The 57,121-nt window shown below is 48.7% G+C and carries 46 protein-coding genes and 2 tRNA genes; 24 read left to right on the top strand and 24 right to left on the bottom strand.

Features of this window, described 5'->3' with window-relative positions; genetic code table 11:
- The 4 genes from JW881_03810 to JW881_03795 form a co-directional block, all read right to left on the bottom strand.
- Nucleotides 1-2,025: FAD-dependent oxidoreductase (locus JW881_03810; protein ID MBN1696620.1), on the bottom strand; the 2,025-nt coding region annotated here is incomplete at its 3' end.
- A 17-nt stretch (nucleotides 2,026-2,042) separates the two neighbouring features.
- On the bottom strand, nucleotides 2,043-3,806 hold the full coding sequence (gene nuoF, locus JW881_03805; GenBank protein ID MBN1696619.1) for an NADH-quinone oxidoreductase subunit NuoF: 1,764 nt from the start codon (nucleotides 3,804-3,806) through the stop codon (nucleotides 2,043-2,045).
- A gap of 5 nt (nucleotides 3,807-3,811) precedes the next feature.
- Nucleotides 3,812-4,318, bottom strand: a complete 507-nt coding sequence (gene nuoE, locus JW881_03800) for an NADH-quinone oxidoreductase subunit NuoE (protein MBN1696618.1) — start codon at nucleotides 4,316-4,318, stop codon at nucleotides 3,812-3,814.
- Nucleotides 4,319-4,335: 17 nt separating this feature from the next.
- Nucleotides 4,336-5,334 carry a response regulator gene (locus tag JW881_03795; GenBank protein ID MBN1696617.1) on the bottom strand — a complete coding sequence of 333 codons (999 nt, stop codon included), beginning with the start codon at nucleotides 5,332-5,334 and terminating at the stop codon, nucleotides 4,336-4,338.
- Nucleotides 5,335-5,713: 379 nt separating this feature from the next.
- Between JW881_03795 and JW881_03790 the strand changes: the two genes are divergently transcribed.
- The gene (locus JW881_03790; GenBank protein ID MBN1696616.1) at nucleotides 5,714-6,430 is read left to right on the top strand and encodes a protein-L-isoaspartate(D-aspartate) O-methyltransferase; all 717 of its coding nucleotides are present in this window, start codon (nucleotides 5,714-5,716) and stop codon (nucleotides 6,428-6,430) included.
- A gap of 52 nt (nucleotides 6,431-6,482) precedes the next feature.
- Entirely contained in the window at nucleotides 6,483-8,858 is a 2,376-nt protein-coding gene (locus tag JW881_03785) for a hypothetical protein (GenBank protein MBN1696615.1), read from the top strand.
- 18 nt (nucleotides 8,859-8,876) lie between these two features.
- Here the strand turns inward: JW881_03785 and JW881_03780 are convergent, their stop codons facing one another.
- A complete protein-coding gene (locus JW881_03780) occupies nucleotides 8,877-9,278 on the bottom strand; it encodes a cyclic nucleotide-binding domain-containing protein (protein ID MBN1696614.1) in 402 nt (133 codons plus the stop codon).
- A gap of 54 nt (nucleotides 9,279-9,332) precedes the next feature.
- The gene (locus JW881_03775; GenBank protein ID MBN1696613.1) at nucleotides 9,333-10,112 is read right to left on the bottom strand and encodes an ABC transporter ATP-binding protein; all 780 of its coding nucleotides are present in this window, start codon (nucleotides 10,110-10,112) and stop codon (nucleotides 9,333-9,335) included.
- 318 nt (nucleotides 10,113-10,430) lie between these two features.
- Between JW881_03775 and JW881_03770 the strand changes: the two genes are divergently transcribed.
- Complete coding sequence (locus tag JW881_03770; protein ID MBN1696612.1) at nucleotides 10,431-10,751, top strand: hypothetical protein; 321 nt, start codon at nucleotides 10,431-10,433, stop codon at nucleotides 10,749-10,751.
- Nucleotides 10,752-10,882: 131 nt separating this feature from the next.
- On the opposite strand, the gene JW881_03765 is transcribed toward JW881_03770, so the two are convergent.
- The 4 genes from JW881_03765 to JW881_03750 form a co-directional block, all read right to left on the bottom strand.
- Nucleotides 10,883-11,545: a BON domain-containing protein gene (locus JW881_03765; GenBank protein MBN1696611.1), complete on the bottom strand. Its 663-nt coding sequence runs from the start codon at nucleotides 11,543-11,545 to the stop codon at nucleotides 10,883-10,885.
- A 71-nt stretch (nucleotides 11,546-11,616) separates the two neighbouring features.
- Nucleotides 11,617-12,153 (bottom strand): DUF308 domain-containing protein, encoded by a 537-nt coding sequence (locus JW881_03760; GenBank protein ID MBN1696610.1) that lies wholly within the window; start codon nucleotides 12,151-12,153, stop codon nucleotides 11,617-11,619.
- Nucleotides 12,154-12,300: 147 nt separating this feature from the next.
- The gene (locus JW881_03755) at nucleotides 12,301-12,738 is read right to left on the bottom strand and encodes a GtrA family protein (GenBank protein MBN1696609.1); all 438 of its coding nucleotides are present in this window, start codon (nucleotides 12,736-12,738) and stop codon (nucleotides 12,301-12,303) included.
- The gene (locus JW881_03750) at nucleotides 12,735-15,281 is read right to left on the bottom strand and encodes a glycosyltransferase family 39 protein (protein ID MBN1696608.1); all 2,547 of its coding nucleotides are present in this window, start codon (nucleotides 15,279-15,281) and stop codon (nucleotides 12,735-12,737) included. Before JW881_03750 ends, JW881_03755 begins: the two co-directional genes overlap by 4 nt.
- A 320-nt stretch (nucleotides 15,282-15,601) precedes the next feature.
- Here JW881_03750 and JW881_03745 point away from each other — a divergent pair, with 320 nt between their 5' ends.
- The 5 genes from JW881_03745 to JW881_03725 all read left to right on the top strand — a co-directional run bounded on the left by JW881_03745 (nucleotide 15,602) and on the right by JW881_03725 (nucleotide 22,859).
- A complete protein-coding gene (locus JW881_03745) occupies nucleotides 15,602-16,843 on the top strand; it encodes a trypsin-like peptidase domain-containing protein (GenBank protein MBN1696607.1) in 1,242 nt (413 codons plus the stop codon).
- Nucleotides 16,844-16,880: 37 nt separating this feature from the next.
- Nucleotides 16,881-18,869 carry an excinuclease ABC subunit B gene (gene uvrB, locus JW881_03740; protein ID MBN1696606.1) on the top strand — a complete coding sequence of 663 codons (1,989 nt, stop codon included), beginning with the start codon at nucleotides 16,881-16,883 and terminating at the stop codon, nucleotides 18,867-18,869.
- A gap of 222 nt (nucleotides 18,870-19,091) precedes the next feature.
- Complete coding sequence (locus tag JW881_03735; GenBank protein MBN1696605.1) at nucleotides 19,092-20,777, top strand: hypothetical protein; 1,686 nt, start codon at nucleotides 19,092-19,094, stop codon at nucleotides 20,775-20,777.
- A gap of 6 nt (nucleotides 20,778-20,783) precedes the next feature.
- Entirely contained in the window at nucleotides 20,784-21,176 is a 393-nt protein-coding gene (locus JW881_03730; protein ID MBN1696604.1) for an SH3 domain-containing protein, read from the top strand.
- A gap of 102 nt (nucleotides 21,177-21,278) precedes the next feature.
- The gene (locus JW881_03725; GenBank protein MBN1696603.1) at nucleotides 21,279-22,859 is read left to right on the top strand and encodes a DUF445 family protein; all 1,581 of its coding nucleotides are present in this window, start codon (nucleotides 21,279-21,281) and stop codon (nucleotides 22,857-22,859) included.
- Nucleotides 22,860-22,990: 131 nt separating this feature from the next.
- On the opposite strand, the gene JW881_03720 is transcribed toward JW881_03725, so the two are convergent.
- The 4 genes from JW881_03720 to JW881_03705 form a co-directional block, all read right to left on the bottom strand.
- A complete protein-coding gene (locus JW881_03720) occupies nucleotides 22,991-24,697 on the bottom strand; it encodes a hypothetical protein (GenBank protein MBN1696602.1) in 1,707 nt (568 codons plus the stop codon).
- Nucleotides 24,698-24,722: 25 nt separating this feature from the next.
- A complete protein-coding gene (ddlA, locus tag JW881_03715; GenBank protein ID MBN1696601.1) occupies nucleotides 24,723-25,829 on the bottom strand; it encodes a D-alanine--D-alanine ligase in 1,107 nt (368 codons plus the stop codon).
- 256 nt (nucleotides 25,830-26,085) lie between these two features.
- Nucleotides 26,086-27,336: an aminotransferase class I/II-fold pyridoxal phosphate-dependent enzyme gene (locus JW881_03710; protein MBN1696600.1), complete on the bottom strand. Its 1,251-nt coding sequence runs from the start codon at nucleotides 27,334-27,336 to the stop codon at nucleotides 26,086-26,088.
- Nucleotides 27,337-27,450: 114 nt separating this feature from the next.
- On the bottom strand, nucleotides 27,451-27,813 hold the full coding sequence (locus tag JW881_03705; protein ID MBN1696599.1) for a PilZ domain-containing protein: 363 nt from the start codon (nucleotides 27,811-27,813) through the stop codon (nucleotides 27,451-27,453).
- A gap of 325 nt (nucleotides 27,814-28,138) precedes the next feature.
- Between JW881_03705 and JW881_03700 the strand changes: the two genes are divergently transcribed.
- The 6 genes from JW881_03700 to JW881_03675 all read left to right on the top strand — a co-directional run bounded on the left by JW881_03700 (nucleotide 28,139) and on the right by JW881_03675 (nucleotide 34,850).
- Nucleotides 28,139-29,509, top strand: coding sequence for a B12-binding domain-containing radical SAM protein (locus JW881_03700; GenBank protein ID MBN1696598.1), 1,371 nt, complete (start codon nucleotides 28,139-28,141; stop codon nucleotides 29,507-29,509).
- The gene (locus JW881_03695; GenBank protein MBN1696597.1) at nucleotides 29,496-30,998 is read left to right on the top strand and encodes a GNAT family N-acetyltransferase; all 1,503 of its coding nucleotides are present in this window, start codon (nucleotides 29,496-29,498) and stop codon (nucleotides 30,996-30,998) included. Before JW881_03700 ends, JW881_03695 begins: the two co-directional genes overlap by 14 nt.
- Complete coding sequence (locus JW881_03690; protein MBN1696596.1) at nucleotides 30,985-33,375, top strand: GHKL domain-containing protein; 2,391 nt, start codon at nucleotides 30,985-30,987, stop codon at nucleotides 33,373-33,375. Before JW881_03695 ends, JW881_03690 begins: the two co-directional genes overlap by 14 nt.
- A 2-nt stretch (nucleotides 33,376-33,377) precedes the next feature.
- A complete protein-coding gene (locus JW881_03685; protein MBN1696595.1) occupies nucleotides 33,378-33,761 on the top strand; it encodes a response regulator in 384 nt (127 codons plus the stop codon).
- A 123-nt stretch (nucleotides 33,762-33,884) separates the two neighbouring features.
- The gene (locus tag JW881_03680; GenBank protein MBN1696594.1) at nucleotides 33,885-34,313 is read left to right on the top strand and encodes a response regulator; all 429 of its coding nucleotides are present in this window, start codon (nucleotides 33,885-33,887) and stop codon (nucleotides 34,311-34,313) included.
- 129 nt (nucleotides 34,314-34,442) lie between these two features.
- Nucleotides 34,443-34,850, top strand: a complete 408-nt coding sequence (locus JW881_03675; GenBank protein MBN1696593.1) for a hypothetical protein — start codon at nucleotides 34,443-34,445, stop codon at nucleotides 34,848-34,850.
- Between the two features lie 10 nt (nucleotides 34,851-34,860).
- On the opposite strand, the gene JW881_03670 is transcribed toward JW881_03675, so the two are convergent.
- Genes JW881_03670 through JW881_03660 form a run of 3 tightly spaced genes read right to left on the bottom strand, consistent with a single transcriptional unit; the run spans nucleotide 34,861 to nucleotide 36,883 of the window.
- Nucleotides 34,861-35,604, bottom strand: coding sequence for an ABC transporter permease (locus JW881_03670; protein MBN1696592.1), 744 nt, complete (start codon nucleotides 35,602-35,604; stop codon nucleotides 34,861-34,863).
- Nucleotides 35,601-36,572 (bottom strand): ABC transporter ATP-binding protein, encoded by a 972-nt coding sequence (locus tag JW881_03665; GenBank protein MBN1696591.1) that lies wholly within the window; start codon nucleotides 36,570-36,572, stop codon nucleotides 35,601-35,603. The genes JW881_03670 and JW881_03665 overlap by 4 nt, the downstream gene beginning before the upstream one ends.
- Nucleotides 36,560-36,883: a winged helix-turn-helix transcriptional regulator gene (locus JW881_03660; protein ID MBN1696590.1), complete on the bottom strand. Its 324-nt coding sequence runs from the start codon at nucleotides 36,881-36,883 to the stop codon at nucleotides 36,560-36,562. The genes JW881_03665 and JW881_03660 overlap by 13 nt, the downstream gene beginning before the upstream one ends.
- 318 nt (nucleotides 36,884-37,201) lie before the next feature.
- Here JW881_03660 and JW881_03655 point away from each other — a divergent pair, with 318 nt between their 5' ends.
- Nucleotides 37,202-39,268: an elongation factor G gene (locus tag JW881_03655; GenBank protein ID MBN1696589.1), complete on the top strand. Its 2,067-nt coding sequence runs from the start codon at nucleotides 37,202-37,204 to the stop codon at nucleotides 39,266-39,268.
- Between the two features lie 20 nt (nucleotides 39,269-39,288).
- Complete coding sequence (locus JW881_03650; protein MBN1696588.1) at nucleotides 39,289-40,344, top strand: flagellar motor switch protein FliG; 1,056 nt, start codon at nucleotides 39,289-39,291, stop codon at nucleotides 40,342-40,344.
- A 70-nt stretch (nucleotides 40,345-40,414) separates the two neighbouring features.
- Here the strand turns inward: JW881_03650 and JW881_03645 are convergent, their stop codons facing one another.
- From JW881_03645 to JW881_03630, 4 genes are all read right to left on the bottom strand, one after another.
- Nucleotides 40,415-40,822 carry a hypothetical protein gene (locus tag JW881_03645; GenBank protein MBN1696587.1) on the bottom strand — a complete coding sequence of 136 codons (408 nt, stop codon included), beginning with the start codon at nucleotides 40,820-40,822 and terminating at the stop codon, nucleotides 40,415-40,417.
- Nucleotides 40,823-40,962: 140 nt separating this feature from the next.
- Nucleotides 40,963-41,325 carry a sulfite exporter TauE/SafE family protein gene (locus JW881_03640; GenBank protein ID MBN1696586.1) on the bottom strand — a complete coding sequence of 121 codons (363 nt, stop codon included), beginning with the start codon at nucleotides 41,323-41,325 and terminating at the stop codon, nucleotides 40,963-40,965.
- A gap of 348 nt (nucleotides 41,326-41,673) precedes the next feature.
- The gene (locus tag JW881_03635; protein ID MBN1696585.1) at nucleotides 41,674-43,173 is read right to left on the bottom strand and encodes a cellulase family glycosylhydrolase; all 1,500 of its coding nucleotides are present in this window, start codon (nucleotides 43,171-43,173) and stop codon (nucleotides 41,674-41,676) included.
- A gap of 188 nt (nucleotides 43,174-43,361) precedes the next feature.
- Nucleotides 43,362-44,045 carry an MBL fold metallo-hydrolase gene (locus JW881_03630; GenBank protein MBN1696584.1) on the bottom strand — a complete coding sequence of 228 codons (684 nt, stop codon included), beginning with the start codon at nucleotides 44,043-44,045 and terminating at the stop codon, nucleotides 43,362-43,364.
- A gap of 271 nt (nucleotides 44,046-44,316) precedes the next feature.
- On the opposite strand from JW881_03630, the gene JW881_03625 reads away from it, so the two are divergent.
- From JW881_03625 to JW881_03610, 4 genes are read left to right on the top strand one after another with little or no spacing between them, the layout of a single operon-like run.
- Nucleotides 44,317-45,501: an efflux RND transporter periplasmic adaptor subunit gene (locus tag JW881_03625; protein ID MBN1696583.1), complete on the top strand. Its 1,185-nt coding sequence runs from the start codon at nucleotides 44,317-44,319 to the stop codon at nucleotides 45,499-45,501.
- Nucleotides 45,501-46,178, top strand: a complete 678-nt coding sequence (locus JW881_03620) for an ABC transporter ATP-binding protein (GenBank protein ID MBN1696582.1) — start codon at nucleotides 45,501-45,503, stop codon at nucleotides 46,176-46,178. Before JW881_03625 ends, JW881_03620 begins: the two co-directional genes overlap by 1 nt.
- A complete protein-coding gene (locus tag JW881_03615) occupies nucleotides 46,175-47,539 on the top strand; it encodes an ABC transporter permease (GenBank protein MBN1696581.1) in 1,365 nt (454 codons plus the stop codon). Before JW881_03620 ends, JW881_03615 begins: the two co-directional genes overlap by 4 nt.
- A complete protein-coding gene (locus JW881_03610) occupies nucleotides 47,539-48,834 on the top strand; it encodes a TolC family protein (protein MBN1696580.1) in 1,296 nt (431 codons plus the stop codon). The genes JW881_03615 and JW881_03610 overlap by 1 nt, the downstream gene beginning before the upstream one ends.
- A 1-nt stretch (nucleotide 48,835) precedes the next feature.
- On the opposite strand, the gene JW881_03605 is transcribed toward JW881_03610, so the two are convergent.
- Nucleotides 48,836-50,218, bottom strand: coding sequence for a hypothetical protein (locus JW881_03605; GenBank protein MBN1696579.1), 1,383 nt, complete (start codon nucleotides 50,216-50,218; stop codon nucleotides 48,836-48,838).
- 225 nt (nucleotides 50,219-50,443) lie between these two features.
- Here JW881_03605 and JW881_03600 point away from each other — a divergent pair, with 225 nt between their 5' ends.
- From JW881_03600 to JW881_03585, 4 genes are all read left to right on the top strand, one after another.
- Complete coding sequence (locus JW881_03600; protein ID MBN1696578.1) at nucleotides 50,444-53,242, top strand: MMPL family transporter; 2,799 nt, start codon at nucleotides 50,444-50,446, stop codon at nucleotides 53,240-53,242.
- 17 nt (nucleotides 53,243-53,259) lie between these two features.
- Nucleotides 53,260-54,009 (top strand): outer membrane lipoprotein-sorting protein, encoded by a 750-nt coding sequence (locus JW881_03595; GenBank protein ID MBN1696577.1) that lies wholly within the window; start codon nucleotides 53,260-53,262, stop codon nucleotides 54,007-54,009.
- Between the two features lie 75 nt (nucleotides 54,010-54,084).
- Nucleotides 54,085-55,452 (top strand): hypothetical protein, encoded by a 1,368-nt coding sequence (locus tag JW881_03590; GenBank protein ID MBN1696576.1) that lies wholly within the window; start codon nucleotides 54,085-54,087, stop codon nucleotides 55,450-55,452.
- Nucleotides 55,453-55,716: 264 nt separating this feature from the next.
- Nucleotides 55,717-56,826, top strand: a complete 1,110-nt coding sequence (locus JW881_03585; GenBank protein ID MBN1696575.1) for a DUF362 domain-containing protein — start codon at nucleotides 55,717-55,719, stop codon at nucleotides 56,824-56,826.
- Nucleotides 56,827-56,829: 3 nt separating this feature from the next.
- On the opposite strand, the gene JW881_03580 is transcribed toward JW881_03585, so the two are convergent.
- Together JW881_03580 and JW881_03575 are read right to left on the bottom strand one after the other, a co-directional pair.
- A tRNA-Arg gene (locus JW881_03580) sits at nucleotides 56,830-56,903 on the bottom strand.
- Nucleotides 56,904-56,936: 33 nt separating this feature from the next.
- Nucleotides 56,937-57,010 (bottom strand) — tRNA-Pro (locus tag JW881_03575).
- Nucleotides 57,011-57,121 lie beyond the last annotated feature (111 nt).

Here is a 57,121-nt window from a genome sequence, read left to right as displayed (position 1 = left end):
GCACGCGTCGATGCAGTTTCCGCACGAGATGCATGAGGTCTCCAGTAGCGGTTTTTCCATTGAAGGGGTCACAACCGCCTTGAAACCCCTGTAAACGAACCCGAGGGCGGCAACGCCGAGAATCTCCGAACAGGTTCTCACGCACCTGCCGCAATTGATGCATTTGTTCGGATCGAGTGATATGAAGGGATGCAGTGAATCGGTTCTGAATTTTCTCACCTCACCCCTGTATTGTTCGATATCCACACCGAGTCTGTCCGCGAGTAATCTGAGTTCACATTCAAAAGTCGAATCGCACCCGCACTGAAGGCACCGTGACGCCTCCCCGATCGCTTCATCTCTTAAAAGCCCTTTCTCCACTTCTTCGAAATTTTTAATCCGTTCTTTCGCATCGGTTTCCCGAAGCGAACAACGCTTTTTTTTATCGAGGTGGGAATATTCGTTTTCACTCACCGTATCGAGGCGATGTTTCAGGCTGTAGAACGGACTTTTTTCCCCTTCCGCTTTTCCGGACTTCAGGTAACGGTCTATCGATTCGGCCGCTTGACGGCCTTGCGCGACGGCATTCACCGCAGTCAGGGGGCCGGTCACCGCATCCCCGCCCGCGAACACCCCGGGCCTCGATGTTTCGAGGGTTTCCTTTTTCACGCTGATGGTTCCTCGGGGTTCCAGGGAACATCCCGAGCCGGTATTGATCCCCCCGGCATCGACCCCCTGGCCGATTGCGCTGATCAGGTAATCGCATTGGAGAAAAAACTCCGAGCCGGCGACAGGTACCGGCGACGGACGTTTCCCGTCTTCCGCTTTTTCGAGTTTCATTTTCGTACATTCGATTCCCCGTAATTGGTTGCCATTTTCCATAATTTTCACGGGATTGGTGAGAAAATGGAATTCGACCCCCTCTTTCTCCGCCGCTTCGACTTCGAGATGGTGGGCGGGCATCTCTGCCACCGAACGCCGGTAAACGAGTTTTACCGCTTCCGCGCCGCACCGAAGGGCCGTCCGTGCCGCGTCGATCGCCGTGTTTCCGCCCCCGACAACGGCAACGATGCCGCCGAACCGCGGGATACCTTCACACTGGACATCCCTGAGAAAGTCGATGCCCGGAATAATCCCGGAAACACAATCCTCTTTATCAAGCCTCAGCCTGGCGGGTTTCCAGGCACCGACTGCGATATAGACCGCATCGAAACCGTCGTTCAAAAGACCGTCGAGCGTTTTCCCTTTCCCGATTTCGCTTCCCGTCTCGACATCGATACCTAGCCCGATTATCTCCCCTATTTCCCGGTCGAGAATTTTTTTCGGGAGACGGTATTCGGGAATACCGTAACGCAGCATCCCCCCAAGCATTGGCATCATATCGAATATCGTTACCTTGTACCCCCTGAGGGTAAGGTAATACGCGCATGACAATCCCGACGGCCCGCCCCCGATGACGGCCACCTTTTTACCGTTCGGTTTCTCGGGAACAGGCGTCCACGGATCTTCGGCGTCCGTATCCGCCGCATAACGTTTGAGGGGATTGATCGCGACCGCCTCGTCCACCAGGTTTCTCCTGCACGCGATTTCACATTCATGCGGACACACCCTCCCGCAGACAAGCGGAAGGGGATTGCTTTTCTTGATGACCTTGATCGCTTCCCTGACGTTTCCATTGCTTAAAAAGGTGATATATTCCTGGATGTCGATACCTGCCGGACATCTGTCTTTACACGGCCCGATACAATCGGCATAATGATTCGAGAGGAGAAGAGCCAGCGCCGCCTTACGCGCTTCCCGCACTTTTCCATTGTTAGTTGTTATTATCATGTTGTCCGAGACCGGGGTGGAACATGAAGGCAGCAGTCTGCCTACCCCCTCGACTTCGACGACGCAGAGAAAACACGAGCCGTAAGGGGCAAGCCTGTCGTCGTGACAGAGTGTGGGTATATCGTCGATATTGTGTTCTCTCACGACCTGAAGTATCGTTTTATCGTCTGTCGTTGGTATTTTTTTTCCGTTTATCGTTACTGTTACCGATTTCATCAATAAACCTTTCTAAGCTATATTTTGATCACCGCATGAAAGCGGCATGCGTCATAACACAATTCACATTTAATGCATTTGTCCGGATCAATCGTGTGCGGTTTCTTTTTTTCTCCCGCTATGGCGCCCGATGGACACCGTTTTACACAGAGGGTACAGCCCGTACATTTTTCCGGGTCGATCCTGTAGGTAATCAGGTGCGGACAGCTGTGCGCCGGACACCTCTTTTCCTTGATATGGGCGATATACTCGTCCCTGAAATACCGGAGTGTGGTGAGGACGGGATTCGGCGCGGTCTGACCAAGACCGCAAAGGCTGCTCCGCTTTATCGTTTGCGCCAGGTCTTCGAGGATATCGAGGTCCTCCTCTTTGCCGTCCCCGGAGGTTATCCTTTCCAGAATCTCGAGCATCCGCTTTGTTCCGATTCTGCAAAAGGTGCATTTTCCGCACGATTCGTTCTGGGTAAAGGTGAGAAAATATCTTGCCACATCGACCATGCAGGTCGTTTCATCAAGCACGATCATACCTCCCGAACCCATGATTGCGCCGGTTTTTGTAATTTCGTCGTAATCGATTCTGAGTTCGCCCATCGAGGCCGGTATGCACCCGCCCGACGGACCGCCCATTTGCACCGCCTTGAAAGCCTTGCCGTCCCTTATTCCGCCGCCGATATCAAAGACGATCTCGTTGATCGTGATACCCATCGGGACTTCGACGAGTCCGCTTCGTTTGATTTTTCCGGCCAGAGCGAAGACCTTTGTTCCCTTGCTTTTTTCCGATCCCAGACGGGAAAAAGCTTCCGCCCCATTGACAACGATCCACGGGACATTCGCGTATGTTTCCACATTATTGATGTTTGTCGGTTTACCGAAAAGCCCGCTTTGTGCGGGAAATGGCGGCCTGAGCCGGGGAACCCCCCGTTTCCCTTCGATCGAAGCAATGAGTGCCGTCTCCTCGCCGCAGACAAACGCCCCCGCTCCTTCCTTGATGACGATATCGAGATTCATCGGAGAACCGAGGATTCGGGACCCGAGATAGCCCCTGGCCCCGCACTCACCAATGGCACGGCGAAGGCGTTCGATCGCCCTTGGGTATTCGGCACGGACATAAATGTAGCCTTTCTCGGCACCGATCGCAAAAGCGGCGATCATCATCCCTTCGAGTACCGAATGGGGATCGCTTTCGAGAACGCTTCTGTCCATAAAGGCACCGGGGTCCCCCTCGTCGGCATTACAGATAATATACTTTTTATCGCCTTCGGCCTGACGAGCGAACCGCCACTTCAGTCCAGTCGGGAAACCGCCCCCCCCCCTCCCCCTCAGTCCGGAGTCAAGTATTGTTCCGATAACCTCCTCAGGACTCAATGACGACAATACCATCCGGATCGCATTGTACCCGCCGCGTGCGGTATATTCGTCGATGTTACCGGGATCGATATCGCCGCAGTTCCTGAGGACGATACGTTTCTGTTTCCTGAAAAAATCCGTTTGTTCTCCGGAATCCGGACCCCGGACGATCCATTCGGATACCGGCTTGTTTTCGATGATGTGTTCGGCGACAATACGTTTTACCTTTTCCGGCGTCACACTCCCGTAAAGGTACCGGGAACCGTTCTCGATAATCTCTACCAGCACCTCCTCATAACACATACCCATGCACCCCGTTTCCCTGAGTGAGACCGGGAGATTTTTTTCCGATACCTGTTGTTTGAATTCATTGAAAACCGCCGTACCCCCGGCGGATATGCCGCACGTCGCGAGTCCGACTTTAATCTCTTTCATTTTTTTCACTCCTCTATGGCGCCTTCCCTGTAGTTTTTCAGAATCTTCCGCACAGTCTCCACCGTCAGACTTCCGTATGTCCGGTCCCCTATCATCATCGCCGGTGACAACGAACAACAACCTAAACACGCGACTGATTGAAGTGAAAAAAACCCGTCCGGGTCCGTTTCACCAATGTTTATTCCCAGTTCGCTGTGAATGGCCTTGACGATTTTCTTCGCGCCGTTGACATGACAGGCGGTCCCTTCACAGACCTTGATGAGGTATTTCCCCAGGGGCCGTAACCTGAATTGGGTGTAAAAGGTAATCACCCCGTATATGTCGGCTGCGGGAATGCCGACAAGTTCGCTGATATAGTAAATCGCGTCTTCCGGAATGTAGCCGTAAGATTCCTGTGCGGACTGTAAAAGGGGGATCAATGAACTGCTTTCATTCGTTTTTCTGAGTAAATCGATTTTAAACCGATGTATTCCCTTCTCTTCCCGTAAAACACTTTCATTTTTCAGTCCCATATTCCATTCCTTTCCGGTTACATTTCCATGAGATTGACCACCGGAAGTTCCTTGATTCGGAGTATCCCGTCGATCGTAAGAATTCTCGAGTTCACCATTCTGTCGATGTCATTGTAATCGCCGCCAGTGACAAGTAATACCAGGTCATAGCCTCCGGTTGTGCAGTCACAATACACAATACGGTCGTTCAGCCTGAGAACCGGGTAAATCGTATCGAGTTTTTCATGTTCCAGTTCGACGAGAAGATATGAACACACGCGGTGTTTCCTGTCGCGTGTCTGCCCGAACGACTCCTGTTCCGCGGCAAGAGCTTTCTCCGCATTCAGGAGGATTTCTTGCGTTGCGTAATCCAACACGGGAACGGTAACCCCCAGATACTCGATTGTCTCCACCCCGTCGAGGGTGCGTATCCGGGTCTCGACCGTTTTCTCGAGTTCGCGGGGGGTCGCCGCCTGCAGCAGGAGAAAAATATCGTATTCACCCCTCGTCGCATCGCAATAGAGAACATTCTCCCGATTGAACAGGTCCTGGTAGAGTGTGATAATGTCGCAGCCCGAATTCGCCTTTATGAGAACGTACGCGGAACAGACAGGCTGAGGTTTTACGGCTTCCCGAACGGGAGGTACTTCCTTTTTGATGTCGAGTTCGAAAATTTTTTCACATTCCTCGGAAAGTGCGTCGGCGGTAAAGGGTTTCTCCATAAAGGCGTTGATATTGAGTGTGGAGATTTCCTCGGAGTTCACCATCTCCCCGTATGCGGTAATAACGATGACCGGGATATTCGGGTACTTGAATTTGATAATTTTCACGAGTTTGATGCCGTCGATATCGGGCAACCTGATATCGGCGATAATGATATCGGGAGGAATATTGTTCCGGATGTAGGTCTCCAGTTTCTTTAGTGCCATCAATCCGTTTTCACAGGGTATGGGGGTAAAGCCGTGCTGCATAAGCCCCAATGAAAGGGTTGTCCTCAATGACGCTTCGTCATCGACCAGTAAAATATTTCTCTGCATTGTTGGCTCTCCTTTCTTTTCATGTATAAAAGCAAATAGTGTGCCAGGCCGATGTTCCGGAAAAGGCACCACATTTGTTCTTTCGGGGTTGCTCTTATCTTTTTTTTTATATTCGCGGGGTGGTATAAAAATTCTGAACAATAACCGTAAAAATATTTAACAGTGCGGGTTAAAAAAATATACAGGTTCTTCTCCTCGAGAAGCAGGAATTGCCTTATTGCAACATCCGTTATAACGGTATATATTATTGATAACGATAAAAGAACATACGGGTTCTATCTCGATGCGGGAGCGGCTGCCGTTCCGTATTACGTTCGGCCCGATTGACGGCACATGACGGACACTCACGGCGGCCATATGCCTGCAGCAGGAGGCCGACATGAAAAAAATCCTTTTTTTTCTCACCGTATGGTTTCTGTCCGTTACCCCCCTCTTTACCGAAGGCCGGAAGGAAGCGGCCGAATACGAAGTGCTTCGCGAGCGGATGGTACGAACCCAGATCATGGCGCGAAATATAACCGATCCCGGTGTGCTTCAGGCAATGAAAACGATTCCCCGCCACCTCTTCATGCCTGAAGGTGTCCGGCATCTCGCCTACGGCGACCATCCCGTCGGCATCGGAGAAGGCCAGACGATATCCCAGCCGTATGTCGTCGCACTCATGACCGAATCGCTCGGGCTCGAAGGAGACGAACGGGTCCTCGAGATAGGGACGGGTTCAGGTTACCAGGCCTCGATCCTCGCCTTTATCGTCGAAGAGGTCTATTCGATCGAAATCAAGGAAACCCTTTACAAAAAATCGACCGAAACAATCGGGGCCGTGGGGATTACGAACGTGAGAACGATGTTTGCGGACGGATATTTCGGATGGAAGGAACACGCGCCGTATGACGCCATCATGATTACCGCCGCAGTGAATCATATTCCGGCCCCGCTTCTCGATCAACTCAAAGACGGGGGAAAGATGATTCTTCCGCTGGGGAACCCTTACAGTTTTCAAACCCTTGTTCTTGTGACGAAAGATGGAGAGGATTATAGTATCGAAGAAATCTGCGGGGTAGCCTTTGTTCCCATGACGGGAAAGGCGATTGAATGATGAATAATCACGGTACCGGACGCCGCTATACCCGCCATGAACAAGACAGACGATGCTTTTAGCCGCCGTTTTTTTGCTTTCTCTTTCATCCCTCTCGTTTGAAGTACTGCTTGCGCGGTTTTTCTCGATTTCTCAATGGAACAACCTCTCCTTTATGGTCATCAGCATTGCCCTTATGGGATTTGCGGCAAGCGGTATTTTTCTCAATCTCGTCTCGTTTCGACGTCCCGGTTTTGAACACGGCTTTGCGGAAAAAAAATGGATTCGCCGGTTTGTCCTTCTTTTTTTTCTTTCGGCATCCGGATCGTACCTGGCGGCGAACGCGATACCGCTGGATTATTTCAGACTCCCCTTTGATCCCTTCGAGACGGTGCGGCTTATTCTAACCTTTCTCCTCCTCTCGTTCCCCTTCTTCTTCGCCGGACTCCTCACCGCACTCGCCTATGTCTGCAATCCCGAACGGCCGGGGTTCGTCTATTTCCTCTCCATGCTCGGTTCAATGTGCGGCGCCATTCTTCCGGTTTTTCTTCTCCCTCTTTTCGGACCGGGCGGCTGTATCGTCATATCGGCATTTATCCCCGTGCTTCTTCTTTTTTATACCGATATGAAACCCCTTCCTGCCGTCCTTAAGTTTTCGGCCTGCTTCGTGGTTCTGGTTTTTTTACTCACGTGGGACGGCGGTGGTTTGACCGAGGCCGCCCCGTCCGCCTACAAGACCCTCCCCCAGCTTCTAAAACAACCCGGAACGCGTGTTGTCGAAACGCACCACTCGATCCGCGGCAGGATCGATGTGGTGGAGTCACCGTCGATTCGCTTCGCACCCGGACTCAGCCTCAAATACGGCCTCCCCATGCCCGGACAACGCGTCGTCATCAGGGACGCAGACGAAAAACTCGTCCTCTACGATATCGATCCGGACGACCCGCCGGATCTACCCGCATACACGCTTCCATTCTGCGGTTATACCCTGCACCGGAAGCCGGAGAACATCCTCGTCATACAGCGCGGAGGCGGGATAGGCCTGCTTTCCGCGTTACGTTCGCGGGCTTCCCGTATCACGGTTGTAGAGGAACATCCATGGATTGCCGCCTATGTTGACGATTTCTACAAATCCGGCCGCATCAGGGTGGCGGGTGAAAGCTGCCGGGTGCACCTTGCACGTGTAAAAGAAACCTATGATATCATACAGGTCGAAGACTGGGGAACATCGATTCCCGCCATGGCGAGTTTGAACGAGCAATACCTTCTTACCGTCGAGGCCTTCACGCAGTACATCGATCATCTCGAGCCCGATGGTATTCTTGTCGTTGCCAGAAAACTTCTCATTCCGCCGTCGGATTCCCTCCGGGTCGCGGCAACGGCATACGAAGCCCTCGAACGCGAGGGTATCGCCTCGCCCCTGAAACACATAATCCTGCTTAAATCGTGGGATATCTATGCGCTTTTCCTTTCCCCTTCTCCTTTTTCCGAAGAGAGAATCGGCCGCATGAAAGCATTTTGCGATTCGATGAACTTCGACGTCCTCTTTTACGACGGCATGGATCCCGCCGAAGCGGACCGGTACGTTAAATCGGCCGCACGGGCCCACACCATAACGTTACACAACCTGCTTGGCGGTAAAAAGGCGATGGCCTGCTTTTTCGGCAACTATTACCTCTCCGTATCTCCCTCAACGGACAATAAGCCCTTTCAAAGCAATTTTATCAGGTGGGACAGAATCTTCGATCTGTACGATAGCACCGGCGAACGTTCCTACGCCATTTTGCTTTCCGGCGAACTGATCGTCTGGGTTGTGTTCTTCACCGCACTCTTTATCGGTTTTTTTCTTCTCGTTCTCCCGGTCGTCATTGTCCCGAAAAAAAGATATGCATACAGGCCCCTCCCGCTTCTGTATTTTCTGGGTGTCGGTGCGGGATTTATGTTTATCGAAATGGCCTTTATAAAGACATATACGTTTCTGACAGGGGAGTCCGTCCTTGCATTCAGTTTTGTTCTTTGTCTTGTACTGGTTTTTTCCGGTATCGGCGGATTTCTTTCCTCCCGTGTCGAGCGGAAAACCCTCCGTCTTCTGCTTGTCGTGCTTATCGGCATTGTTTTGATTCTGTTCGTCCTCATAAACCATATAAACCGTTTTATAATCGGTCTTCACCCGTTTTTCAGGTATTGCTGCATGGGAGTTCTCATCCTTCCGGTCTCGATATTCATGGGCGTACCTTTCCCCGTCGGCATGCGGCTTATCACCGACCATCCCATGGGCAGGGTATACGGCTGGGCCGCAAACGGAAGCGCTTCGGTTCTCTCTTCGATCATTGCCGTTCCCACGGCCATGGGTGCCGGTATCGACACCCTCTTTATCTGTGCCGGAATCGCCTACGGCATAACCCTGTTTGCCTTTGTGATGACGGACATCAAAAAAAAGCCGGTATGACCCGATACATTAAAAATGTTACGCTTCCTTTTTCCCTGATTTATACATGATTTCGAGGCTTCGCTTCATTCCTTCGAGATTGCTGATAATCGAGTGTGCTTCGGTAAGCCGTTGCGCCATGACCGTAAGCATCTGGACCGCGAATTTTGGATTCTTCTGGATTTTTTCAAGCAGGTTCTCCCGCTTGATCACGATTACTTCCGTATCTTCCGCCGCCTCGACCGAAGCGGTTCGCGGGAAACCGAGAAGCAGCCGTATTTCTCCGAAAAAATCATTACGCTCCAGGGTGGAAAGATAGATTTTTTCCGCATTTACCGTTTTGAACACATTGACTTTGCCTTCCAGAATAACGTACATTTCCTGACCCGGCGAGCCTTCCTTGCAGATAAGCTCGCCTTTTTTGAATTTCTTTTTTTCCATATACCGGCACCTCCGCCTCTCAGTATTATACGTCATTGAGGTTGGAAAACAACCTCAATTGCCTGTTTTCTTTGACATGAGATAACTCCGGAAAAAAGCCTCCTTTTTCTTCAACATAACATAAGGCGCCTCATACGCTTCTTCCAGATTCTTTATCGAGAAGACTTCTTTCGTCGGACCGAACTTCATTATTCCGCTTTTAAAAAAAAGCAGCATATAATCCGAATACTTTTCCGTTATATCGAGTTCGTGCACCGAATAATAGACACTGATTCCTTCCTTTTTGGCATACGAAGTAATAAAATCCATTGTCCGCACTTTCTGATAGTTTTCCATGGCAAAAATCGGTTCATCCATCATAATGATACGTGAACCGTAAAGAAGACTGAACGCCAAAATCGTACGCTGCAATTCGCCCTTGCTTACTTCCTGTGTCTTTTTGTTCAGCACATGTTCGAGTTCGAATACATCGACAAGGCTTTTTATTATCGTTTCGTCTTTTCCTTCGATAAACCCATTGTGAAAGACAAACGAAAAAAGGTCCCCGATTACCTCTTCGGTTTCGAACTCCATGTTCTGGTAAATAAACGAAACATAACGGTGCCGTTCCCTCTCTTCCTTAAGGGTTCGGGAATCCCGGCCGCACACCATGACCCTGCCCTGCTGCGGCAGTAAAACCGCACCCGCAAGAAGCAGGAGGGTGGATTTCCCCGTTCCGTTCTGCCCGACCAGAGAAATGACACCACGGGGAAATGCGTGAGAGAAATTACCGAAAACCGGGCGTTCCGTTTCCGGATATGAAAAGGTAATATTCTCAAAAACAATATCTTCCATAGTTATGTATCCTGCTTCGTCATAGTCAAGGAAAATGCGGCAATCCCGTTCTCTCCTGCCGTATACCCCGTTATTCCATTCACGGCCCGGTCTCCTCATGCCGATGAAAAAAACCTGTCGTGAGTTACAAGTATATGGTATTGGACGGCGGAAAGCAAGCACCCCAACCGCCATTTACCATAGACACTTTACGTGATTCTGTCTACAACGGCAACAAAATGTAAACAAAAAAGAAAAAGATCAATATTATACGGAACCATCCAGTCTACAAAAACGCAATATCCGGATACATTTGGTTAAGAAAGGAGTGTATGTTTTATGAACAAAGATGAAATGTATGACGCACTAAAAAAACAATTCGATGAATTGAACAACGCGGTAAACGAGGTCCAGTCCAGGGTTTCGTCTGCGGCGAAAAATGCCGGAAACATGGCCGGCGGAGGACTTGAAAAACTCAAGGAAAAGCGGGATGCCGCCGCTGAAAAGCTCGAAGAAATAAAGAAGGCGGGGGCCTCGACATGGGAAACACTGAAAGCGGGGACGGAGGCCGGCATTAAATCCCTGCAGGAGGAACTGAAAAAAGCCACATCGGCTTTGGATTCGAAATATTTTCATTCGGACGATTCAGACAAAAAATAATATTATCGTCGTTGTGCGAATGCCTCCGTTATGTATGCAGCACCCAGCGCTTTAAAAGACCGGGGCGCTCTGACGCAGGCAGGACGCCCCGGTGAAGGGGGACGTTCCGTTATCAAAGGACAAGAACCGGATCAGACTATCGCAAGATTATTATGTAAAAACAATACACCCTGGGTAAAATAGACGATGCTTTCGGCCTTTTCATAAGCCGATAGATGCGGAACCGTCCCGGTCAGGGTAACGATACCGTCCGCCACCTTGACATCAATCGTCGCGGGATCGATTAATGAGTTTCGCGTGAATGCCTGTACGATATTGTTTGCCACCATTTCATCGATAGCGTCTTCATTCGGAACAATCGAAATCTTGTTATCGACGTCAATGACTCCGAATACTGAGCCCGCCAGCCGGGCGGCTTTGATCTTCTTCCAGTATGAGTTGACATTCCCTTCAAGTGTCGCTTTGCCCCCCGTCACCGAAACCTTTATCTTGCCGGCGTCAATGTCCGAATTCCACCTGAGCATATTGGTTATTATTGTCTCCATTTCACTGTCGGAGGGAAGGGTGATACTGTCGGGGAATTTGACGGTAATATAATTTCTCACATGTTTCAGCCCCGCCACTTCTTTCGCGTCCTCCTCTACTGCGGTCAGCGCGGAAAAAGACGTGACATTCCCTTCCAGAACGACATCATTGTCATCGACAACCACTTTGATATCGGATGAGTCGACCCTCGAATCCCAATAAAGATGATCGACGATATCCTTTTTTATTTTTTCTTTTGTTCTCGACACAAAACAACTCCTTTTAAAAAATATCAATCCAAATCAAAAAATCCATTCATCTTCCGGCGAACCCGCATAAATTATCCGGATAATTTATAAAAATCATATGCCTGAAAGAAATACATGCCTCCCCACACAAAAGAGGCGACCCCGATGATCCACGCGACCGCATACACCCCCGTTCCGGGAAACAACATCAGCGCGACGGCAAACAGCACCGATATGATACCGACCGCAATCATTGTCACGGAATACCTGATTTCTTTCCGATACTGAATGAATATCATTATCTCCATCACCCCCGTATAGAGAAACCATATCGCGATTAAATAAAGAAACACGATTGATGTTATACGGGGAATCAACAATGTAACGATACCCAGGGCAAAGCCCGCAAAACCTTTGACGACCGGCAGCCATATCATCTTTCCCTTTCTGGAATATTGATACATGACGATTATCTGAATGATGCTTGCCAGAATCAGGTAAAAGGCAAATGCAAAAATAATTGCAATGAATGAGATCCCCGGTAAAAAGAGAAACAGAATACCCATAATCGTCACCAGCATACCGCTTGCAAGATTGGACCGGAATAAATGCCTGTATAATATATTCATGTTTCCTCCTTTATAAATTTATTGTAAGAACATTTCGAGCTCGGTAAAATGGGAACTTTCTTTATTTTATTGATCTGTTTCCGTGTTGAATGGACGGGGTACATCGGGGCCGGAGGATTGTAGTACCGGTCCCCGGGAAATGGAATCCTATGTCCTGAACACCCAGTATTTGAAACCGATATAATTGACCGGAACACTGTAGCAGTAGGCCATGAGTTTTCCCCAGAGCACATCGATCGAGAGGATATCTTCGGCCACATGAAGGATTAAAAGTGTCCCTCCAAGGGCGAATGCATTGACAATGATAAACTTCAGTGCTTCCGACAGACGGTAGTGATGTTTTTTCCCGAATGTCCAGATTTTGTTGAGAAAATAGCTGTTGATGAGTCCGCAAACATATCCTGAGGGTTCGGCTATGAATTTATCGAGTCCGATCAGTTTGTTCAACAGCGTAAAGACCAAAAAGGTGATAGCCGTGTTGATAATCCCGACGGCATTGAACTTGACGAACTGGACGATACCTTTTCCGTATTTTTCGATAACGGCCGCTATTCCGCCCGTCGGCCCTTCCGCTTTATCACTCATACGGCACCGACCGCTTTCATGCCCAAATATAATATCCCCCCGAGAATCCAGAGAATGAAGACGCTTTTCCCGAGAAGTACCCCCGCCCTGACCAGTCTGTCATCCGGATAGTGTTTCTTCTCATTATTCCCCGCAATCCACGGGTAAAGCCCTACGGGGAAAATAACCACACTCGCAAGCCCGGCCGCAAAAAGCGGTATACGATTCGGACTCAATACCGGCATTTTCTTTCCCACTTTTTTTACCCCGTCAGCTTCACCCCTGTCGCCCGTTTCCGGCAGACTCACAAATTTCGCTTTTCTGTCTGTAGCTCGTGCATTTCGAATGTAAACATCGACCCCCACCTTGACCATATACGCGATGATGAGGAGGTTGGCGATCGAGGTGATCACCATGACCGGATGCTTCAGGGGTTCCATTGGATAATAGGGATCCACCCTGGAAAGATAATGGACGATAAAGACATCGAGAATATGGTAGACGTTTACGTATACCGATATCGAGAGGGCGGCAAAGAGAAAGAGAAAGCGCCTGTCCCTTGAATACACATAGGTCATGAGTGAAAAGAGAATCGTCGCATAAAGATAGCGTTCGTGCATGCCGGGGATGAACATGAAAATGACGCTCATGATGAGGCAGCTGACATAAAAATTCTTCGATTTATCCTTTGACCAGAAGTAGACGAAAATCGTAAACACCAGAAAGAGGTACCCCGCGATAATCCCGAACCAGTCTGCGGAAATAGCGATAAACGGAAGCGGCCGGTTCGATTTCACCCAGTTCGCGCCGATCATGGAAAAAAAGTTATAGGCGTTGACCGATGCGTAGGGATACCCCGTGAGGGTGCCGTACAGCTGGACGAAAATCCATTCAAAGGGAAGTTTGATGCCGAAAGGAAGCGTGAAAAGAAAGAACGCCCCCAGTCCGGCCCCCACGGTGACGATACCCGTTTTTACGCTTCTTTTTTCGATCAGGGCATATATTCCGGCAAACATCACAAAGGCGGTCTGTATCTTTATGAGCAGGGCGATGCCCAGGATGACTGCGGCAAGCCAGTATTTATTGTCGAGAATGAAAATCACCACGAGGAGAGCCAGAAGTGTGTAGATGGCGTCGGCCTGGCCCCAGATCGACGCATTGATGACGATAGCCGGATTGAATGCGTAGAGGATGGAGAGCGCCACCGCAGCTGTTTCATTGAGGCGGCGACGGGCAAGGATATAGATAAGATAACAGCAGATCATGTCCGATATGATGTTCGGGAGTTTTATAAGAAGCGTATACAACTGGCTTCCGGCATGAAACAGGTGCTGTAAAAAGGCGAGGAGGGCAAGGATCATCACGTAGACGGGGGGATAGTCGCACCAGTAATCCGCCCTTCCATTGACACTCAATACCGAGCCGTTTCGTTCAACGATAAAACGCTTGTTGTTTACGTTATCCTTTATCGCCCATTCCATCCCTGCACTGTTCGTCGTGACCGCCACATCATCCGACAGGGGATGGCCGTGCTTTTCGAAGGCCGTTTTGAGTTTTTCGGGCACGGTTCCGGCATCGAGACCGGCGCGGCCCGTATCATCGACGTCGAACAGGTGCAGGTTGTTATGATAGGCGCTGAAATAATCATAATAGTCGGGCCAGGGCTTCGCGGCCGCGTGGTTTCCCCATCCCTTGAAGCATGAAAGGTCACCTTCCTGTCCTTCTATCGCGTAACCTATAATGACCCTGAGAAGCAATGCGGCGACCATAAGTACGATAAAAAACACGACCAGTTTCGTTTTCTTTTCGGAAAGACGCAGCCTGTCTTCCCTGATAAAAAAGTAGTAGACCGGGATAAAAAGCAGAATAAACAGGATTGAAAAAAGGACGATCCAGAAGAGGGCGTTTGTTTTCTTGCGCGCTTCCTGAACGCTCAAGGGGATGTGCTCTTGTTGTTGTGCGGCTTTGTAATCGGCATAAAGGTTGAATACCTCCACACCCATCGGCGTGCCTTTAACGGCATGAATGGCCACATCGTCGAAGTAAACCCGGCCGATACTTTCCTCACCATAGTTTCCCACCCGGCATGCCAGAACGATTTGGTTTTGGTACGGGCCCGTACGGCCGAAAAACACCGCCTCCTCCCATTTACCGCCGGTATCGCGGAAGGGACCAGACGATGCGTATACACCGTTTCCCATGACGGAAAGATGTCCGCCATGGTGGCCGGGAGGAACACCCTGCGCTTTTATCCGGCATGAAAACCGATAAACGGTATTGGGACGGACACCGATGTCCTGGATAATCCGTGCGTCTGCTGCGGTTATATTTTCGACGACCACACAGTGGCTTCCCGAGTAGGCCCCCTCATCGTCAATAAAAATGTTTACCGTCCGGTGGTTGATATCGTAGACATCCTTCATCCACCTCAGAGGGAGCGTCACCCCGCCCTCTTCGAAGTTTCCGTTCTCAACAAGATTGACGGACTCGTCTACGACCACACCCCCGCAGCCCGCAAACAAGACGGATATGGCAATCAGAAAGAATACCGCTTTCATTTTCATCGTTGGATCAATGCCTCCCCCCGGACGTCATTTGTTAATGTAAATCACGCTTCTCATATTATCGAAAAGGATTTTTCACCGGGATTATAGTACACAATAATATTCGTTTCGAAAAAATTCAATATAAATTTATCAACTTTCGCAATGCCCGCACGGATGATTCCGGAAAACGGAAACGATGACAAGGTCATATTTCGGCCGTCCGGGAACTCCGATTTTTTTCCATTTTCATCTTGATACTTTTCACGAAGATGGCTATTTTTCATACATGGGCGGCCGGGTGCGAAAACATCCACACGAAGGTAAGAGAGGAGGCTTTCATGAAGTTGTACTCAAAACGTCAGCTCGTTTTTTATTCCGTCATCAGTTCACTTCTGACCGTATCACTTGCCGGCATTTTCTTTCTTATCGCCATGCCGGGAGGGGCAAACCGGCACACTCCCGGCGCCGCTTATCAGGACGAAAAAACATCATCATCACACGACGAATATTATAATAATGATGCAACACCGGTATTATATGATTCATTGTCGGCCTCTGAAACGGACGATCTGCTTTCCGAATCGGAGCATGAAAATATCGACGTATACAGGCGTTTGAATCATGCTGTGGTCAATATCACGACCATCATCTACAGCTACAACTGGTTTCTGGAACCAGTTCCGCAGGAAGGCGGCTCGGGGTCCGGTTCGATCATCGACCAGGAAGGACGGGTCCTCACCAATTACCATGTCGTCGAAGACGCCGACAGCCTGAGTATAACACTGGCGGACGGTTCAGAATATACCGGAACCGTTCTTGGTGTCGATCCCGAAAACGACCTCGCGGTCCTGAAATTCGATCCGGGCGGCAAGAAACTGACGACGATCCCTTTCGGGGAATCGGATAATCTTGCCGTCGGTCAAAAGGTCCTCGCTATCGGAAATCCTTTCGGACTCCAGCGAACGATGACCGAGGGTATCATTTCCGCTTTGGGAAGGCCGCTGAAAACGGATTCTGGACTGATTATCAAGGAAACGATTCAAACGGATGCATCCATAAATCCCGGTAACTCGGGGGGGCCGCTACTCAATTCACACGGCAAGATGATAGGGGTGAATACGATGATCGTCTCACCTTCCGGGGGTTCGGTGGGTATCGGTTTCGCCGTTCCCGTTGATACGGCACGGCGCGTTATTCCCGATCTCATTACCTACGGCAAGGTTAAAAGGGGTTGGATTGAAATCGTTCCGGTACAGCTTTTCCCCACACTGGTCCGATACGCGGGATACAAAATCGATCACGGCATCCTGGTATCTCAGACAATCAAGGGCGGGAATGCGGAAAAGGCGGGGATAAAAGGCGGAACCACACCGGTACGTTACGGCAGAAGCATTATCTATCTCGGCGGCGACATTATCGTTGACATAGACGGCATGTCGGTAAAGGACCTTACCGATCTCTACAGCGCCCTCGAAGACAACAAGCCGGGTGAAAGCGTGCCGGTAACGGTATTGCGCGGCGCTTCATATAAATCATTTTCCATTATATTATCGGAACGGCCGAAAAAATACAGCTGGTAGTCTGACAATATCCGTAAAAAAGTGTAGAATAAAGCGGATGAAAAAGTTCAGGGTCATATCCAAATTTTCTCCCGCCGGAGACCAGGGAGAGGCGATTCGTAAATTATCCGAAAAGGTGAAGGAACATACACGGTTTCAGACCCTGAAAGGGGTTACAGGTTCGGGAAAAACCTTTACCATGGCGAAAATAATCGAAGCGACGCAGCTTCCCACCCTCGTCATCTCCCATAACAAGACCCTCGCCGCGCAGCTCTACCGTGAGTTCAAGGATTTTTTCCCCGAAAACGCGGTGGAATACTTTGTATCCTACTATGACTATTATCAGCCGGAAGCGTATGTTCCGGGAAAAGACCTTTATATAGCGAAAGACGCTTCGATAAACGATGAAATCGACAGGCTGAGACTTTCCGCCACGGCGTCACTTCTCGAACGGCAGGACGTCATTATCGTGGCAACGGTATCCTGTATCTATGGTATCGGCAACCCGTCCGACTACAGGGAGATGCGCCTGCGAATCGAAAAGGGTTCGTCCATCGATCTGCGCGATCTTCTCAGACACCTGGTAGCACTCCAGTACACAAGAAACGATTCGGTATTGGAGCGGTCGAAATTCAGGGTTCGGGGAGACGTCCTTGAAGTATATCCCTCCTATTCGCTGAAAGCGATCAGGATCGAATTGTCGTTCGATGAAGTGGAGCGTATTCGCACGATCGACCCCCTCACGGGGGAAACCATTGAAGAACGCGATTTTTGCGTCATTTATCCGGCCAAATACTTTGTCATGCCCGAAGAACGCGTTCATCACGCACTCGAGGCGATACGGCTGGAATTGAAGGACCGATACGAAGAACTTATTGCCGAAGGAAAACAACTCGAAGCGGAGCGGCTAAAATCCCGTACCGAATACGACCTCGAAATGCTGACCGAAATGGGATACTGCTCGGGTATCGAGAATTATTCACGGCACTTAAGCGGCAGAAAGGAGGGGGAACGTCCCGCCGTCCTTATCGATTTCTTCCCGGATAATTTTCTCGCCTTTATCGATGAATCGCATGTCACGATTCCGCAGATCCGGGGAATGTATGAGGGGGACCGGTCGCGTAAACTCTCACTCGTCAGATACGGATTCAGGCTTCCTTCCGCGCTCGACAACCGGCCCCTTATGGCGAGAGAGGTGGAAAGCCTTCTCAACAAGGTCATTTATGTATCGGCGACACCGGGTGCGGAAGAACTCGAAAAATCGGCGGCCATTGTCGAGCAGATTATCCGTCCCACCGGCCTTCTCGATCCCGAAGTCGAGGTGAGGCCGACGGAGGGCCAGATCGACGACCTCTACGCGGAAATCAGGAAACAAATCGGAAAAAACGAGAGAACCCTCGTCACCACCCTGACGAAAAAAATGGCGGAAGACCTCTCTGCCTACCTTTCCGAACTCGGTCTCAAGGTAAGCTACCTCCATTCCGAGATCGACACATTCGAACGCGTCCGCATCATAAAGGCGCTGAGAACCGGAGATTTCGACGTGGTGGTCGGCATCAACCTTCTCAGGGAAGGACTCGATATTCCGGAAGTGTCGCTTATCGCGATTCTCGACGCGGAGAAAATCGGGTTTCTCCGTTCCGCGACTTCCCTCATCCAGACCATCGGACGGGCCGCCCGGAATATCAACGGGAGGGTCATCATGTACGCGGACAAGGTATCGGATGCCATGAAAACGGCAATCGATGAAACGCAACGGAGACGAACGGTCCAGCTGGAATACAACCGGAAACACAATATCACTCCAAGAACCATATCAAAATCGATCCAGGATATCCTCCTTCGCAAGGAAGAGGAGAAAAAGAGGGACGAAAAAATGAGTATCGACCTCATAAAACAGAGTTACAATCTCGTCATTCCAAAACAAAAAGCGGAACTGATAAAAACCCTGGAGGCGGAAATGCTTAAGTATGCGAAAAATCTCGAGTTCGAGCGCGCTGCCGTTGTAAGGGACGAGATAAAACGAATTAAGGAAATGAATGTCTGAGGTCCGCGGCGGCCGCGGACAGAAAACGAAAAACCCTTTCATGGCACTGGACATGATTGGGGAAATCGTGATATAATAGATCAGTATATTTCAATATCGAGAACATACTGGACTAAAAATCATGGAAATCGATCCAAAAAAAATCGTTGTCGTAACACTCCCCACAATCCTCCTTTTTTTTTTACACTCCTTTTGCTGCTTTTTACCTGTCCCACAAAGGATGTGAATCCGCAAAACCTCAATTTTCCGTATAACCTTTCCGCCCTATTTACAAAAGACAATACCATACGGTTAAGCTGGAAATGGGAAGGAAAAGAAGACGATATCGAAGGTTTTATCATCGAAAAAAAAACCGATGAAACGGAGGGATTCCGGGAGATCGTTTCTCGCGGCAAATCCGAACGGGACTACGAAGATACGGCAATAACGGACGACATCACCACATATGCATACAGGGCGTTTGCCTTCAAGGATAAAAAACGATCCATCTATTCGAATGAAGTCGTCGTCAACATCGTTCTGAAGGAAATCGTCCTGAAACCTCCCGTCGAAGAAAAGCCGAAACCTGAACCTACCGGAACGGGTATTGTAAAAAAGCCGGAAAAAACGGGAATTTCTCTCCGGCTTCCGGCGGCGGAAAAAAGCGGGAAGCATGCGTGGCTCGAGCCGAACTATCTCATTGCGGAAAAGAACGACTCCTTTTCAACCGCATTGCATCTCAATACCGGAAGCGAAAAACTGACTTCCTTTGACATTATTGTTTCCTATCCGAAAGAATTGATGAAACCCGATGCCGGGAAAGGGGAGAAGGGTATCACGATGGGGATCGGGGATTTTTCCTTATCGGTGGATGCAAAAGAGGAAGGATACCTGACCGTCGAAGGGACGTCCGGGAACGGCATCGGGCCGCTTCCGGACGTACATCTGCTTTCCATTCACTTCATCGCCCTCAAACCGGGCGTTTCGACGCTCAAAATCGGTCTGATCGAGGTGAAAAGCAAAAAAAAGGCGTTGTTCGAAAAACCATTCAGCATCGAAGGGGTGGTCGGGATCGCGGACACGAAAGAAGCCCTGATTGCAAACGGCAATCAGGGCGATTACCAAAGCCAATCAGGGTATGACAATCAATACGGCGGCGACAATCAGCCCGGCAATGACGGGGAAGGGGTATGGGAAGAGAATGCCGGAGATGAGTATATCGCGCGGAATGACGACGATTACCGGGATTATGATGAATACGGTAACGACGATCAACCGCCATATGAAGATAATTATTCGACGCAGCCGCCCGGCCCGGGCAACGCCGGAAAGACGGACGCGCCGACCGGCCCTCCCCGCCGGACAGACGCGTATTATGAGGAACCCGTGTATACCGATGCGCCCACGGCGCCTCCCGTTGTTACCGCGACGGCGACACCTTCTCCGACGCCGACGGATACACCTTCCCCTTCTCCCAGTCCCAAAGCGACATCCGCTCCCGCCCCCGCGGCGCCCGGCACCGGAGAAGTCTGGATCGAACCGGCATCGGGTTCCGTCAGTATGGGGGCCAGGTTTTCGAACGAAGTGCACGTGAACAGCGGGAATCAGAAAATCGCGGCATATGGAATTGAAATCGGATTCGATTCCGGCATCCTCAATGTCAATACCGGAGTCGGCAACAAGGGAGTGGAAGCGGGACCCCAGGGATTCGTCGCCGCCGTCAATCTCACGCCGGGCAGGCTTGTTATAGGTGGATTCGATACGTCGGGAAAGGGGCCGGGTGAGGATCTCTACCTCCTCAGACTCAACTGGACGGCCGTCGGGACGGGCACCGCGACGATCAGCGTGACGGTCAAGGACCTGACGGATGCAAATACGGATCCGATCGGAAACAAACGCGGCATCAGTGCGCGTGTAACGGTTAAATAAGGGGTAATGAAGATTATGCACAAATCCATGCTTTATTTTCTTGTCTTCACGTGTATAACCCTGTGCGGTCTGTCCTGCGGAAGGGAGGCGGAAGTGGAAACGATCACCCTCCCCCCCACGTCGGTGCTTTCCTCACGTACCACATGGGGTGTGGTGACGAGTAATTTTCTCAGGCTGCGGGAACGCCCGTCAAAACAGGCCCGGATGCTGACGGGAATTCCGCGGGGGATGATCGTGGAAATAATATCCAAAACAGAGGAAAAATCCGTTATTGAAGACAAGACCGACTACTGGTACCACATCACCTTTGACGGGGACCGCGGGTGGGTATTCGGTGCGTATATGGTCATATTCAATTCCCAAAAAGATGCCGGAACCTATGCCCAGGACCTTTTGTAAAAGGCGGGACAAAAAGGGGTGGAAAGGACGAAATCCCTTTTTTCCTTTTTCCGCCTGCCGTAAAAACCGAAAAAAAACGATCCGGCAGGGGGAAGCGAACGCATGACGGCATTCACCGACACCATCATCCGGCTTCTTCCATGGATCCTCCCCCCCCTTCTCGGGGCGATTATCGGCTATGTGACCAATATGGTGGCGATAAAAATGCTTTTCCGGCCGCTGCATGAAAAGCGGGTGTTCGGCATCAGGATACCGTTCACACCCGGTATCATCCCGAAACAGCGGCATCAGCTTGCGGACAGTATCGGGAACATGGTTTCCAGAAATCTTCTCACCACGGAGGCGCTCAGAAACCATATCGCAAACCAGGCATTCCGTGAAAGCCTTTACCTCAATATCTCGAATTTGACGGAACATATCCTTGACTCCCCCGTCGCTATTCTCAAAAGCAGAAAATTCGCCGTGGTCTACGATTATATCGAGTCGTTTCTTTCGGGGGCCCTTCATTCCTTCTTCTCTTCGGGAAAGGTCGGAGAGGGGATCGCTTCCATGACGGGAGATTTCGTCCGGTCGTTTACCGGCCGGAAATTCTCCGCCGTCACGGAAAAAATCGATATAAAAGCGATAACCACCGCTTACCTCCTTCCTTTTTTAACCGGTGAAAAATTACGGGCATGGCTGCTTCAGGAAATCACCGAATGGACGAACAACCAGCTTGCAAAAAACACCCCTCTGAAAGATATTATTCCAGCGGATCTGGTCGATGCCGCCGTTACGAGTTTCAGGCTTTTTCTTCCCGATCTGCTTGCCTCTCTGTTTATCTGGCTGCGTTCCGAATATACGAAAAAGGACCTTGAAACACAGGGAAGGGAACTTCTCAAGGAAATTTTTAAAAAACTCAATATCTTTCAGCAGATCGTCGTGTCCGTCGCCCAGTACGACAAGACCCTGGCGGAAAAAATGCCCGAAATCATCGACGATGCGCTCAATTATATCGAGGAAGCCGCAAAGGATCCCGTCAATCAGACTCATTTTATCGAATCCTCGAAGAAGGGAATGCACAGATGGCTCAAACAGGGTGTGTTCGATCTTTTCTATTCGGAATCAATCGATATCAATGCGAAGATACGGCTCGTGGCGGAAAACCTCTTCTCCATTCTGAAAAGCGGAAAAACGGAGGCGTTCATCGCCTCCAATATCACTTCATTCATCGACGGACAAAAGGATAAAACAATAAAGGAAATACTGGAAAAACAGCTGGCTGTCAGTGAAGAGGATATCGTTCTGGCAATACAATCATTCGTCACAAAAACACTCACGCGGCCCGAAACGGCGGAGGTATTGTCGCAGGTGGTGGTGAAACTCATCACCTCGCTGTTGCAAAGCATGGAAGACCGCCCGCTGGCCGAGATACTGGATCTCGATGCGGAGACAAAAGCTGCGCTGGACCGTTTCATTTTCGACAACCTCATCGGCCTTCTTGACGAAAAGCTGCCGGATCTCCTTTCGAGCCTGGATATCAAGACCATCGTGGTGAACAAGATCGACGCGCTTGATGTCTCGGAGGTCGAAAAACTCATCCTCATGGTGATCGCCAAACAACTCAAATGGATAAACGTGTTCGGCGCGATCCTGGGGGCGTTGATCGGTATGATTCAGATCATATTCAGGTTTGCCGGCTGAGCTTGTGAATAACGCCTTCCGTCAGGCCGTCGTCAGGGTCAATGCGGTTTTCCCTGCAACAGTCCGGATTAAATATACGTGCTTGTTTGCACAAAAACCGCTCAAGCGGATCGACATAAAGGCCGCGTCCGCTACCCCCTGCTTTCGAGTTGATAGATATCCTTGAGAAGCTGAAGTCCTTTCGTAAAGTAATTGATCGAACTGCGCCATGCGGCGATAAGGTCGTTATTTTCCCGCCCCCCGATGCTTTTGAGATTCGATATCGTATCGTATTTCCCGCCGATTTTACCGTAAAGGATGCCGTCAAGCACATTGATCATAATGGTGAAACAGTTGATGCCGTCCTCGACTATTTTTTTTGCCCGCGCGTCGATACTCTTGAACAGATTTTCAGCCCTTTTTCTCACCTCTTTCGATTTGATTACTTCCGAGTTCAGTTGTTCGAGCCTGGCTCCCGATTCACCGGCCGGAGACACATCCTTGTCCAGGGCACCTATCATTTCATAACCGACATTCATACCGTTAAACGCGTCGGTAAAGTCACTTCTGTTTTCCTTTTTGAAAAAATTTCCATTGATAAGGAGTACTTTCATATACCTGTTGATCTTCTGGAGAAAAAGCCGCTCATAAAAATTCTTGATGAATATGACGGAGAGGTAATATTTTATTCCCAGATTTTCATAGGAAAGATTTTGGTTGTAATATTGCGGTTCCGAAACGAAATCCGCTTCGAGGAAATAGTGGACCTGTTCGATCAATACCCTGACCTTTTTCTCCTTGTAAAACGTCCTGAACATGGCGTCAAAGCGGTTTTGCCAGTAGTTTTTAAAAAGAACAAACCAGTCTTCGCCCCCCTTTATCTTTTGCGGTCTGTAATTATAATTTTTGAGGATACATTTGACGATGTCGGCCACGGGAACCTTGTTGTTGAATCTCCGCACATAGTTGAACCCGTTATCCGCCTCTTCGAGCGACTGTTCGAGCCGTTTCTGCATGTTGAAATCAGGATCGTCGATCATGCTGTGGTAATGAAACAGGAACACCGCTTTCAGGGCATCCGAAGGCGGCGGATAGCCGACACTCTGAAGAATGTCGGAAAGTTTCATGAGTTTGTTCTTTGCGATCATAAAACCCAAAGCGCCCCTGCCCCCGAACCGGTTGTTGTCGAACTGCATCACGATATCGTCGAAGTTGAAACCGCACAACTGGTTGAAATAATCGAGGGAAAGCGCATACTGATATATCCGTGTTCTGTCTTCGGGAGAAATCGAATCAAGGATATGGCTGAAGCGCCGCTCCATCTCCCCCCTTACTTCCGCGACCTCGGTGAAATGCTGTGAATCATAGATATTGACCGGATCCGTCTCCTCGATTATTCGCTGCTGAATAAACTCGAGCTCCATACTGATGAGAAACGCAAAAAAACTGCCGCGATCCGTACTCATGACCCGGTGAAGGGGTTCCTTGAATATCGAAATGGCACGGCTCAGGCTTTCAATTTCGTCCCTGAATCCCTTGAGCAATACCTTTCGGGAAAAATCGACAAGTCCAGGATGTCTCGTATAAATACGATCCCGCAATTTTTTTAGCAGATACTCTTCGACGAGCACCCGGCGTTTCTTTCCGGTAAAAAGGGAGAGAATGAACAGAATTATTTTCCGGAACAAACTCAGCTTGTCGTATTCATTATCGAAATTGGTCTCTTCCTGTTCAAAGGTTTCGGTCAAAAGGGGTTCCACCGAAACATTCTTCACGCCCTGTATTTTTTCGAGCAGATCCCGTCTTTCCTGGGAACTGAGATCGAGGACAAGTTTGTCAAATAATGAACTCGCTTCCATACGATCTATGGTTTTGGCTCCTCCTTTAGCCGGTTAAAAACGACGTCCTTAATATTCTTTCATTTTCGAACCGATCCATGGCAAGCTCGATTAGGCGGTCTATAAGGGTATCGTAAGGAATTCCGCTGATTTCCCATAATTTCGGGTACATACTGATACGGGTAAAACCGGGAATCGTATTCAGTTCATTGACAACGACCCTGTTGCCCCCGGCAAGAAACATATCGACGCGGGCCATTCCTTCGCAACAGAGCGCCCGATAGGTGCGGACGGCGTATTCCTGCACTTCACGGACGACCCCGCCGGGAAGTTCGGCGGGAATGCCGAGTACCGCGCCGTCTTCATCGATATATTTCGCCCGATAAGAGTAAAATCCGTCCCTGCTTGTAATCTCCCCGGGAAGTGAGGCGACGGGATTCTCGTTCCCGAGTACCGAACATTCGATTTCCCTTCCTTCTATCATCTCTTCGATGATGATTTTCTTGTCGTAACCGAAGGCTTCGGAAACCGCACGATCGAACTCCCGTTCGCTTTCCACCTTACTCACACCGACGGACGAGCCGAGGTTCGCCGGTTTGACAAAAAGCGGGAGTCCGAGTTCCGCGCTTATGCCATTGAAACCGATACGTTCGTCTTCTCCTTTGCGAAAACACAGGAACCTGGCAATCGGTATTCCCGCGTCCCGCAGGAGCCGTTTCATCACGTCTTTGTCCATACCCACGGCCGAACCAAGGACATCCGCTCCGACAAAAGGAACGTTGAGTAGTTTGAGAAGGCCCTGTATGGTACCATCCTCACCGTAAGGCCCGTGAAGGACGGGAAAAAACACATCAATGGAGAGCTCCGTTTCCGGTTTCACGGTGACGACGAGCTTTCTCCCGTCCATCCCCGGAGAAAGGAACACCGGATCCCCTTTCGAACGCAGATCGAGACGATCAGTATTTTCTCCGCATCCCGAAAAAAAATCAGGACGCAAGTGGCGCCATGTCCCGCCTTTATCTATGCCGATAAGTACGATACCGTATCTTTCCCTATTAATGGCACCGATCACATTATATGCGGATCGTAATGAAATTTCATGTTCCGCCGATCTGCCGCCGAACAGAACTCCTACCGTTATTTTCCTTGCCATAAACATATCCGTTATTGGAATAATCGGTATCATACACCCTCAGAAAGATGACATCAATACCTCATTCAATAATTATCGGGAATCGAAAAGCTATTTCACGCAGGAGCAACGACCTCCCGCTGCTCCGGATAATTCTTATCGGCGTCGTTGCGGTGATCGTTGCCGCCTTACTTGTCGTTCCGGGAATCAAAAAGAAAAACAAATACGGGCACCACTATAAACCTGCAAAACAGGTTTATATAAGTACCCATAAGTTTCAGGACAGAACGCCGTATTTTTTCCCGACTTCCTCGAGTATTTTCAACGCTTCATCCAGATCGTCTTTCGAATGTGTCGCCATGAGAGACAGCCGTATCCGTGAATTGCCTTTTGGAACGGCCGGGTAAAAGACGGCATTGAGAAAAAGTCCCCGCTCATGAATATCGACCGCCATTTTGCGAAGCAAAATATCATCACCGATAAAGATCGGAATGATCGCCGAGGATGAATGACCGATATTGAAGCCGAGGTCAAGAAGGCGTGATTTCATGTACCCGATATTATCCCGAAGTTTTTGTATTAATTGCGGTTCCGAAACGAGGATCTCCAGTGATTTGAGGACCGAAGCGACGATTACCGGTGAAAGCGAAGCGGAAAAAAAGTAGGAGCGGGCATAGAATCGTATATAATTGATCACCTCTTTCGAAGCACAGATGAATCCTCCCATTGCACCGAGGGCCTTGCTGAATGTACCCATGACGATATCGATCTGGCCTTCAAGGTTGAAATGTTCGATACTTCCCCTTCCCGTTTTACCCAGCACGCCTGTCGCATGGGCCTCATCGACCATAAGGCGGGCGCCGTAAGTATCACAGAGTTTTTTTATTTCCGGAAGGGGGCTGATATCGCCGTCCATGCTGTAGACGCCCTCGATAATCACGAGTTTGCCTTCTTTGTCATATGTCTTGAGAATCCGTTCACATTTTTCGAGATCGTTATGGCCGAACGTCCGAAAGACAGCCCCTGAAAAAAGGGCCCCGTCGATAATGCTCGCGTGATCGAGTCTGTCGGTTATGACGACATCGTTTTTTCTGAGAAGTGCGGTAAGCGTGCCGATATTCGTTGAAAACCCGGTCGGGAACAGCATCGCGTCCTCACTCGATTTGAACCCGGCGAGTGCTTCTTCCAGGCGCCTGTGTAATGCCGAATAACCGCACAACAGGGGAGAACCGCAGAGGCCCGAACCGTATTGTTCAAGGGCATGAATGCCCGCCTCGATAACTTCTGGACGCGAAGAAAGGCCGAGATAGTTGTTCGACGCGAGCATGATCATTTCTTTTTCTTTTCCCGTATAACGGTCAAGAATCTTCACCCGCGGGCTGCAGTCGGAAAGGAGTGTCCTGAAATAGGTAAAGTATTTCTTGGAAATATAATCCCGGGCATATTCATAAAAAAAGGACGTTTTCTTGAAAATATCCCTGTCATTGTACTCGATAAAATCTGATAATGAATAGTTATCGGAATTCATATATCTGCTTCCCCCTCACCAGTCTTTTCTTTTTTTAATTATGATAACGGTGGCCTGGTGCCGCACGGCCCGCGATTCAAGCGGGCTCCGCGAACCCCTTCGTACACCGGATTTTCAACAAAACCACCCGTAAATATGGTTGAGATCGAAGAATTCCTTCAATTTTATTTTATCGGTCTCCGAAATAAAACCGATATCGATCGCAACCCCCATTCCCTTCTCCGGGTCCGCTTTACGGGTAACGACCGTCCCTTTCAGCGTGACGACATGTTCCGTTTCGTCGAGATATACCCGTAATTCAATAAGCGTTCCCGCCTGAAAAACGGTTTCCGATGCGATAAAAAGTCCGGAGCGTGAAAAATTGGTAATAATCCCCTGTGAAAATGAGCCGCTTTCGCGGCTTTGAGATCGAAATTCCGCATTGATATCACTTTTTACCCGTGGATTTTTTCTGCTTATAAATTTGCTTTCATTCATGGTTTTTGCCCCTCGATCAAGTAAAAATCCGCCAGCAAAGGAGAGACTTCCTTTTGAAGTCGTTTTCTTGTTCGAAAACAGTGACACGCACTACCATTGATTGTATTACCTTGAAGGTGTAAAAGCAAGAAAAACAGGCGGAGAGAAAAAAAAATGAATATTTGTTTTTGTCGATAAAATCTATTATTATTTATATTGATGGGACTCATCGCAATCATTTTTTTGCATCTTCGTTTTTTTCCTATTTTCACACACGTGCTCACTCTAAATACAGGAAACCGGATACGGGATATCCGTGACAGCCGCTATAAGGAGGGTGAAAAAAATGAATAAATTACTTTTATTGCATCCTGCAACCCGATCGCGAAGTATCGGTCTTGGCGATACGGAATCCCTTGGTATGCCGCCGATTAATCTCGGTTACATCGCCGCACTCACCCCCGGGAATTGGGATATTACTATCGTCGATGAATACCTTGCTCCCTTCACTGTCCACGCATCGTACGATCTTGTCGGGATAACGGCAACGACAAGCAACATCATGAGGGCATACGAACTATGCGGGGAATTTAAAAAACGGAAAGTAAAAGTCGTCATGGGCGGTGTCCATACGTCAATGGTACCGGATGAAGTCCTCGGGCACGCCGATTCGGTGGTTGTCGGTGAGGCGGAATCGGTATGGCCGAAATTAATAAAGGATTTTGAAAAAGGCAAACTCAAAAAAAAATATATCGGGGATAAAATCCCCCTCGACAATCTTCCCATCCCCCGGAGAGATCTCTATTCGGAAAGATATATCATGGATGTCATGCAGACAACGAGGGGCTGCCCGTTCGAATGCGAATATTGCTGTATAAGCAAGGTGTACGGGAAGCAGTACAGGGTAAGGCCGGTGAAAGATGTGCTTGACGAATTCCAGACATTGAAGAAGAGAATGGTCTATTTTATCGACGACAATTTTTTCGGCTTTGGGAAAAAGGGCGCAGAAAGGGTGATCGAACTCTGTAAGGGTATCGTCAGCCGAAAAATCAATAAATTCTGGGCAACGCAGGCTTCTCTCAATATCGCGGAATATCCCGAAGCCCTTAAATGGGCATATCGAAGCGGATGCCGCGGCGTCTATGTCGGCATTGAATCGATATATCCCGAAACACTCAAACAGCTTAATAAAACCGTCAATTATAAATTGAAAACGGAAGGCATGATCAAGGCGATAAAAACAATCCACAAGTACGGGATTTCGGTCGCGGGGGCGTTCATTTTCGGGAATGACAGGGATGATAACACCATTTTTCAGCCGACACTCGAGTTCATGAAAAAATGCGGTCTCGATGTGATTCAGATCGGTATCCTGACGCCATACCCAGGGCTGAAGATATTCGAACGGATGAAAGATGACCGCAGACTCGTTTATGACAACTATCCGTCCGACTGGGATCGTTACGATACGGAGCACATTAATTTCAAGCCCCTTAACATCTCCGTTATCGACCTCATCAGGGGTTATGATTATATCGCCCACGAGATTTTTACGAAAAGGGAAGTCCGGTTTCAGGCACTCAAAACATTTCTCAGGACCAGGAGTATCGTAGCGACACTGCTCACGTACGGGATGAACAAGGACAGTATCGATCTCTACGATTTCAAGAAACGATTCAGGGCCGCCGCCTGGAACAAGGACCATGCAGCAAAATAAAGACAGGATAGAAACACAAACCACTCCGACCCCTCTCGAGGTGAAGCGATACGCAAGCCTGAAAAATGTGAAGAAATCCCTCTGGGACTCGATCCTCAGGCAGGACCGCATTATTTGTTCGTACGACCACCTCAGGGCGGTGGAAGAGTCCGGAATCAATGATTGCGATTACCGCTATCTGATGATATTCAGGGGAACCCGGCTTATCGCCCATACCTGTGTCTATGCCATGAGTTTCGAACTCGATATCTTTAACACGGGGAAAATGAAGCGTATTATCGACATAATCAGGAAACGTTTCTTCCCGAGATTCTTCTATATCAAGGTAATCGAATGCGGCACACCGACCGCTTTGGGAAATACCATCTCCTATGCGGATGAATCCGACAGACCGGAAATTCTCGAAATCATCGTCCGGGAAATGGAGGCGTTTGCCCGGGAGAAGAATATCAATATCCTCATATTCAGGGATTTTTATGAAGAAGAACTCTTTTTTTACAACCGGCTTATCATCGATCATTTCAAGCGGGTCAACATGCTTCCCAATTCGGAAATCGTCAACGACTGGAAAAGTTTTGACGATTATCTTTCCGATATGAGAAGCAGGTACCGTTACAGGATCAACAGATTCCTCAGAAGCCTCGAAAAATCGACAATCGATATCGAAATACGCGACTCTTTTTCCGATATCGCGGAAGAATGCACACGGCTCTGGTTTCAGATTTACGAACACGCAAAGGAATACAAACGGGAAATTCTCACGCCCGATTATTTCAGGAATATGGACAAATACCTGGGAAAACGATCGAAAATGATACTCTTTAAAAAAGGCGATAGCCTTATCGGATTCGATTTCGTCATCATCGATGACAATACATTACGCCCGCTTTTTGTCGGGATCGATTACAATTATAATGAAGAAAACAAACTTTATTTTAACATCCTGTGTCAGAGTGTCAAAATGGGGATCGAAAGGAACAAAAAACTCATCGAAATGGGGATAACGACCATGAACCCAAAGCTCGAAATGGGAGCCGAGATCGTCCCCCTTTACGCTTTTATGAAACACCTCTCTCCGATTTTGAACAAGATTATCCCGAATCTTTTCGTTCTGTTTTCACCGAAACCGCGCGAAATCATCAAGCATGTGTTCAACAGGAGGTACTTCGAACGTATTTATACCGATTTTTCCATACAATACCTCTACAAGAACCATATCTATAACGCGACAGCGTATAATATCAGTGCAAGCGGTATTTTCATCAAAACGAAAAACCAGTTAAAAAAGAATGATTTGCTTATTTTCGAATTCCGCTTTCCCAATACCATCAACACCTTTACCATGAGGGGCAGAATTGTCTGGTTGCGACGCATGAAAGATGGAATCATGGCAGGATGCAAATTCTCAAAAAACAGAAAATCTTCCAAAGAGAAACTGAAAAACCTTCTTGAAATAATGAAATTACAGGGACAGCATGAGCAGAATTAGTTTTCAGAATATCGACAAGACAAAACCGGATGTCGCCACCAGCCTTCTCAAACCGTTCCTCATTTATATCGAAAAGAAATACGATAAGGCCGCCCTCATCCAGTTCGTCCGTGAAACCGGTATGGATATCGAGTTTCTCGAAAACGGACACAACTGGATCTCCTTCGATTACTACAATCTCTTTCTGAAAAAACTCGTCGAGTTTACCGATAATCCCAAGGCGCCTTTCGAAGCGGGCATTTATGTTCTTTCACCGCAATCCTATCCGTCGCTCAGGGCGATTCTGATCGTACTCAAACTGTTCGCCACACCCGGTATGTTTTTCAAACGTATCGCGGAGCTGACGAGTTCCATATCGAATATCGGCAAATTCGAATTGCTGCAGACGCGAAGACGGAAGATTCTCTTTAAATCCAAATTGTTCGAAGGATACAAACAGACCAGGTATAATTGCGATGCGATCAAGGGAATAGCGGCGGCGATCCCCCGTTTCTGGGACCTTCCTTTTGCGAGAGTGAAAGAAATACAGTGCGCGGCGGAAGGGGCGGAATCCTGTATCTACGAGATCAGCTGGATACCGCGCCCGTTTAAAAACATCCTCTTTACCATCGGCACCGTCTGTATTCTGATCGGCGAGATTATTTTCTTTTTTGTACAAAAAGAACCGCTTTTAAGAATAGAACACCTGTTATTGTCCGCCGGATTTTTTACCATCATTTATTTCATCAACAAAATCTTCAAATTCAGGACCATATTAAAGGAGAACGAAGAGATTCAGAAGGAGCGGACGCGTGAGCTCGAGCGTGCCATCGCCATCAGCAAGAAAGAATATATGGAACTGCAGGAGGCGAACCTTCAGATAGTCGAAAAAGCGAACAAACTCTCGATTCTCAACTATATATCGGAGGAAATAAGTAAAATAGATCAGGAAGACGACATGCTCCTGCTTATTATAAAAATTATTATTGATTGTATCGGTTTTGAAAGGGGATTTTACTACTGCATGAACAATTACTTCGACGTGCTCAAAGAACCTTTGAGTTTCAATAAACTCGACAGTAAAATAAAAAAACAACCCGAACTCGTACAATACACACAAAACAAAAGATGGATTACATCCATTTTTACAAAAAAAAGACCGCAGATCATCTCACAGAAAGATTTGATCGGGGGGGAGAACGACAATGACATCATCTTCATTCCCCTGGCCGTCCACAACACGTTCTTTTACCTGATCGGGTTCGATAACTTTTCGTCGGGGAAAGAAATCAAGGAAAAAAACATGCAGTTTTTTTCTACCGTCGGCAGACAGCTGGAAATCGCCATGAACAATATCTATTCCCTGCGCGCCGCCCGCAACGTGCTTTCGAGTATCCCCTCTTCGATCGTCGTTTTTGACCGGAATACCCTGAAAATATCATATGTCAATACGACATACCTCAAGAATTTCAATCAGGAAATACGAAACGTGTTGGGCGAGAACGTCTTTGACTTTCTCAAAATCCCCGAACACTACAAGGAACGATTCAAAATACAGATAGACAGACTTCAGCAAAAGAAGAACATGCTCGACCAGGAATACCAGGTCGGACAGAGGACGATCGGATATACCCTGTTCACTATGCCGGATGAAACCGGCGGAAAGAATGAAATAGGCATTATCATGAAGGATATCACCGAACAACGGGACCTACAGGAACAGCTGCTTCGCGGGGAAAAGCTTGCCGCACTCGGAACCCTCGCATCGGGTATCGCCCACGAGATAAACAACCCGCTTTACGGGATACTCGGAACCGCCGAAGTGATTGTCGATGAAACCGACAATGATGAAATCAAGGACCTCGCGAAGGAAATCATCGATTTTTCGATGCAATGTTCGGATATCGTGAAGGATCTTTCCACCTATTCGCGCAGTCTGAGAGAAGAAAAGTCAAAAGAAGTCGATATAAACAATTTGATCGAGGAGACGCTTCGGATTATCAGCTACAGCCCGAACTTTATCGATATAAAGGTAAACAAGGAATTGAACGATATCCCGCCCTTCGAAGCCATCGGCGGAGAAATGAGACAAATTTTCATGAATATCATCAACAACGCCATCCAGGCGTTGAAAGGCCGGGGAGAACTCGTCATCAACACATACTGTAAGGAACATTTCATTATAATTACGATAGCCGATACGGGCCCGGGTATCCCCCAAAAGATTATCTCTAAAATATTCGATCCGTTCTTTACCACCAAGCCCGCGGGAGAAGGGACCGGTATCGGGCTGAATATCGTATACAGGCTCGTCACCAAATACAACGGATTCATCACCGTGAAAAGTTCACCGGGTGAGGGGGCCCAGTTTACCATCAAACTACCGGTAAAGGAGTAGAAATGAAGAACGTTCTTATTATCGACGATGACGAACGCATTCGCCATATCATAAAAATTCAGCTGCACAAGACCGATTTCAACCTCCTTGAAGCGGACAACAGGGAGATCGCGCTCGAAACGCTCCGCGGCTCCCCCGTCGATGTCATCATCTGTGACATCAAGATGAAAGATACGACGGGCTTTATCCTGCTGAAGGAGTTAAAGGCGACCTACCCCCATATTCCCGTCATCATGTTGACCGGTTTTATCGACAAAAACGTGAGTGAAAAGGCAAAACGGATGGGAAGTTTTGCCTTTATTACAAAACCCGTGCGGAGAGAAAAACTGATCGAGACGATCAGACAAGCGGTGGATGACGGGGGTGGACCGGCCTCGCCCGGTTAGACGCGTGTTCCCGGAAAGCCTCCGGTTTTTTCACCACGGGCGTCCATGAAAATCCATGGAAAAACAAACCATGGAATGTTATACTGATATCGATGAAGATCGATACGATGAAGCGAGTTGCAGATGGCCGACGAAGAACAAATTGAGGGCGAACTTATCGAGCTTCCGCCCGCCGACTCGAACGTAAAACGAATCCTCGTCATCGACGATATCACCTATGTGGTGAAATCGATAACAAAAATTCTCAGAAGCCAGGGTTATTTCGTTATTTCGGCCATGACGGGCAAGGAAGCGATCGAGAAGTTCGGCAAATACAAACCGCACCTGATCACCGTGGATCAGAAACTTCCCGACATGTCCGGCATCCAGCTTGTCGAACAAATCAGGTGCCTCGACGGCGGATACAACACGAAAATCATTTTTATCTCCGCGGTTCAGGAAAAAGAAGAAATCAAATCGATTTTGACGATCGGTATCGACAACTATATTCTCAAACCATTCAAAAAGGAAATGCTCATCAAGATAGTCAGCGACCTGCTTTCACAACAATAGAAACAACCATCCGGTACGCCCCCCGTTCCGGTAAAAAATGCGCCGGATAACGAATCTCCGTGTGCTTATCGTGTTTTTCAAAAAGCGTGGTATATTTACAGGTGATCAACCATGAAAGGAGACATAATCATGAATAAGGGAATCTTTTTCTTTCTCTTTATATTTATACCCGTTTTACTTTCATTGACCGGTTGCGATATTTTCCCGCCCGAATGTTATCTGCAGGCGGAGGTTGTCTCATGGTACCTGGATGGCAGCAATTATGTCGTCATCCAATACAGATTGACGAATGTCGGGTCCGTCGACCTCGAGAACTGCCAGGTCAAGTTCGGTATCGATGATGTATTATCGGGCGGGAATACGGTCAGCTATGATTATATAACCGCGACGTGGTGGCCGTCCGGGGGGATCTATTTGAATACCGGTGAAAGCTCGGGAACGAGGACATGCAACACCGGCTGGAACACCGGGGGTGCCGTTCCCGAGTACGTGGGGGTATACGCCATCGGATTCGACAACCCGCCGGATGAGGACTAACCCGCACCAATTACACGATCCATTTCCTCCGTATGTTGAAAATACTGATATAAAACATAGCCAGACAGAAGACAACGAGGATACCCAGGTCGAAGGCGACCGGAAGGAAGTTGCTTTCCGAGATCGAATACCGCAGGATATCGACCCCATAGGTAACGGGCAGGAGACAGGAAAGCGGTTGTATGAAAAGAGGAAGGACCGGTACCGGGACAAACAGGCCGCAGAGAAAAATCATGGGAAAGCGGTAGAAATTCGAATAGGTCTGGGCCTCGAAGACTTCTTTCGCCGAGACGGCGATAAACAGCCCCATGAATGTGGATATGACCGACAACAACGCGATACCGGAAACGAGTGTCGCCCAGTGCATGACCCCGGACCTGAAATATAAAACGGAAATCAGAACGGGCAGCACGCTGTTGACAATCCCGAACAGGATCGCCCCGGTCACTTTGGCCAGTACCAGAAGTTCGATACGGACCGGCGCCAGAAGCAGCCGTTCGAACGAGCGCGACTTCCGTTCGAAGGTGATGGTGACGGAAAGCATCGAGGTCGTCCCGAATAATATCGACATCGCGACAATGCCGGGGAATACTTCCGTAATATCAAAGGCGGATTTTGATTTGATGAACATCATCAGCATCCAGGCGAACGGAAATATAATTCCCCAGCTGATGTTCGGCGGTTTGAGATAATAGTTTTTCATATCTTTCAACAGGATACTCCGGAACGCCGTGAACGATTTCGACACCTTCATTTTTTTTCTTTCTCCTTTTTCATCATGGCGATTTCGATGCCGGTCAGTTTGACAAAGGCGTCTTCGAGGGTGGGCCGTATCAATCTGGCTTCACGGATGCGAACGCCGCGGCCCGATAAAAAGCAGACGATCGGTGTTATGTCGATTGTATCCCGGCCGGTTACCTTTACCGTATCATCGTTTTTCAGGCTGCATTCGACATCGGGGAATTCCCGCATCAGTTGTTCCGGCAGTAAAGGACGATCGGTATACCCCTGTTCGAAAACCACTTCGATCACATTGGCTTCCCGTGCATCCTCGATCAGCCTGCCGACCGTATCGATTCTGATAATGCTTCCCCGATGAATGAAAGCGACCCTGTCGCAAAGGCGTTCGGCTTCCTCGATATAGTGGGTTGTCAGGAAAATGGTCGTCCCGGCCTCATTGAGGCGTTTGATCAGGCCCCTGATCTGTCTGACACTCGCGACATCGATGCCGGTCGTCGGTTCGTCCATAAAGATTATCTCGGGTTCATGAATCAGTGCCGCCGCGATTGTCAGTTTCCGCTTCATCCCTTTCGAATACGCGCCGAACTTTTTATGGGAGGCTTCCGTCAATTGAAAGGCTGCAAGCAGTTCGCGGGCTTTCCGCGACCGTACCGGCTTCGGCAGGCCGTAGAGTGACCCGCAAAAGCAGAGATTTTCATAACCGCTCATTTCATTGTAAAGATTGCTTTCGTCGGCAATAACACCGATAATATTCTGGGCTTTTTTTATATTTTTTGTCAAATCTTCATTCTTATAGTATATCTTCCCCCCGTTTATTTTTGCCATACCGATCAGCATGTTTATCGTCGTTGTTTTTCCCGCCCCGTTCGGGCCCAAAAATCCGAAAATTTCTCCTTTATTCACATAAAAACCGACATCACGTACCGCGGTAACATCCCCGTAATGTTTCGTTAAGCCCTTGGCCTCGATTATTCGTTCCATACACCGTTTTCCTTTGATCCCGCCGCCTTCTTGAGTTCCTGTAAAAGCTCATCTATAATTGGGTGATTGACTGTGTAATGCACCCAATATCCCCGTTTTTCACCCGATACCAGTCCGCATTCCCTCAATATTTTCAGATGCTGCGAAATGGCCGATTCGGATAACGTGAGTATGCGCGCGATCGCCTTTCCGCACAGGGGACGTTTCGCGATCAGGGTAACGATGGCAAAGCGTGTGTCGTCACCGAGCGCTTTAAACATGGCGGGCAGGGATTTACTGATATCATTGGGCGAATCTAATTTAGTATTCACTTAATTAATTTATATTTCACTTAACCAGTATCTGTCAAGGACATTTTCTTCTTTTTCTCATTCACCGGCATTATGAGAGGGTTTTATAATCGGCCGCTCCCGGTACCATACGATTCAAGCTATATTCTTGACAGATATTTTCTTTAACGTTATAGTAAAGCTTACTCAGCAGTCCGGCTTATATGCCGCGACATAAAGGGATAGAAATTATTCCGTAACCTCCCGTCATACATGAAAGGGAAAGCTGTTCACGGTTATCCGGTGAAATCCGGGTTTACGGACAGGGAATTTTTAATAAAAAAACAAGGAGCTACAATAATGGGTATTAGGTTGGAACAAATCAGAAATATTGCATTTTCAGGTCACGGCGGAACAGGCAAAACATCACTGGTAGAACAAATCCTCGCTTTGGGCGGTGCCATCCCGAAACCGGAAACCGTGGAATCCGGGAAAACCGTCAGTGATTATACGGAAGAAGAAATCGCACGGCAGATATCGATTCACACATCACTCTCCCATATTATGTGGAATGATATCAAAATCAATCTGCTCGATACACCGGGTGCCGCCGATTTTGTCGGTGAAGTGGTCGCGGGATTTCGCGCGTGTGAATCGGCCGTTGTTCTTGTTGCCGCAGATTCCGGCGTTCAGATAGAAACAATTAAAACCTGGCGGCGGCTTGACAGAAACAACCTGCCCAGGGTCGTCTTTCTCAATAAAATGGACAAGGAACATGCCGATTATAACAAATCCCTTAATGATGTGAAGGACAAGTTCAAGGTGAATGTCATTCCCATTACCATACCCGTCGGGGAAGGAAACAACTTCAAGGGTGTCGTCGACCTTATCGATCAAAAAGCCTACATGCATACCTCCGGCGGCAAATCCCAGGCACAGGATATTCCAGCCGACATGAAAGACGAAGCGGAAGGCAAGCGGGCCGCGCTTATCGAAGCGGCTGCGGAGGGCAATGACGAACTTATGGAAAAATATCTGATGGAAGAAACCCTCTCCGAGGAGGAATTGAGAAAGGGTCTTAAAGAGGCGTTTAAAAAGAATAATTTTGTTCCGGTTTTCTGTGGGGCGGCGATACTTCATTCGGGAATGGTCTCGCTGCTTAATTTCATCGAAAAAGCGGCCCCATCCCCCGCGGCAGCGGTCAAGGCCCTGACAAAGGAAAACACGGAAATCGAAGTAACGGCGGATGCGTTCCCCTCCTGTTTCATTTTCAAGACATTTATCGATCAATTTTCAGGAAAACTCTCATTCATCAAGGTGATGTCGGGTTCAATCTCGACGGATTCGGAACTCTACAATGTCCGGGAGAATAAAAAGGAGAAGATTTCCAAATTATTCACCTGCCAGGGTAAAAAACTCGAAGACGTTACTACCCTCGAGACCGGCGACATCGGTATTATGGCAAAAGTGACGACAGCGGAAACAAACCAGACATTTTCCACGTCAGATCACCTGATTACCTATGAAAGCCTCAATCTTCCGCAGCCCGTTCATTCCGTCGCGATCTCGGCTGCGGCGAAAAAAGACGAGGACAAGCTGAACCAGCTTCTGCAAAAGGTCTCGACCGAAGATCTCACATTCAAGCTTACGTACAACAAGGAAACACGGGAAACGGTAATATCCTCGATGGGAGAACTCCACCTTTCGATTATTCTCGACAGGATCAAGGAAAAACAGAAAATCGAAATGGAAACAAAAGTGCCGAAGGTGGCCTACAGGGAGACCATTACAAAATCCGCCGGCGCGGAATATCAGCATAAAAAACAAACCGGTGGACACGGCCAGTACGCGAAAGTGGTCCTCGAAATACAGCCGCTCGAACGGGGAGAGATGTTCCGGTTCGTCAATGCCATTTTCGGTGGCGCCGTTTCCAAGGGGTATATCCCCGGTGTCGAAAAGGGTGTGCTCGAAGGAATGGAAGAAGGTATCCTCGCGGGGTATCCCGTCGTGGATCTCGAAGCGAAAATCGTCGACGGAAAGGAGCACCCGGTCGATTCATCCGAAATGTCGTTCAAGCTCGCCGCTCGCGGCGCGCTCAAGGCCTGCCTCGAGAAAGCGAAATGCGTCCTGCTCGAACCGGTCATGAATCTCGACGTCTTTGTCGAAGACCAATACCTCGGAGACGTTCTCTCCGATCTCAGTTCACGGCGGGGCAGGGTTTTGGGTCAGGAACCGATAGGCGGTGGAATTCAGGAAATCAAGGCACAGGTTCCCCAGTCCGAATTGCTGCGCTATTCGATAGATCTCAAATCCATAACATCCGGAACCGCTTCATTTGAAATGGAGTTCAGCCATTACAACCCGATTTCCGGCAAGGTTGCGGAGGACGTGATAAAGGCTGCCCAGGCGTCAAAAGAAAGTGAATAGAACCAACAGGAAAGGAAGAAATGGCCGTCGATTCAGGCAAGAAGAGATACCCGGAAAAAGACGCTTTTCTGAAAACCAGAAAACGGGACAAGGGATACAAGAAAGCCGCCATGCTTCTCATCATCCTGGGGAAGGAACATTCTTCCGAGGTACTGAAACACCTCACTGAGGAAGAAGCACTGGGAATTGCAAAGGAAATCGCATCGATAAAAAAGATCGACAACAGGGAAGCGGAAAAAGTACTTGAAGAGTTCGGTTACCTTCTCAAAGTCAAAAACCTCGTGGCAAAAGGCGGTCTTGAAAAAGCGAAAGAAATGCTTTTCACCGCTTTTGGAGAGGAAAAGGGCGAAGTTTTTTACAATAAAATAATCGAACGGACCGTCCCGCATCCCTTTTCTTTTCTCAATGATCTTCCCATCGAACAGGTATTGACCCTTATAAAAAACGAATCGGCCCCCGTGGTCGCGGTCATTCTCTCTCACATCGATCCAACCCTTTCCGCAAAACTTCTCACCGCCCTTCCGCCCGATACCAGGAGGGATACAGTGGCGAGAATCGCCAGAATGGATAAAATAACCCCGGAGATACTGCGAAAGACGGAAGAGGTGTTAAGAGAAAAGGTGCGCGCCCAGGGAGACATGATAACACAGGAGGTCGACGGGAAACTGGCACTGACTGAAATACTCAAACATATGGATGTCCAGAAAGAAAAGGAAATCCTCTCCGATCTTTCCATCTGCAATCCCGAACTCGCCGAGGATATCGAAACCCGCCTTTTCAATCTCGATGTCGTCTACAGGATATCGAACAAGGACCTTCAGAAAGTACTGCGTGAATACGACGACAAGGATATCGCCTTTCTTCTCAAGGGAAAAGACGGGGACTTCAGCCAGCGGATCATACGAAACGTATCGAACCGCAGGGCGGAAATCATCAGACTCGAACATCAAAGTATCGGCCGCGTGCTGAAATCCGATGTCGAGAAATCGGATACCGACTTTCTCTTAAAAATACGGAATATGGCGGAAAACGAGGAAATCACCATTTTCGACAAAAACGAGGAATATATCGATTAACGTGAACGCCTGCGTCATCACTTTGCCGGATGCCGGACAGCTTCCGTCGCCGAAATATGTATATACGCTGTCAGTCCCTGCCCCCGCTGCTTTTTGTGCTTCCGATCTGAAAAATCAATTCGAAGACATTGATCACAAGCAGTATTCCGGCCAGTGTCCAGAGGAACACCGACCCCTGAAGGGGGAGAACCAAATTCCCGAATAAAAGCCAGAATGTCAGGACGATCCCGCCGCACAGATTGATGCTTACCGCACCGATCAGCCCCAGACCGGTGAAACGGCTTTTTTCTTTTTTCAAAGCTTCGATAACCAGGGCGACGGCGACACCGGCAAGAACGCCCCCCAATATATTCGGATAAAAAGAAGTATTCGTCTGAGGAACACCCAGAAAATTCGAAACAAAAGGAAACATAAGCAGAAGTCCGCCCAACACGGCATTGATTAAGGCATCGATAAGCAGGGTAATTCTTTTACGCATATTCATCTCCTTTTCGATACAAACACCGCATTGTTTTCATCTATCCTCATCAAGTGTTACCAAGGGTTTCCGTTTGCCGTCATTGCAGCCAAATCCGTCTTTCATCCGCATGCCTCCCTCATCATGTACATGGTAAATCCCTATTTTTTTACAAGCATGTATAAACCGATTAATATGATGATACTCCCGAATATCTTCCGTAAGATTTCATTCGACAGATTAATCGCGATTTTCGACCCGAGCAGCCCGCCGATAAAAAAACCGATACAGATCAGTGAAGCCACCTTGACATCGACAAGACCTTTCGTGTAATAGGTGTAGGCAGCGAGCAGCCCTATCGGCGGCACCAGAAGCGCCAGGGTCGTACCCTGGGCCTGCTGCTGCGTAAATCCGAATAAGAATATCAAAGACGGCACAATAATGACACCTCCGCCTATGCCGACGACACCGCTTATCGTTCCCGAAAACAAACCCAGAATCAGGTATAAAATGACTTTTACCATTTTCTTGCCCCCTCATTGTTTCAAATAAAAAAGCGGGAATTAACCCATGTCATTAACGACAACCTGTTTTCAATAGATGCTATGCATCTCCGGTATGATGTTACCATGATAAAAGAATAATGTATCTGTTTCAATCCTTATTGTTTACGTGACGGTACGGAAAGGGTTGAATTATCCATAGAGCAAAGCGGTACCGAAGTACACGACTATCTCAGGTGTCCCGGAAATAACGATATATCAAACTATGCTGAAGGGATGCCGGGCGCACTAAAAAAAGAGTCCGGAACGATTCACCCGGACTCTTCAATGATTCCCATAAAAGAAAGGAAATTCCTGTTCCGATATGAGTCAGCAGTCGAATCCGTTTACCAGACCCACATAGTACTGTGCGATAAGCAACGCATCGACGATATTGATCGACCCGTCGCAATTTGAATCCGCACGGGACTGAATAAAATTATCCGGCGACAATCCCACATAAAACTGGGCGACCATCAGGGCATCGACGATGTTGATCGTCCCGTCCCCGTTCACATCACCGGTTACGGATGACGGAACCTGTGTCTGTGCCGGGGGATTCGTGGGCGGATTGCTCGGTGGTGGAGTCTCTGCGGGCGGGTTGGTGGTTCCGCCGTCGTCACAGACACCGATAAATGTCCAGACTTGATTGTCATTGGAATATTCTTCCGGGTTCTCTCCTTTTGAATACCAGTTGTTTTGATATACCCGGCCGTTGTACTGGACCCTCGTTCCGGTCTGATCGTAGACGTCATTCGCGTTCCAGACGGGGATATTCACGCAACTACCCGCGCTCGGCGGCGGCTGTGTCGGGTCTGGTTGCGTCGACGGCGGTTGATAACCGCCCCCGAATATCGAGCATTCGACCGCCTTCGATTTCAGGCCATTGGCGCCATTGACAATACGATCCCCCCAGCTGGAAAGACTCGAGGCATTCCAGTTGTTGACCATATCGAGGTACTCGACGCCCCCGCCATTGCCGCACCACGACCAGCCGATATACCCGATATTGTATTCGACGGCCCGGTACATGATCGAATCCTCGTCCGGGTCGCCGTCCGAATGATCCCACCCGAACTCACCGATGATCAGGGGCAATCCCTGATCCTTGATCGTCTTTATGTAACTGTTGATCGTATCGTCCTTCTTGTATACGCCGTACATATGAATGGATAACATTGTGTTTCCCGTCGAGTCGGCATTGTAAATGGATTGGGCGTTGTCCCGCATGATATGCTCCCAATCCTGACCCCAGTTCGGGGCGTCGACGACCAGGGTATGGTCGAATCCGGCGCTTCGCATCGACTGGATGGCGTTCCTGGTATCGTTTACCCAGGCCGATGCATTGGTGTTTCCGTAGGGCTCGTTACCGATATTGATGAGAACATAATCCTCCTCGCCGTCGAGAACACTTTTAATTTCCCTCCAGTAACTGACGGCGGTCGCGAGCGAAACCGCACCCGATTTCTCACCGTAACCGGTCGTATCGTGACATTCAAGCATGGCGACGAGCCTGTTCGATTTACATATGCTGATGATATTCTGAACATCGGCGGCTTCACTTTTGGGCCATCCCTCGCCGTGCTGCCCCGCACTCAGGACCACGCGGACGGTATTGGCACCGGCCCGTTTAATATCCGCCAACGCGCTCGTCCTGTCCGTATACCAGCAGTGGGCATGGCTGATGCCGTACATGACAAATTGATTCCCGTTTCCATCATACAGCCATCCATTGTTCACGCGAAATCCCACATAGGCCTGTAATCCGGTACAGAAAAAAATAAATAAGAAAAGACAAATGAAAATTATCCGGCTTTTATTTTTTTTCATCACTCCCTCCATTTACATTCAAATTTTCTTAATTCCCGCCCGCAACTAAACCGGTTTAGTTGCGTTGCGCTATACACCCTTTTTTATAATGCGGCCTTATGGTATCATATTATCGTAGAAAATGCAAGCTTTTTTAAAATTCAAGCGGTTTCCCGTACCGCTTGCGCGGTATAAAAAATCACCGTATCTCAGTAACTCAGGACGGCATCATTTATTCTTTGATTCCCGTCTTCCGTTATCGCTTTTCCATGGCCGGGACAAATGATCTGAATGTCAAAAGCCTTGAGTTTTTTTACCGATTCATACAATTCATGATCATCCTGGTTATATATGCCGCGTGCTATCCGTAATCCCTTTTCATTAAGCAGGCAATCACCTGAAAAAAGTATCTTTTCTTTCTTTTGATACAACGCGATACTCCCCGGCGTGTGACCGGGTGTGTGTATCACCTCGAGTCCGCCGTATACATCGATAATATCCCCGCCGGCGACTTCCCTGTCGATAACGATCGTTTCCGTTTTCATGAGAAGATGCAGGAACGACCACAATAGCTTTTTATACAACCGACTGTATTCCATTTTCTTTTTATTTTCAAGATATTGTCTCTCATCCTTATGCGCAATGATTCGTGCATTTGAGGCCCTTTTTATTGCATTGAGGTTGGCCGTATGGTCGATATGACAATGGGTGAGGATAATAGTCGAAATCCGTTTCATTTTTATGTTCATTTCATCCAGCTGCCGTTCGATAACGGCCATATCGCCGATGAATCCCGAATCAATGAGAATGACAGAGCCGTTATCGACGAGGACATACACCTGCCCGCTTTTGAGTTTCTCTACCTGAAAGACATTATCTTTTATCCTGATCATCTCCTCCTCCTCTTTTCATATGTTTTACCGGAAGCGGCTCGTACTTGCCGGGCGAATACCCCGTGATCAATAACCGGACAATCGCCTCATACCCGATAGTATCGCGTGAATGGCAATCCCGAGTCAATCTCACGGTGAAAAAGAAATCTGTTACCTTTTCGTTTCCCCATTGTTTCTTTTTACAATACCTCCGGGAGAATATTCATTATATGCGGTATCTCATGATTGATTCAACATGGTATTTCCTGTAGTATGGAAGTAAGGTATGCTCGTGAAAACAAATAGACTTTTAATGACTATGATCATACGAAGCACTTTCATCCTCACTGTTTTCCTGCTGCTTTATTCATGCGGCGGTTCGTCGAATCCGGGGAAGAATCCAAATAGCGGCGATCGGAAAAAGCCGGACACCCCGCCCGTTATCAGTGTTTACCGCGCGGATATTACGCAGATACTCGAAGAAAACGGAGAGATCGCACCGGAAACGAGTGCGGAAGTCAAATCACGAATCAGCGGAAGGGTGGCCGAAATACTTGTCGATGAAGGCGATTATGTCGAGAAAAACGACGTTATCGCAAAAATAGAACCGGATCTCGAACAGGCGAGAATCATTACCTCACTCGTGAACAACCTCAAGGAAAAAGAAATCGCGATGACCAACATGAAGGCCGAATACGAACAAAAGAAACAATTGTACGAAAAGGGTTTTATTTCAAGAAGCGAATTTCAGAATACCGAGGACGCGCTTTCGCTTGCGGAAATGGAATACAATGCGAGTTATGAAGAATACACTCTCTTTAAGAGCGAAATCGGCTCCCATTCAAGCATTACCGTTGAAAGGTTATCCATTCTCTCCCCCCTGGCCGGGATCGTCCTCATAAGGGATGTCGAAGAGGGAGAACTGATTAGCGGCGAATCATCGTCCAGAAGCGGAACACTTCTGTTTACGATCGCCGATCTGCGCAGACTCGTCATACGAGTTTCGATCAATGAGGTCGATATTTACAAAATCGATACGGGCAACACGGCGGACATCCTCATCGCCGCCAATCCGCAGGGCGCCTATACCGGAACGGTGACAAAAATATCGCCGTACGCGATCGACGAAAAAGGAATAAAGGTATTTTCCACGGAAATCATGCTTTCCGAACAGGACACGAAATTACGCCCCGGCATGAGCGCGGTCGTCCGTATAGCGATCAACGCGAGGAAAAACGTGCTCGCAATCCCGGTCACCGCACTTTTTATCGAAGACAACAGGGAATACGTGATCGTTCCCGCGGAGGGAAACGGCATCAACAAACGGTTCGTTAAACGGGGGATCAATGACAGCCGGCATGTGGAAATCACGGAGGGACTGAGCGAAGGAGACAAAATATACAGCGATATTCCCTATCAACTGCTCGGCAAGAACGGTGGCACCATCCCCGCATACAATATGAGAAAAGAGTTTTGATGCTTATCCGGTGCGCAAACGTATCAAAGTCATATTTTATCGGCCGTATCGAGGTAAGGGCGCTGACCGGTATCAGTCTGGATATCGAAGCCGGGTCGTTTATCGCAATCGTGGGACCGTCGGGAAGCGGCAAATCGACCCTCATGAACATCATAGGCTGTCTCGATGTCCCGACGGAGGGAAGCTATTTTCTCGACGGAATCGATATTTTCGGCGAAGGAAAAAGAAAACTCTCATACATACGAAACAAAAAGATAGGGTTCATATTTCAAAACTTCAACCTCCTGCCCCGCTACAATGTTTACCATAACGTGGAACTTCCCCTCATTTACTCCGGGCTGAACAGAAGCGAAAGAAAGAGGAGGGTGCACGCGGCAATCGAACAGGTGGGTCTTTCTGACAGGATAAAGCACAGGCCGAACGAACTTTCGGGCGGAGAAAAACAGCGTGTGGCGATCGCCCGCGCGCTGGTGAACGAACCCGCTATAATTCTGGCCGATGAACCAACCGGCAACCTCGATACTGTCACGGGCGGGGAAATAATCGGTATTTTCCGCAGACTCATCGACAATTGTCGTACTATCATCTTGGTCACGCACGACATCGCCGTTTCCGAAAGGGCGGAGCGTCAGGTGATGATTGTCGACGGGAGAATAAGGGGGGATGAACGGTCATGAAAACACTCCTCCTCACGGTCCTCGAATCCATCCTTACGGGAATAAAAGAGATTTTTCATAACAAAACACGCTCGTTGCTTACCATGCTCGGTATTACTCTGGGGGTCGCCTCCCTCATCACCATGGCGAGTATCGTCGAAGGGGCGAAAATAAGTACGATCGAGATCATGAACCAGTGGGGAGGGTTGAACAATATCCGTCTTTCGTATTCCGGTGAAGAGACAGCGGGTACGGGAAACCTCACTTTTGGCGCCAAACGGACCGGCATCACCTTCGAGGATGTGGAGGTCCTCTTTAAAAACCACTCCGATATCATCGATGTTATCTCCCCGCTGGTCAGGGAATGGGCGCTGGTGAAGCGGGCGGACCGGGCACTTCATGTCAACCGTATCATCGGTATTACCCCCGCATTCATGAAGGCCGAACAATATGAAATCGAAAGCGGACGCGAACTGACGCAATTCGACGACTGGTCGCTTGCACGGGTCTGCGTCATCGGCACGGTAATCCGGGGCGAGTTATTTTCCGAATACGAAGATCCCGTCGGTCAGCGGATCGACGTCGAAGGTGTTCCCCTCACTGTTGTCGGGATTTTCAAGCACTATCAGATGACCGACCCGTTGAGACCGGTGAAAAAGGCTGAGGAAAAACCGAAAACAAATATTCCGCAATACGCAATCAAAAAGGAGCCGGAAACGGATTCCTCGGGAAGACGCGGGTTCTGGAGGAAATACGGACAGGGGAATGTCCTCTGGTTCAAGAACTACATTATCTGCGTTCCGTTTTCGATCATACAGATACTGTACCGGGGAGAAAATACGATCGATCAGGTCAATATCCTATTAAAAAGTCCGGATAATCTCACGGAAAAGGTCGAGCTGATGAGTAAAACGCTGAAGGAAAGCAGGGGTGTCGAGGATTTCGAAATAAACACGGCGGCCGAAAATTACGAGATGATGAATAAACAGATCGGTCTTTTCAATATTGTGCTGGGCAGTATCGCGGCAATCGCCCTGATTGTCGGCGGTATCGGTATCATGAACGTGATTCTCGCTTCGATCTCACAGCGGATACGGGAGATCGGCGTCCGGAAAAGCGTCGGCGCGAGCGATCTCGACATATTCATCCAGTTCATTATCGAAACCGTTATCCTGGCTTTGTGCGGAGGATTTGCCGGTATACTCCTCTCGTTTTTATCGGCGTCACTGCTTTCACTGCTTTCCGGTCTTGCCGCGTCGATCTCCGTCGGATCGATCATGCTTGCCCTTCTCTTTTCGTGCTTTATCGGCATAATATTCGGTATTTATCCCGCCATAAAAGCCTCACGGCTTCACCCCATTACCGCGCTGAGGTATGAATAATGGTAAAATATTTATACATTTCATGCTTTCTTTTATGTATCTGCGGCCCTTGTCAGGGACTATCGATCTCCGATATTCCCGGTATCCTGCTTGAAAATTCGAAAGAACTGAAAACAAAACAACTCGATCTCATTGCCATGCGACTCGAGGTTCGCAACCAGCCATTTACCTATCTCCCCGATCTCCAGCTTTCATACACGGGAGGAATCACCCGGCCCTTTACGGATGATTTTTCACACAATCATGCCGTCGAGCTTTCCTCTTACCTCAACCTATCGGACGTAAAGGTGTTTGAAAACCGGATACAGCGGATGGAATACGAACGAATGCTTCTCGAATACGAATTGCTCTCCCAACAGCTTCTCTATGAAACACTCGAACTGTATGTCGATGTACTCAAAAAACAGTTCGCTCTCACGCTGGCGGAGACTTCGGAAACCGCTTCGAAACTCAACTACGAGTATGCGCTTTCCAAAAACAGACAGGGGAGTATTTCCGATATCGAGTTGCTGAACGCGGAAGCGGATTACGACAACAGCATTTATGTTAGCAGGAAAAGCAGACTCGACTATGATATCGCCCTCTCCTCTCTCCGGAAAAAACTTGGAGACCGTGAACTCGGCGCGGTGGAAGAACCTGAAAAACGCTTTGCCTATATCGGTTTCGAAGATATTGAAGAAAAGGCGCCGTTATCCGGTGAGGTGTCATCGCTCTCAATCAAGACGGGGGAAAAAGAGCTCGCGATCCTTAAAATGAAAAAAGTCCTTGCAGAGCGGAACAGGTGGCTTCCCTCACTCAACCTTGGACTTTCACTCACCTATGACCGCTATGACTATAATTCGACAATCGAGCGGTGGGTGGGCCGTGAACCGAAACTCGACACCTCGTTGAGTTTTACCGCGACCTTTCATCTATTTTCCCAGAACCGGCTGCGCATCAATGCCGAAAAAAGCGAGCTGGCCATTCAAAAAGCCCTTATCGAACTTGAATCGGCCAGGACAAACGTTACAGATGATCTTGCCGAAATCGTCGATCTGCACAACAGAAGCGTCGACCTGCTCAATATCTCGAAAAAAAGGGTCGCCAGCGCTCAAAAGGAATATGATAAAAAGCAGGAAAGCTTCAACCTCGGCCTCATCCCGGTACTCGATCTCTATGAAACGCGGGACAGGTATCTGGAGAAGGAGAAGGAATCGAAATTTTTCGGCCTCGACATCATTCTTCTCAGGGCGCGAATAGGGCTTTTATTGGGAGAAACCTTTCTGTTTCTGGAAATCGATACCACGGAAACTTGAGTCAGAAACGTCTTTTTTGTCGTCTTCTTTTCATGAACTGGCAGCCTTTTAGCCATAACGGAAACAAAAAAGGGATGATAAAACCAATATCGGGTGGGTCTGAATGCGCGGCCCTGCTGTACCCGTCATCAATGAGGGCATGGATACGTATCTCTCCCATGAACTCATCCGGTTGGGCACGGACAAAGGCGATATCATCCGGTCCGTCCGGAGGATAATGCTCCGATAATCTTCCGTAATAGCTTTTCCGGAAACGGGAGAGAGTGAGTTCGTTTCCCGGCGCTGCAAGATCGGCAATAAATGGACAATCATTCCCCGTCAAATGAACGCGACGCTGCCGCCAGAAAGTATCGGAGGGAAGCGACCCGTCCGTCGAAAGACCGATTTCGGCGAGTATTCCATCACACACTGCCATAAAGGCTTCATCGTGCATCGCATCACCTGACCAGTACGGCCTCCCGAAAGTTATTCTATTTTGCACTTCCCACTCATCCATCCACGGCGTATCCCGGTCAAGGAGGAAAACTTCCCCGGCATTAAAGAACATTTCCGCCCGGTAATCCCTGACCTCGCCTGCGGGTTCAATAGGTATATCGGAACAGATATAAAGAAGAAGATCGAGTGTTTCGCCCGACCCGGGACCGGAAACCTTCATTGGAAAAAAAGCTTCTTCGGCAGGGAAGGTGACACTGACGCCGCTATGGAAAGCCGACCCGGTGTTTTCACGGCCCGTGATCAGGAGAATACTGAAGCCGTCCTCTCGTTCGTAATGACCGAACACATCCCTGTATTCATCGGGCAGAAAGCCGAAGGAATGATCCGGAAACCATCCGGATATCTGATCAACCGTTCCGGAAACCAGATAAAAAGAGAGGTTTTCCGTCACCTTCTCCGACCAGAGTATATCATCGATCCCCGTTTCCTCTGTCTCCGAATCCGAAACACGGCCATCCGCATCCATGGATGCGGATGAAACAAAACAACTGAAAACAGTATAACTCATACCCCCGGAATATTCTCTTCTGTATGTCTTCAATGTGAGAACGGGGGCGGAGAAATCGTTCAGGCGGTCGAACTCCGTTCCACCGCCGAGAACCTCATCGACATGATCGTATATATATTGACTGAAATCAGAAGGGACATATGGAATCGGGATGAACCAGGCAAAGCTTCCCCGTATCCACTCCGTTTTCGCTTCGACCACAAGTCTCTCGAGTCCATTCGATTCATCATAATAGAGAAAAGCACGTTGGGCGTGTTCTGTTATAGGCCTGCTTGCCTCTCCTTGTTCGATCAATTCGATGAAAAATCCGCCGTCCGCAGCGGCAGATTGAAGCATAATCATGGTGAAAACAGAAAAGATAAAAAACGTTTTCATTTTCATATACATTCTCCTTTACCTGCTACAAACGTAAATTCCATTTTATTGTATCATATCCTGTATGAAAATCATCATTTTTTAAAAAAAATGTTTGACACAATTGTACTAATGTATTATATTTTTATTGTACTAATACAATAGGACAATTTGTCGAAAACAATTGCCTGTGAAAAAAATCTTAAATACCAGGCGATGTTGGTGTCGACGTAAAAAGACAAGGAGGTATCTATGAAAGCAGAAGAACGCATTATGGGTTTTCTTGGCAATATTGTTGTCAAATACCATAAAATCATCCCGTTTATCGCGGGGGCACTTATCGTACTTTCAATCCTGGCCGCAATGAACCTCGAACTCAAAACCGAATTGAAGGACATGATGCCGGAAAACAATCCGAAAATTAAAATGTATACGGAGCTCGACGAACTCTTTTCCGGTGGTTCCATGATCATGATCACCTTCGAGGGAACGGACAAGGCCGCCATGGCGACGGCGGCCGAACGATTCGCTTCAGAAGTGAGAAACAGTGAAAGCCTGATGAAAAACATCAGAAGCATCAATCTCAAAATGGACAGGTCATTCATCCGCGAGTGGGGCCTTCTCCTCCAGAAAGCGGAGGATCTCGAAAAAACGGAGGACTCATTCAGGGAACTCAACCTGCTTCCTTTTATCACCTCATTAAACGATTCCTTTGAAGAAACATATACCGGAGAAGAGGCGGAGGAGGAAATCGACACAAGGAAGCAGGAGAACGAGGCTGTGGGCATGCTGAACCAACTCCAGACATTCTTTACCCTGTTGAGGGAATACATATCGGAGCCCGCCGGAAACGACGATACGCTCGAGCGAGAAGGGAATATACTGGCGGAAAGCTTTCTCTATGGCGACGAGTACGGATTCAACTACGACAATACTATGCTTATGTTCACCATTTCTCCGGATTTCAATGCCATCGAGATCGAGAAGATAAAAGAGATGATGAGTGAAATAAAGGCGATAAGGAAAACGGTTCAAATGGATTTCCCGGGACTCGCGGTCGGTTATACCGGTGATATCGCGGTCCAGGGGGACGAACAGGATGCCTTGAGTATGGACATGACCGTTCCCGCTTACGTGGCGCTCCTTCTCATTCTCGTGCTTTTCATCTTTTCGTTCAAACAGATTCGCGCGATTCTCTTTGTCGTCATCTCCCTGGTTATCGGGATAATATTCAGTTTCGGGGTGCTGGGAGTCACCATCGGTGTCGTCAACATCCTCACCAGCATGATGTCCGTTCTTCTTATCGGACTCGGCGTCGACTACGGCATCCAGATCATTGCCAACTTCAATACCTACCGGGCCGATGGTCTCGACTCGAAGGACGCGATCACCAGTACATTCAGAAAAGCGGGTCTCGGCATTATCCTTGCCGCGCTGACCACGGCGATCGGGTTCTTCGTTCTTGCCGCAACGGGGACAAAGGCCTTTGCGCAGTTCGGTATCGTCATGGGAATCGGCATTATCATGTGCCTCATCGCGATGATCTTTATCCTCCCCTCACTGCTCCTCTGGTTCGGGAAGAAAAAGGAATTCGAAAAAACGAAAATCCCCAAGATCGATTTCGACTTTCTCGGATCGATCGGAAAATCGATCTTCAAACACAGATGGACCGCCCTTGCCGTCAGTCTCATCCTCACCGCCGGATTCGTCCTTTCAGCCGTCTTCCTCAACGAATACGAATACGACATTCTGAAACTGGAGCCGCAGGATATGCAATCGATCGTCCAGTACAGAAAGATCATCGACAAGTACGATATCAATCCGTTCGCGTCAATGTATATCGCGGAGAGTATCGAAGAGGCTCGCGAGTTGACGGAAAAACTCGAGGACGAAAAACTCGTTGCGGAGGTGAGTTCCATCTCGCAGCTTATTCCCCCGGCCGACGAACTCGAAGAACGGCTTGCCGCGGTCCGGGAGATACGGAACATGGGGAAGCGTTATACCGATTTCACCTTCACGTCGGACACAGTCGACGCTTTTATCGAACAGCTTGACAGACTCGAGGATAACGTCATCGAAATCGGCCAACTCTCGGTAGCGGGACTTGGAGAAGAGAACAAAATCGTGAAAAAGCGAGACAGGATGATCAGGGAAATCCTCGGCGCCGAAGTGGGCGAACCGGGGGACGAGGTCTTTCAGAAACTTATTGCACTGTTGAGGGAAGACAAAACAAAGGCAGCCGAACGGCTCACGGCGATAGACGGCTTTTTTGCCGAAGCAATGGACTCACTTGTCTCCGAAATGGCCGATATTCCCGCAGACACGACACAGCAAGACATCCTTAACGCCTTGCCCGAAGAATACAAAAAGGGCTTTTTCGATAAAAGCGGGACAAAGAACCTCATTACCATCTATCCCGGCCAGAAATTGTTCGAGAACCTCAAAAATATGGAGCGATTCAATGACAGGATGGCAAGGATATCGCCGAAGATCACCGGTACCGTGCAGATCTCCATCGAGTGGATGAAGGAGTTCAATGAAGCGACCCCAAAAGCGATGCTCTTCATCTTTCTCGCGGTGCTCCTCTTCCTCGTTCTCACCTTCAGAAATCTGAAATACACGATATTCGCGAGCATTCCCCTTGTTGTCGGGATGATATGGATGCTCGGCATGTACCCCCTCTTCGGCTTCAAACTGAACATGGTGAATGTTCTTGTTATACCGCTTATCATCGGGATGGGAATCGATTTCGGAATTCATATCGCACACCGCTACATGATGGAGGAGGACATCGAGACCACCTACCGTTATACGGGAAAAGGGGTACTGCTTTCGGCGCTTACCACCATGATCGGGTTCGGTTCACTCGGACTCATCGGCAACTTTCCGTCCATAAGTACTATGGGGTCGATTCTCTTTTTCGGGATTACCGCCTGTCTGCTCACGACCCTTATCATTCTTCCGGCCCTGCTTTCGTTCATAAAGACGAAACATCCCTCAGGCAGGGGTCCGGCACGGCCCGCCGTAACGGCGAAAAACACGAAAACATGAAAAGAAGGAGGTTGATCATGAAACAGATCAAAACAACAATAATCGGTGTGATACTTTTTTTTATTCAGCCGGTACTTTTTTACGGGGAAGAGGACGCACTCGCGATCATCAGGAAAATGGAAGAGATGCATAATGCGGATTCGAGCAAAACGGAACTCACCATGCTGATCTACCCCGATGTTCACGACAAGGAGACGTACCGTTCCATGAAAGTGCTTTCCTACAGCAAAGGGGACGAGGATTCCTATATGGTTTTCCTCACACCGAAAACGATCAAAGGACTGAGTATTCTTTCAAAGGGCGGCGACCAGTGGGTCTATTTCCCCTCGACGGGACGCGTTCGAAAGATCGCGGCCAAATCAAAGGGGGAATCGGTCAAAGGCGTGGGCGGCGATTTCTCATACGAAGACATGGGCGGCGGTAAATTCGAGGAAAAATACGGCCTTGCCGTTACAGCAAGTTACAACGATAAATGGGTAATCCGGGGAATACCGAAAGACAAAGATTCCGTATATTCGATGGTCGTCATCCATGTGGGGAAAAAAGACTACCTGATTCAAAAGGTCGAATACTACACGGAAGAAGACGGGCACTACAAGGACCTTATCATGAAGGAAGTAAAAAAGGTCGGGGACCGGCTTATGCCGACGCAGATGATCATGGCGAACCTCGTCAAGGAAAGCATGACCGTCATCATCACCAACGCGGCCGAATACGATGTTCCGATCGACGACAAATACTTCAACCCGAACAGGTTTTACAAATAACCGGGACGGGATGCCTGATGACGGTAAGCCGTACGGCTTACCGTCATCAGGTGACACTTTTTCAAGGAGGCTGTCATGAAAAAACTGATAATAGCGATTGCGGCGATCTGTTTCGTATACTCACTACCCCTCGCCGCACAGAACGACGATAATGAAGATCTTTTTTCCCTCCCTGAGGATTTTGATATCCCAAACGATGTTTCCGACGAAATCACGGAAGAAAAATTCGGACTGTACGGGTATCTGGTAAACCTTCTCAACGTGAATATCAATATGAACGGGGACCGGTTCGATAACGCCGATTTCGGCGACACCGTCTATCTTCGACTCAAGGGGGACTGGAATCCGGGCGAACACCTCTCCTTCCACGCAGAACTCTCCTACATAGCGCAGTTCGGGAACCAGAACCCGATGGTTTTTTTCGAATCCGCCGGGCTTCCGCCATTGGTACCCCAGGAGAATTTTCCCCTCGACGACTTTGTCCAATCACTCACCGTCGATCACTTCTACGGCACGGTGAGTTTCCGGCAATGCGACATACGGTTCGGTAAAATGCCGATCGCCTGGGGAACCGGCTACGCGTTCAATCCCACACAAAAAACGAGCCTTTCGCCGTTTATGGATACGGTGTCCGAGGAAACCCCGGGCACGTACGGCATCTCCCCGGGAGTTTCCATTACCGACCGGCTCGCGATCCAGGGATACGTCGCTTTTCAGGACAAGACACACAAACTGAATGCGGTGACAGGCGACGCGGATTGGGATAATCTTCCCTACGGCATCAAGATCAAGGGAATCATCGGGGCGTTCGATCTTTCGGCCGGCTGGATAAAGGAAGTGATTGCCCTCCCCAATCCGTTACCGCCGCCCCTCATTGAGGAATACCGGAGATCTTATTACATCGGCGCGGATTTTGCCGGTGCGGTCTGGGATTTCGGCGTGTATGGGGAAGCCGCCTTTCTGCTTCCGCAAAACCCGGACCGCGAATTCGACTTCGAAGGTTATGATTTCGAGGACCTTATCGAGGTCGCGTGCGGCTTCGATTATACCATTCCCGTTATTGACGTCGATGCGCGATGCGAATACTACCACCAGGGATCGGGGACCGCCGACAAGGACGATTATGACGCGACTAAAATCCTTTCCGGCGAACAGGTCCTCCAGGCGGAGGATTATCTCTTCTTCTTTCTCGAAAAGACCTTCCTCGATTACTACAGTATTTCGACTGCGGGATTCGTCAACCTGAACGACGGAAGTCTGGCGATCGTCCCGTCGTTCGCATACGATATGTACGGCAACTTTCAGGTCGAATGCGGCGGCATGATTTTCTTCGGGCCGGACGGAAGCGAATTCAACGGGGAGTATACAGTCGATTATGGAGTCCCGATCGATATCGATCTGATCCAACCCGGCTTTTATCTACGGGCAAAACTCAGTTTTTAACGCGGAAAAGACGGGCCGGACCCGAGGTATCCTTACGAAAGCCGGTTCCGGCCGGCTTTTATTCGTCGATTGGACGATACAATATGAATATAAAAAGGAGAAAGCCGCACGCTATTCTCCTTTTCTTTTCTCTGCGCTTCAGTCTTCCGTATCGGATAAAAAGACCGCCGCACCCCTGGCGAAAGTAAAAAAAATCCTCTTGCTTTATCCCCCCTTTTTTAGTACTAATTAATCATCGATTATTATATATAAATGGAGTAAATGATGGCAAAATCAAAGGTAGCAATTTTAAGAACGAATCCCCGAACGGTACTCGATGATTATATACGGCTTTTCGAACTCGCGGACGGTCCAAAAAGCCTTAAAAAAGGAGTGACGACGATCCTCAAGGACAATATCAGCTGGCACTACCCATTCCCGTCCGCGAACACCACCCCATGGCAGCTCGAAGGTTCGATCCTCGCATTGAAGAAACACGGGTTCAGTGATCTGTGCTGCGTACAGAACAAGACGGAGGTTACCGACGCGTACAAGGGTGAACGGCTCAACAAATATTCGGAGGTATTCAGGGCGCACAATGTCGACGTTCTCTATAATTTCAAGGGGAAAGACATGAAATGGATCGTCTACAAACCCAAGGCAAAGATGCACGCACTCAATAACGTCTATGGTTCGAGAATCAGAATCCCCGATTATTTCATAGGGAAAAATATCGTTCACCTGCCCACGGCAAAATGCCATATCTATACCACGACGACCGGGGCGATGAAAAATGCCTTCGGCGGTCTTCTCAATCACAAGCGCCATCAAACCCATTACTATATTCATGAAACGCTCGTCGATCTTCTTTCCATATCAAGGGAAATACATCCGGGAATTTTCGCCCTTATGGACGGTACCACTGCGGGAAACGGAACCGGCCCCCGGATCATGAAGCCGGTTCAAAAAAACGTCATCCTCGCGAGCGAAGACCAGGTCGCCATCGATGCGGCGGCCGCGAAACTGATGGGTTTCAACCCAATGAACATCAAATACATCCGCCTTGCCCATGATTCGGGACTGGGAAAAGGCGACCCCTCGGAAATAGAATTGGTCGGGGATCAGGACGCGGCACGGGAAAACTGGCATTTTCATGTGGGCAGATGTTTCCATCAGTTTGCAGCGTGGATCACCTGGTTCGGGCCGACCCGGTTCCTGAAGGATTTTCTTACCAGACCGCCCGTTTTATACCTCGGCAACTTTTATTCGTTTTTCTATCACGATATCATGCATTGGCCGACAAGTAAAAGGGCCGTCTATAAACACTGGCGGCGGGAATCCGAATGGGGAAAGCTTTTTCGTGAGTACGGGGCAAAAGGCGCTTTAAGAAAATGATGACGCGTCCAGCACGACTCGAACGTGCGACCCACGGCTTAGAAGGCCGTTGCTCTATCCAGCTGAGCTATGGACGCAGATATTTGTTCATGATATGACAGACAGCACGATCGGGATGGCAGGACTTGAACCTGCGATCTCATGGTCCCAAACCATGCGCCTTAGCCACCTAGGCCACATCCCGAAAACATGTCTATATGTACACTTTTTTTGATCCTGCGTCAAGTACTGCGTCAAGTACTGCGTCAAGTACTGCGTCAAGTACTGCGTCAAGTACTGCGTCAAGTACTGCGTC

The organism is Spirochaetales bacterium (assembly GCA_016930085.1).
In the GTDB taxonomy this organism is placed as follows: Bacteria; Spirochaetota; Spirochaetia; order SZUA-6; family JAFGRV01; genus JAFGHO01.
This window is presented reverse-complemented; position numbering and strand designations above follow the sequence as displayed.

Coding starts and splice junctions, on each gene's coding strand:
- JW881_03755 (MBN1696609.1), bottom strand. CDS start 12,738: ATGAGTGATAAAGCGGAAGGGCCGACGGGCGGAATAGCGGCCGTTATC.
- JW881_03605 (MBN1696579.1), bottom strand. CDS start 50,218: ATGAAAATGAAAACGTTTTTTATCTTTTCTGTTTTCACCATGATTATG.
- JW881_03725 (MBN1696603.1), top strand. CDS start 21,279: ATGACGGCATTCACCGACACCATCATCCGGCTTCTTCCATGGATCCTC.
- JW881_03705 (MBN1696599.1), bottom strand. CDS start 27,813: ATGAATGAAAGCAAATTTATAAGCAGAAAAAATCCACGGGTAAAAAGT.
- JW881_03760 (MBN1696610.1), bottom strand. CDS start 12,153: ATGAATATATTATACAGGCATTTATTCCGGTCCAATCTTGCAAGCGGT.
- JW881_03745 (MBN1696607.1), top strand. CDS start 15,602: ATGAAGTTGTACTCAAAACGTCAGCTCGTTTTTTATTCCGTCATCAGT.
- JW881_03670 (MBN1696592.1), bottom strand. CDS start 35,604: ATGAAGGTGTCGAAATCGTTCACGGCGTTCCGGAGTATCCTGTTGAAA.
- JW881_03775 (MBN1696613.1), bottom strand. CDS start 10,112: ATGGAAGATATTGTTTTTGAGAATATTACCTTTTCATATCCGGAAACG.
- JW881_03720 (MBN1696602.1), bottom strand. CDS start 24,697: ATGGAAGCGAGTTCATTATTTGACAAACTTGTCCTCGATCTCAGTTCC.
- JW881_03615 (MBN1696581.1), top strand. CDS start 46,175: ATGAAAACACTCCTCCTCACGGTCCTCGAATCCATCCTTACGGGAATA.
- JW881_03635 (MBN1696585.1), bottom strand. CDS start 43,173: ATGAAAAAAAATAAAAGCCGGATAATTTTCATTTGTCTTTTCTTATTT.
- uvrB (MBN1696606.1), top strand. CDS start 16,881: ATGAAAAAGTTCAGGGTCATATCCAAATTTTCTCCCGCCGGAGACCAG.
- JW881_03630 (MBN1696584.1), bottom strand. CDS start 44,045: ATGATCAGGATAAAAGATAATGTCTTTCAGGTAGAGAAACTCAAAAGC.
- ddlA (MBN1696601.1), bottom strand. CDS start 25,829: ATGGCAAGGAAAATAACGGTAGGAGTTCTGTTCGGCGGCAGATCGGCG.
- JW881_03655 (MBN1696589.1), top strand. CDS start 37,202: ATGGGTATTAGGTTGGAACAAATCAGAAATATTGCATTTTCAGGTCAC.
- JW881_03665 (MBN1696591.1), bottom strand. CDS start 36,572: ATGGAACGAATAATCGAGGCCAAGGGCTTAACGAAACATTACGGGGAT.
- JW881_03790 (MBN1696616.1), top strand. CDS start 5,714: ATGAAAAAAATCCTTTTTTTTCTCACCGTATGGTTTCTGTCCGTTACC.
- JW881_03675 (MBN1696593.1), top strand. CDS start 34,443: ATGAATAAGGGAATCTTTTTCTTTCTCTTTATATTTATACCCGTTTTA.
- JW881_03620 (MBN1696582.1), top strand. CDS start 45,501: ATGCTTATCCGGTGCGCAAACGTATCAAAGTCATATTTTATCGGCCGT.
- JW881_03680 (MBN1696594.1), top strand. CDS start 33,885: ATGGCCGACGAAGAACAAATTGAGGGCGAACTTATCGAGCTTCCGCCC.
- JW881_03770 (MBN1696612.1), top strand. CDS start 10,431: ATGAACAAAGATGAAATGTATGACGCACTAAAAAAACAATTCGATGAA.
- JW881_03710 (MBN1696600.1), bottom strand. CDS start 27,336: ATGAATTCCGATAACTATTCATTATCAGATTTTATCGAGTACAATGAC.
- JW881_03650 (MBN1696588.1), top strand. CDS start 39,289: ATGGCCGTCGATTCAGGCAAGAAGAGATACCCGGAAAAAGACGCTTTT.
- JW881_03610 (MBN1696580.1), top strand. CDS start 47,539: ATGGTAAAATATTTATACATTTCATGCTTTCTTTTATGTATCTGCGGC.
- JW881_03750 (MBN1696608.1), bottom strand. CDS start 15,281: ATGAAAATGAAAGCGGTATTCTTTCTGATTGCCATATCCGTCTTGTTT.
- JW881_03700 (MBN1696598.1), top strand. CDS start 28,139: ATGAATAAATTACTTTTATTGCATCCTGCAACCCGATCGCGAAGTATC.
- JW881_03695 (MBN1696597.1), top strand. CDS start 29,496: ATGCAGCAAAATAAAGACAGGATAGAAACACAAACCACTCCGACCCCT.
- JW881_03640 (MBN1696586.1), bottom strand. CDS start 41,325: ATGGTAAAAGTCATTTTATACCTGATTCTGGGTTTGTTTTCGGGAACG.
- JW881_03595 (MBN1696577.1), top strand. CDS start 53,260: ATGAAACAGATCAAAACAACAATAATCGGTGTGATACTTTTTTTTATT.
- JW881_03730 (MBN1696604.1), top strand. CDS start 20,784: ATGAAGATTATGCACAAATCCATGCTTTATTTTCTTGTCTTCACGTGT.
- nuoF (MBN1696619.1), bottom strand. CDS start 3,806: ATGAAAGAGATTAAAGTCGGACTCGCGACGTGCGGCATATCCGCCGGG.
- JW881_03645 (MBN1696587.1), bottom strand. CDS start 40,822: ATGCGTAAAAGAATTACCCTGCTTATCGATGCCTTAATCAATGCCGTG.
- JW881_03795 (MBN1696617.1), bottom strand. CDS start 5,334: ATGCAGAGAAATATTTTACTGGTCGATGACGAAGCGTCATTGAGGACA.
- JW881_03780 (MBN1696614.1), bottom strand. CDS start 9,278: ATGGAAAAAAAGAAATTCAAAAAAGGCGAGCTTATCTGCAAGGAAGGC.
- JW881_03690 (MBN1696596.1), top strand. CDS start 30,985: ATGAGCAGAATTAGTTTTCAGAATATCGACAAGACAAAACCGGATGTC.
- JW881_03590 (MBN1696576.1), top strand. CDS start 54,085: ATGAAAAAACTGATAATAGCGATTGCGGCGATCTGTTTCGTATACTCA.
- JW881_03785 (MBN1696615.1), top strand. CDS start 6,483: ATGCTTTTAGCCGCCGTTTTTTTGCTTTCTCTTTCATCCCTCTCGTTT.
- JW881_03600 (MBN1696578.1), top strand. CDS start 50,444: ATGAAAGCAGAAGAACGCATTATGGGTTTTCTTGGCAATATTGTTGTC.
- nuoE (MBN1696618.1), bottom strand. CDS start 4,318: ATGGGACTGAAAAATGAAAGTGTTTTACGGGAAGAGAAGGGAATACAT.
- JW881_03585 (MBN1696575.1), top strand. CDS start 55,717: ATGGCAAAATCAAAGGTAGCAATTTTAAGAACGAATCCCCGAACGGTA.
- JW881_03685 (MBN1696595.1), top strand. CDS start 33,378: ATGAAGAACGTTCTTATTATCGACGATGACGAACGCATTCGCCATATC.